53 protein-coding genes, 1 tRNA gene and 1 pseudogene (1 of these 55 cut by a window edge) are annotated in these 55,029 nt (G+C 71.0%); 30 read left to right on the top strand and 25 right to left on the bottom strand.

What is annotated here, in order from left to right; all coding sequences use genetic code 11:
- Nucleotides 1-115, bottom strand: the 5' end (the start) of a protein-coding gene (locus ACZ7DL_RS11270; RefSeq protein ID WP_470773343.1) for a serine hydrolase domain-containing protein. Its footprint begins 707 nt before the window's first position; 115 of the gene's 822 nt are visible here — the first part of the coding sequence; it begins with the start codon at nt 113-115; its stop codon lies beyond the left edge, outside the window.
- Nucleotides 116-134: 19 nt separating this feature from the next.
- Nucleotides 135-611, bottom strand: coding sequence for a GNAT family N-acetyltransferase (locus tag ACZ7DL_RS11275; RefSeq protein WP_470773345.1), 477 nt, complete (start codon nt 609-611; stop codon nt 135-137).
- A 97-nt stretch (nt 612-708) separates the two neighbouring features.
- Here ACZ7DL_RS11275 and ACZ7DL_RS11280 point away from each other — a divergent pair, with 97 nt between their 5' ends.
- Together ACZ7DL_RS11280 and ACZ7DL_RS11285 are read left to right on the top strand one after the other, a co-directional pair.
- Nucleotides 709-1,173, top strand: a complete 465-nt coding sequence (locus ACZ7DL_RS11280) for a MerR family transcriptional regulator (protein WP_470773347.1) — start codon at nt 709-711, stop codon at nt 1,171-1,173.
- Nucleotides 1,170-2,189, top strand: coding sequence for an aldo/keto reductase (locus tag ACZ7DL_RS11285; protein ID WP_470773349.1), 1,020 nt, complete (start codon nt 1,170-1,172; stop codon nt 2,187-2,189). Before ACZ7DL_RS11280 ends, ACZ7DL_RS11285 begins: the two co-directional genes overlap by 4 nt.
- On the opposite strand, the gene ACZ7DL_RS11290 is transcribed toward ACZ7DL_RS11285, so the two are convergent.
- From ACZ7DL_RS11290 to ACZ7DL_RS11300, 3 genes are all read right to left on the bottom strand, one after another.
- Complete coding sequence (locus tag ACZ7DL_RS11290) at nt 2,190-3,038, bottom strand: DUF4429 domain-containing protein (protein ID WP_470773351.1); 849 nt, start codon at nt 3,036-3,038, stop codon at nt 2,190-2,192. It abuts the gene before it with no gap.
- A gap of 66 nt (nt 3,039-3,104) precedes the next feature.
- The gene (locus ACZ7DL_RS11295; protein WP_470773354.1) at nt 3,105-4,322 is read right to left on the bottom strand and encodes an alpha/beta hydrolase; all 1,218 of its coding nucleotides are present in this window, start codon (nt 4,320-4,322) and stop codon (nt 3,105-3,107) included.
- Nucleotides 4,323-4,482: 160 nt separating this feature from the next.
- Nucleotides 4,483-5,109: a TetR family transcriptional regulator gene (locus ACZ7DL_RS11300; RefSeq protein ID WP_470773356.1), complete on the bottom strand. Its 627-nt coding sequence runs from the start codon at nt 5,107-5,109 to the stop codon at nt 4,483-4,485.
- Nucleotides 5,110-5,353: 244 nt separating this feature from the next.
- Here ACZ7DL_RS11300 and ACZ7DL_RS11305 point away from each other — a divergent pair, with 244 nt between their 5' ends.
- Together ACZ7DL_RS11305 and ACZ7DL_RS11310 are read left to right on the top strand one after the other, a co-directional pair.
- On the top strand, nt 5,354-6,841 hold the full coding sequence (locus ACZ7DL_RS11305; protein WP_470773589.1) for an MFS transporter: 1,488 nt from the start codon (nt 5,354-5,356) through the stop codon (nt 6,839-6,841).
- Nucleotides 6,842-7,101: 260 nt separating this feature from the next.
- Nucleotides 7,102-7,407 carry a small hydrophobic protein gene (locus ACZ7DL_RS11310; RefSeq protein WP_360734830.1) on the top strand — a complete coding sequence of 102 codons (306 nt, stop codon included), beginning with the start codon at nt 7,102-7,104 and terminating at the stop codon, nt 7,405-7,407.
- Here ACZ7DL_RS11310 and ACZ7DL_RS11315 read toward each other — a convergent pair.
- The gene (locus ACZ7DL_RS11315) at nt 7,361-8,185 is read right to left on the bottom strand and encodes a potassium channel family protein (RefSeq protein ID WP_470773359.1); all 825 of its coding nucleotides are present in this window, start codon (nt 8,183-8,185) and stop codon (nt 7,361-7,363) included. The genes ACZ7DL_RS11310 and ACZ7DL_RS11315 overlap by 47 nt on opposite strands.
- 279 nt (nt 8,186-8,464) lie before the next feature.
- Complete coding sequence (gene aceE / locus ACZ7DL_RS11320) at nt 8,465-11,212, bottom strand: pyruvate dehydrogenase (acetyl-transferring), homodimeric type (RefSeq protein WP_470773360.1); 2,748 nt, start codon at nt 11,210-11,212, stop codon at nt 8,465-8,467.
- 416 nt (nt 11,213-11,628) lie between these two features.
- On the opposite strand from aceE, the gene ACZ7DL_RS11325 reads away from it, so the two are divergent.
- The 6 genes from ACZ7DL_RS11325 to ACZ7DL_RS11350 all read left to right on the top strand — a co-directional run bounded on the left by ACZ7DL_RS11325 (nt 11,629) and on the right by ACZ7DL_RS11350 (nt 16,121).
- Nucleotides 11,629-12,066, top strand: a complete 438-nt coding sequence (locus ACZ7DL_RS11325; RefSeq protein ID WP_165951532.1) for a DUF3052 domain-containing protein — start codon at nt 11,629-11,631, stop codon at nt 12,064-12,066.
- 147 nt (nt 12,067-12,213) lie between these two features.
- Nucleotides 12,214-12,672: a peroxiredoxin gene (locus ACZ7DL_RS11330; RefSeq protein WP_470773362.1), complete on the top strand. Its 459-nt coding sequence runs from the start codon at nt 12,214-12,216 to the stop codon at nt 12,670-12,672.
- Between the two features lie 140 nt (nt 12,673-12,812).
- Nucleotides 12,813-13,388 carry a TerD family protein gene (locus tag ACZ7DL_RS11335; protein ID WP_470773364.1) on the top strand — a complete coding sequence of 192 codons (576 nt, stop codon included), beginning with the start codon at nt 12,813-12,815 and terminating at the stop codon, nt 13,386-13,388.
- A 112-nt stretch (nt 13,389-13,500) separates the two neighbouring features.
- Complete coding sequence (locus ACZ7DL_RS11340) at nt 13,501-14,079, top strand: TerD family protein (RefSeq protein ID WP_470773366.1); 579 nt, start codon at nt 13,501-13,503, stop codon at nt 14,077-14,079.
- A gap of 76 nt (nt 14,080-14,155) precedes the next feature.
- The gene (locus ACZ7DL_RS11345; protein ID WP_470773368.1) at nt 14,156-15,295 is read left to right on the top strand and encodes a DUF475 domain-containing protein; all 1,140 of its coding nucleotides are present in this window, start codon (nt 14,156-14,158) and stop codon (nt 15,293-15,295) included.
- An 88-nt stretch (nt 15,296-15,383) separates the two neighbouring features.
- Nucleotides 15,384-16,121 (top strand): TerD family protein, encoded by a 738-nt coding sequence (locus tag ACZ7DL_RS11350; RefSeq protein ID WP_470773369.1) that lies wholly within the window; start codon nt 15,384-15,386, stop codon nt 16,119-16,121.
- 91 nt (nt 16,122-16,212) lie between these two features.
- On the opposite strand, the gene ACZ7DL_RS11355 is transcribed toward ACZ7DL_RS11350, so the two are convergent.
- Complete coding sequence (locus tag ACZ7DL_RS11355; RefSeq protein WP_470773371.1) at nt 16,213-16,941, bottom strand: TerD family protein; 729 nt, start codon at nt 16,939-16,941, stop codon at nt 16,213-16,215.
- A 174-nt stretch (nt 16,942-17,115) separates the two neighbouring features.
- Here ACZ7DL_RS11355 and ACZ7DL_RS11360 point away from each other — a divergent pair, with 174 nt between their 5' ends.
- The 3 genes from ACZ7DL_RS11360 to ACZ7DL_RS11370 are packed head-to-tail and all read left to right on the top strand — an operon-like array spanning nt 17,116 to nt 21,620.
- Nucleotides 17,116-18,282 carry an HpcH/HpaI aldolase/citrate lyase family protein gene (locus tag ACZ7DL_RS11360; protein ID WP_470773372.1) on the top strand — a complete coding sequence of 389 codons (1,167 nt, stop codon included), beginning with the start codon at nt 17,116-17,118 and terminating at the stop codon, nt 18,280-18,282.
- A 27-nt stretch (nt 18,283-18,309) separates the two neighbouring features.
- Nucleotides 18,310-20,808, top strand: coding sequence for a phosphoribosyltransferase (locus tag ACZ7DL_RS11365; RefSeq protein WP_470773373.1), 2,499 nt, complete (start codon nt 18,310-18,312; stop codon nt 20,806-20,808).
- Nucleotides 20,808-21,620, top strand: coding sequence for an HAD family hydrolase (locus ACZ7DL_RS11370; protein WP_470773375.1), 813 nt, complete (start codon nt 20,808-20,810; stop codon nt 21,618-21,620). Before ACZ7DL_RS11365 ends, ACZ7DL_RS11370 begins: the two co-directional genes overlap by 1 nt.
- Nucleotides 21,621-21,722: 102 nt before the next feature.
- On the opposite strand, the gene ACZ7DL_RS11375 is transcribed toward ACZ7DL_RS11370, so the two are convergent.
- A complete protein-coding gene (locus ACZ7DL_RS11375) occupies nt 21,723-21,941 on the bottom strand; it encodes an FmdB family zinc ribbon protein (RefSeq protein WP_470773377.1) in 219 nt (72 codons plus the stop codon).
- 209 nt (nt 21,942-22,150) lie between these two features.
- Here ACZ7DL_RS11375 and ACZ7DL_RS11380 point away from each other — a divergent pair, with 209 nt between their 5' ends.
- The 3 genes from ACZ7DL_RS11380 to ACZ7DL_RS11390 all read left to right on the top strand — a co-directional run bounded on the left by ACZ7DL_RS11380 (nt 22,151) and on the right by ACZ7DL_RS11390 (nt 26,984).
- Nucleotides 22,151-24,358 (top strand): transglycosylase domain-containing protein, encoded by a 2,208-nt coding sequence (locus ACZ7DL_RS11380; RefSeq protein WP_470773379.1) that lies wholly within the window; start codon nt 22,151-22,153, stop codon nt 24,356-24,358.
- Nucleotides 24,359-24,400: 42 nt separating this feature from the next.
- A complete protein-coding gene (locus ACZ7DL_RS11385; RefSeq protein WP_470773381.1) occupies nt 24,401-25,693 on the top strand; it encodes a polysaccharide deacetylase family protein in 1,293 nt (430 codons plus the stop codon).
- A 187-nt stretch (nt 25,694-25,880) separates the two neighbouring features.
- Nucleotides 25,881-26,984, top strand: coding sequence for an amidase domain-containing protein (locus ACZ7DL_RS11390; protein WP_470773591.1), 1,104 nt, complete (start codon nt 25,881-25,883; stop codon nt 26,982-26,984).
- On the opposite strand, the gene ACZ7DL_RS11395 is transcribed toward ACZ7DL_RS11390, so the two are convergent.
- Nucleotides 26,972-27,565 (bottom strand): DUF4383 domain-containing protein, encoded by a 594-nt coding sequence (locus ACZ7DL_RS11395; RefSeq protein ID WP_470773382.1) that lies wholly within the window; start codon nt 27,563-27,565, stop codon nt 26,972-26,974. The two genes, ACZ7DL_RS11390 and ACZ7DL_RS11395, sit on opposite strands and share 13 nt — an antisense overlap.
- An 81-nt stretch (nt 27,566-27,646) precedes the next feature.
- Nucleotides 27,647-29,038, bottom strand: a complete 1,392-nt coding sequence (locus tag ACZ7DL_RS11400; RefSeq protein WP_470773383.1) for a hypothetical protein — start codon at nt 29,036-29,038, stop codon at nt 27,647-27,649.
- A 186-nt stretch (nt 29,039-29,224) separates the two neighbouring features.
- Between ACZ7DL_RS11400 and ACZ7DL_RS11405 the strand changes: the two genes are divergently transcribed.
- A tRNA-Val gene (locus ACZ7DL_RS11405) sits at nt 29,225-29,296 on the top strand.
- 47 nt (nt 29,297-29,343) lie between these two features.
- Here ACZ7DL_RS11405 and ACZ7DL_RS11410 read toward each other — a convergent pair.
- Both ACZ7DL_RS11410 and ACZ7DL_RS11415 read right to left on the bottom strand, forming a co-directional pair.
- Nucleotides 29,344-29,682 carry a hypothetical protein gene (locus ACZ7DL_RS11410; protein WP_470773385.1) on the bottom strand — a complete coding sequence of 113 codons (339 nt, stop codon included), beginning with the start codon at nt 29,680-29,682 and terminating at the stop codon, nt 29,344-29,346.
- An 85-nt stretch (nt 29,683-29,767) separates the two neighbouring features.
- Complete coding sequence (locus tag ACZ7DL_RS11415; protein ID WP_470773387.1) at nt 29,768-30,667, bottom strand: ketopantoate reductase family protein; 900 nt, start codon at nt 30,665-30,667, stop codon at nt 29,768-29,770.
- A 93-nt stretch (nt 30,668-30,760) separates the two neighbouring features.
- Here ACZ7DL_RS11415 and ACZ7DL_RS11420 point away from each other — a divergent pair, with 93 nt between their 5' ends.
- The 3 genes from ACZ7DL_RS11420 to ACZ7DL_RS11430 all read left to right on the top strand — a co-directional run bounded on the left by ACZ7DL_RS11420 (nt 30,761) and on the right by ACZ7DL_RS11430 (nt 32,509).
- Nucleotides 30,761-31,000 (top strand): DUF2277 domain-containing protein, encoded by a 240-nt coding sequence (locus ACZ7DL_RS11420; protein ID WP_470773389.1) that lies wholly within the window; start codon nt 30,761-30,763, stop codon nt 30,998-31,000.
- A 315-nt stretch (nt 31,001-31,315) separates the two neighbouring features.
- A complete protein-coding gene (locus ACZ7DL_RS11425; protein WP_470773391.1) occupies nt 31,316-31,771 on the top strand; it encodes a DoxX family protein in 456 nt (151 codons plus the stop codon).
- A 123-nt stretch (nt 31,772-31,894) separates the two neighbouring features.
- Nucleotides 31,895-32,509 carry a DedA family protein gene (locus ACZ7DL_RS11430; protein ID WP_470773392.1) on the top strand — a complete coding sequence of 205 codons (615 nt, stop codon included), beginning with the start codon at nt 31,895-31,897 and terminating at the stop codon, nt 32,507-32,509.
- A 53-nt stretch (nt 32,510-32,562) separates the two neighbouring features.
- Here the strand turns inward: ACZ7DL_RS11430 and ACZ7DL_RS11435 are convergent, their stop codons facing one another.
- Nucleotides 32,563-33,207 carry an HNH endonuclease family protein gene (locus tag ACZ7DL_RS11435; protein ID WP_470773393.1) on the bottom strand — a complete coding sequence of 215 codons (645 nt, stop codon included), beginning with the start codon at nt 33,205-33,207 and terminating at the stop codon, nt 32,563-32,565.
- Nucleotides 33,208-33,585: 378 nt separating this feature from the next.
- Between ACZ7DL_RS11435 and ACZ7DL_RS11440 the strand changes: the two genes are divergently transcribed.
- Entirely contained in the window at nt 33,586-34,170 is a 585-nt protein-coding gene (locus ACZ7DL_RS11440; protein ID WP_470773395.1) for a TMEM165/GDT1 family protein, read from the top strand.
- A gap of 159 nt (nt 34,171-34,329) precedes the next feature.
- Complete coding sequence (locus ACZ7DL_RS11445) at nt 34,330-34,998, top strand: HAD-IA family hydrolase (protein WP_470773397.1); 669 nt, start codon at nt 34,330-34,332, stop codon at nt 34,996-34,998.
- A 173-nt stretch (nt 34,999-35,171) separates the two neighbouring features.
- On the opposite strand, the gene ACZ7DL_RS11450 is transcribed toward ACZ7DL_RS11445, so the two are convergent.
- Entirely contained in the window at nt 35,172-35,735 is a 564-nt protein-coding gene (locus ACZ7DL_RS11450; RefSeq protein ID WP_470773398.1) for a peptidoglycan-binding domain-containing protein, read from the bottom strand.
- Nucleotides 35,736-36,360: 625 nt separating this feature from the next.
- Between ACZ7DL_RS11450 and ACZ7DL_RS11455 the strand changes: the two genes are divergently transcribed.
- A complete protein-coding gene (locus ACZ7DL_RS11455) occupies nt 36,361-38,403 on the top strand; it encodes an MDR family MFS transporter (protein WP_470773400.1) in 2,043 nt (680 codons plus the stop codon).
- On the opposite strand, the gene ACZ7DL_RS11460 is transcribed toward ACZ7DL_RS11455, so the two are convergent.
- Nucleotides 38,396-38,938, bottom strand: a complete 543-nt coding sequence (locus ACZ7DL_RS11460) for a GNAT family N-acetyltransferase (protein WP_470773402.1) — start codon at nt 38,936-38,938, stop codon at nt 38,396-38,398. The two genes, ACZ7DL_RS11455 and ACZ7DL_RS11460, sit on opposite strands and share 8 nt — an antisense overlap.
- Nucleotides 38,939-39,077: 139 nt before the next feature.
- Between ACZ7DL_RS11460 and ACZ7DL_RS11465 the strand changes: the two genes are divergently transcribed.
- Together ACZ7DL_RS11465 and ACZ7DL_RS11470 are read left to right on the top strand one after the other, a co-directional pair.
- On the top strand, nt 39,078-39,731 hold the full coding sequence (locus tag ACZ7DL_RS11465; RefSeq protein WP_470773404.1) for a hypothetical protein: 654 nt from the start codon (nt 39,078-39,080) through the stop codon (nt 39,729-39,731).
- A 650-nt stretch (nt 39,732-40,381) separates the two neighbouring features.
- Entirely contained in the window at nt 40,382-40,822 is a 441-nt protein-coding gene (locus ACZ7DL_RS11470) for a hypothetical protein (RefSeq protein WP_470773406.1), read from the top strand.
- On the opposite strand, the gene ACZ7DL_RS11475 is transcribed toward ACZ7DL_RS11470, so the two are convergent.
- A complete protein-coding gene (locus ACZ7DL_RS11475; RefSeq protein WP_470773408.1) occupies nt 40,811-41,245 on the bottom strand; it encodes a DnaJ family domain-containing protein in 435 nt (144 codons plus the stop codon). The two genes, ACZ7DL_RS11470 and ACZ7DL_RS11475, sit on opposite strands and share 12 nt — an antisense overlap.
- 100 nt (nt 41,246-41,345) lie before the next feature.
- On the opposite strand from ACZ7DL_RS11475, the gene ACZ7DL_RS11480 reads away from it, so the two are divergent.
- Nucleotides 41,346-41,738 (top strand): FHA domain-containing protein, encoded by a 393-nt coding sequence (locus tag ACZ7DL_RS11480; protein WP_470773410.1) that lies wholly within the window; start codon nt 41,346-41,348, stop codon nt 41,736-41,738.
- Between the two features lie 19 nt (nt 41,739-41,757).
- Here the strand turns inward: ACZ7DL_RS11480 and ACZ7DL_RS11485 are convergent, their stop codons facing one another.
- From ACZ7DL_RS11485 to proP, 3 genes are all read right to left on the bottom strand, one after another.
- On the bottom strand, nt 41,758-42,429 hold the full coding sequence (locus ACZ7DL_RS11485; RefSeq protein ID WP_470773412.1) for an O-methyltransferase: 672 nt from the start codon (nt 42,427-42,429) through the stop codon (nt 41,758-41,760).
- Nucleotides 42,430-42,492: 63 nt separating this feature from the next.
- On the bottom strand, nt 42,493-43,605 hold the full coding sequence (locus tag ACZ7DL_RS11490) for a DUF2330 domain-containing protein (RefSeq protein WP_470773414.1): 1,113 nt from the start codon (nt 43,603-43,605) through the stop codon (nt 42,493-42,495).
- Between the two features lie 159 nt (nt 43,606-43,764).
- Nucleotides 43,765-45,138, bottom strand: coding sequence for a glycine betaine/L-proline transporter ProP (proP, locus tag ACZ7DL_RS11495; RefSeq protein ID WP_470773416.1), 1,374 nt, complete (start codon nt 45,136-45,138; stop codon nt 43,765-43,767).
- Nucleotides 45,139-45,533: 395 nt separating this feature from the next.
- Between proP and ACZ7DL_RS11500 the strand changes: the two genes are divergently transcribed.
- Entirely contained in the window at nt 45,534-47,570 is a 2,037-nt protein-coding gene (locus tag ACZ7DL_RS11500) for a bifunctional glycosyltransferase 87/phosphatase PAP2 family protein (RefSeq protein WP_470773418.1), read from the top strand.
- Here ACZ7DL_RS11500 and ACZ7DL_RS11505 read toward each other — a convergent pair whose 3' ends face one another.
- From ACZ7DL_RS11505 to ACZ7DL_RS11515, 3 genes are read right to left on the bottom strand one after another with little or no spacing between them, the layout of a single operon-like run.
- Complete coding sequence (locus ACZ7DL_RS11505; RefSeq protein WP_470773420.1) at nt 47,571-49,583, bottom strand: NACHT domain-containing protein; 2,013 nt, start codon at nt 49,581-49,583, stop codon at nt 47,571-47,573. It lies immediately after the preceding gene.
- Nucleotides 49,580-50,029, bottom strand: coding sequence for a hypothetical protein (locus ACZ7DL_RS11510; RefSeq protein ID WP_470773422.1), 450 nt, complete (start codon nt 50,027-50,029; stop codon nt 49,580-49,582). The genes ACZ7DL_RS11505 and ACZ7DL_RS11510 overlap by 4 nt, the downstream gene beginning before the upstream one ends.
- 14 nt (nt 50,030-50,043) lie before the next feature.
- The gene (locus ACZ7DL_RS11515) at nt 50,044-50,418 is read right to left on the bottom strand and encodes an ATP-binding protein (RefSeq protein WP_470773424.1); all 375 of its coding nucleotides are present in this window, start codon (nt 50,416-50,418) and stop codon (nt 50,044-50,046) included.
- Nucleotides 50,419-50,526: 108 nt separating this feature from the next.
- Between ACZ7DL_RS11515 and ACZ7DL_RS11520 the strand changes: the two are divergent.
- Both ACZ7DL_RS11520 and ACZ7DL_RS11525 read left to right on the top strand, forming a co-directional pair.
- A pseudogene (locus ACZ7DL_RS11520) lies at nt 50,527-51,356 on the top strand (helix-turn-helix domain-containing protein).
- A complete protein-coding gene (locus tag ACZ7DL_RS11525) occupies nt 51,337-51,597 on the top strand; it encodes a DUF397 domain-containing protein (RefSeq protein WP_470773426.1) in 261 nt (86 codons plus the stop codon). The pseudogene ACZ7DL_RS11520 and the gene ACZ7DL_RS11525 overlap by 20 nt, the downstream one beginning before the upstream one ends.
- Here the strand turns inward: ACZ7DL_RS11525 and ACZ7DL_RS11530 are convergent.
- Entirely contained in the window at nt 51,581-52,750 is a 1,170-nt protein-coding gene (locus ACZ7DL_RS11530; protein WP_470773428.1) for a steroid 3-ketoacyl-CoA thiolase, read from the bottom strand. The two genes, ACZ7DL_RS11525 and ACZ7DL_RS11530, sit on opposite strands and share 17 nt — an antisense overlap.
- Nucleotides 52,751-52,980: 230 nt before the next feature.
- Here ACZ7DL_RS11530 and ACZ7DL_RS11535 point away from each other — a divergent pair, with 230 nt between their 5' ends.
- Nucleotides 52,981-54,216, top strand: coding sequence for a cytochrome P450 (locus tag ACZ7DL_RS11535; protein WP_470773431.1), 1,236 nt, complete (start codon nt 52,981-52,983; stop codon nt 54,214-54,216).
- 91 nt (nt 54,217-54,307) lie between these two features.
- On the opposite strand, the gene ACZ7DL_RS11540 is transcribed toward ACZ7DL_RS11535, so the two are convergent.
- Nucleotides 54,308-54,997 carry a YoaK family protein gene (locus ACZ7DL_RS11540; RefSeq protein ID WP_470773432.1) on the bottom strand — a complete coding sequence of 230 codons (690 nt, stop codon included), beginning with the start codon at nt 54,995-54,997 and terminating at the stop codon, nt 54,308-54,310.
- Between the last annotated feature and the right edge of the window lie 32 nt (nt 54,998-55,029).

Genomic DNA, 55,029 nt, shown 5'->3' on the forward strand with positions numbered 1-55,029 from the left:
AGCGGTGCTCCACGGGACCGTGTGCCCCGAGGACGGTTCCGTCGGCTCGTACGACACCCGCGGCGGCGGTGGGGACGGGCCAGTTCTCGATCAGCGCCAGGCTCTGCAACGACATGCGTCCGAGCCTATGCGGCTCACAGCAGCAGCCGCATCGACGGGTCCGGATCCCGCGTGAAGCCGAGGGAGGCGTACAGCGGCTCGGCCTCCGGCGAGGCGTTGAGCAGCACGTGCCCGGCACCCCGCGCCCGGAACCAGGCCAGCAGCTCCTCCATGCACGCGCGCGCGTGGCCCCGCCGCCGGGCGTCCGGGTCGGTCGCGACACTGAACACGTGCCCGACCCGCCCGTGCGGGTTCCCGGCCTTGCCGATCCGGTACTCCACCGTCCCCGCCGCCAGCGCGGCCAGCGTCCCCGGCCGGCCGGGACGCTCCACGACGAACACGGCGAAGTCCCCGTCCTCCTCGGCCAGCCGCCCGGCCAGCGTCGGCAGCGACTCCGCCTGCCAGCCGGTCGGCCCGGCACCCCCCTCGCTCCACAGCGCATCGATCATCACCTGGCGCAGTCGCAGCACCTCGGCGGCGTCCTCGGGCCGGGCCCGGCGTGCAAGACTCATGGGCCGCACGCTAGTCACCCGCCCCGGCCTGCGTCCCGTCGATTTCTTACCGGACCGGCTTGCTTGGAGTGCACTCCAAGGTCATAGCGTGGGGGCCATGACGGTGATGCAGACCACGCCCGCGGCCACCGAGCACGCCCCCCGCACCGACATCTGCTCCGCCCCACCCCGGCGCCACCCGCGCCCCGACGGCCAGGACCGCTACACGATCAGCGAGGTCGTCGCGTTCACCGGCCTGACCGCGCACACCCTGCGCTGGTACGAGCGGATCGGCCTGATGCCGCACGTCGACCGCTCCCACACCGGCCAGCGCCGCTACAGCAACCGCGACCTGGACTGGCTGGACTTCGTGAACAAGCTCCGGCTGACCGGGATGCCGGTGGCGGACATGGTCCGGTACGCGGAACTCGTGCGCGAGGGCGAGAGCACCTACGGGGAGCGGCGGGCGCTGCTGGAGGCGACCCGCAACGACGTCCTGGGCCGGATCGCCGAACTGCGGGACACGCTCGCCGTACTCGACCGCAAGATCAGCTTTTATGCGACGGAGGGGACCACTCGATGACGGACGCCAGGATTCCGACGGCACGGCTCGGCGCACAGGGACCGGAGGTCGGCGTCCAGGGACTCGGCTGCATGGGCATGAGCTTCGCGTACGGCCCCACGGACGCCGGCCAGGCGCGCGCCGCGCTGGACCGGGCGCTGGAGCTGGGCGTGACGCTGTACGACACGGCGGACGCCTACGGCGCCGGGGAGAACGAGCGGTTCCTGGCCCCGTTCTTCAAGGCGCACCGGGACGAGGTGGTCATCGCCACCAAGTTCGCCCTGGCGATCCCGCCGGACGACCCGACGAAGCGGATCATCCGCAACGACCCGCCGTACATCCGCCAGGCCGTCGAGGCCAGCCTCAAGCGGCTCGGCGTCGACGTGATCGACCTCTATTACATGCACCGCCGCGATGTGAACGTCCCCATCGAGGAGACCGTCGGCGCGATGGCGGAGCTGGTCCGCGAGGGCAAGGTCAAGCACCTCGGCCTGAGCGAGGTCACCGCCGACGAACTGCGCGCGGCGCACGCCGTGCACCCGATCGCGGCCGTGCAGTCGGAGTGGTCCCTGTTCAGCAGGGACATCGAGGCGAGGGTCGTACCGGCCGTGCGGGAGCTCGGCGTCGCCCTGGTGGCGTACTCGCCGCTCGGCCGTGGCTTCCTCACCGGCTCCTTCGCCGACGCCCATCAGGACCTCACGGCCGACGACTTCCGCCGCCAGCACCCCCGCTTCACCGGCGCCAACGCGTCCGCCAACGCGGCCCTGCTGGAGCCCCTGCGCGCCATCGCCGAGGCGCACGGCGCCACCCTCGGCCAGACCGCCCTGGCCTGGGTCCACCAGCGGGCGACGGCCGAGGGCCTGACGGTGGTTCCGATCCCGGGCACCCGCAAGCCGGGCCGGGTGGAGGAGAACGCGGCGGCGACCCGGATCACCCTGACGGAAGCGGAACTGGCCCGGCTGGAACCGATCGCGGCCGAGGTGGCGGGCGACCGCTACGCGGACATGAGCTTCGCCTCCGCGGGCAGGGAGGTGTAGCTAGAGCTCGGCCAGCAGCTCGGCCTTCTTGGAGGAGAACTCCTCGTCGGTGACCAGCCCGGCCTGGTGCAGCTCCCCGAGATGCCGGATCCGCTCGGCGATGTCGGCGGGGTCACGCCGTGCCGGGGCCGGTACCGCGGGTGCCGGCCCCCGTGACCGCACCGCCGCCAGGACGGCCGCGGCGAACGGCAGCGACTCGTGCACGGGGCCGTACCCGAGCCCGAACACCACCGCCGCCGGATCCTGGTCGGGCTGCACGGCCCCCGCCGCACCCCCCGAGCGCGGCAGCAGGCGCAGATGCCCCTCGAAGACCTCCGGCGAGCGCCACTCCACCCCGCTGAGGTCGGTGACCGCGAAGCTCTGGTCGCCGGCCTTCCACTTCGCCGAGGACGCGCCCGTCCAGGACCAGCGGAACTGCACGGACGTCCCGTCGAAGGACGCCTTCCCGTCGTACGCCTTGAAGTGCAGCGGTGTCCGGGGCGCCGCCACCAGGTGCCGTTCGGCGGGCCCGGACTCGGTCAGCAGACCCTTCAGCTCGTCGGCGTAGTACTCGGCGAGGGTCTCCCGCTCGGCCGGCAGCACCAGCCGGTAGGGGTCGGAGCCCTCCTTCAGCTGGCCGTCGGCCGCCTCCATCAGCGGATCCGCGCCGGGACGCGGCTCGAGCCGCAGTACGACCGTGCCGCGCCTGCCCGGCGCGAGCGTCACGCCCTCGAGCGCGGACAGCGGAATCCGCCGCTCGCCGAGCGCCTGGAACAGCTTCGGTGTCCGAATCCCCCGTTCGTAACGGATGAGCACGGAGTCGGACTCGAACTCCCAGACGGCATGAAAACCCGCCAGTACGTCACCCATGCGGCTCATCGTATGCGGCACGTGCTCCTCCGTCGCCACCCGCGCAGACCGCACTTCCTGCTGTTTCTACGCGCGTCCGGCCGTCGTCGTGCCGGACAGACCGGACCGGCACGCATCGTTCTCCCGTGCGCACGTCACCGAGCCGTACGCGCCCACGCCGACGTCGGCGAGGTTGCGCAGGCTGTCCGTGCCCGGCTGGAAGTAACCGCTGTGGCCCTGGGCGTCCCGGGCCGACAGCACCCGCGCCCCGAACCCCGAGGACACCGGGTCGGCGCCGTGGCCGAGGCCGCCCAGCTCCAGGTACGGCACGTCCTGCACCCAGTCGCTGGCGTCCCGCATCGCCCACACCCGGGCCGTCGTGCCCAGATGGGCGGCCTTGGTGACGCGCATGCCGGGGCTCGCGGCCACCGCTATGTCGGCGACCCGGCGGGGCATGCCGTGCGCGGCGACTCCGCAGACGACCGAGCCGTAGCTGTGACAGAACATCGACACCGGAGACCGGCCGGGCAGGGCGCGCAGCAGCGCGTTCAGCCGTACGGCACCCTCCTCGGCGCGCAGTCCGGTGGCCGCGTCCACCCCGAGCCCGTCGGGGGAGGTGTAGTCGGCCCAGGCGATCACGGCCGTACGGGTCGTGGGGCTCGCCGTGCGCTCGGCCGCGTACAGCGCCTTGGCCATGCCGACCGGGGCGCTGTACTTGCGGTACGTCCGCTGGAAGGTGAGCAGGTCGGTGTCGACGCCGGGGACGACGACCGAGATCCGCCGTGCCTCGGTGAGGTCCCCGAACACCTCGGCGATCCGGCCCGAGCCCTCGGGGTCGAAGGCCAGGATCTGACGGCCGGGGCTCATCAGGGACTCGTAGCGGTGCATCCGGCGGCCCGCGTCCTGCTGGCCCGCGACGCTGAGCCGGCTGTCGTGCATGCGCGTGCGCTCGACCTTGCGGGCATGGTCCAGGGCGATGCGGTTGGCCTTGTAGCGCAGCGGGGCGGGGGCGCCGTTCATGTTGCCGACCGCGAGCGGGTAGCGGCGGGCGAGGTGGTCGCGCTCGTGGGGGGTGAGGGAGGCGAAGAAGCGGCTCAGGCGCACCGGGGCGGCCTGCGGGTCCGGCAGGTGGAGACCGTGGATGCGGCCGTGCTCCCATTCGGTGAGCGAGGCCTGGAGCGCCGTCGACCCTCGGTGGCTGCGCAGGGCGGTCCAGCCGGTGGTGGCGAGCATCACGAACACCACGGCCAGCGCCAGCAGTGCGCGCCAGACGTTGAGTTGCGGGGAGGTGTCGAAGGAAGTCACTGGGAGGACACACTAGGAGAACGAGAGGGTCTCGGGGTAACCGAGTGACAGGGATCACGTTTCGGCGGACGGCGGACACGGTGCCGGCGATCCGCGGACGTTGTGACCGGGATGCGCCCGACGCCTGCCCGCGGTTTCGTCGGACGCCCTGTCAACGGTCTCAGGTGGTGCGCCAGTTTCCCGTCAGCGCCGATCCCACCTGATCGAGGTACGCCGCGGTGAGCGTGCGGATCGACTCCAGGCCGAAGTCCTCGCTCGTGCACCACTGCCGCTCGGTGACGCGAATCACCCCGCCGAACACGGCCACCGCCAGCCGGGGCCGCGGATCGGTGTCCACGTCGACGCCCTCGCGCTCGGCCAGCACCCGCGCGATGGTCTCCTCCGTGGCCGCCGACCGGCGCAGATGGGCGGCGAGCAGGGCGGGCGTGGAGTCGATCGTCCGGTACATGCGCAGATACAGCTCGACCGGGACGACCGACTCGACGGTCTCGCGGATCGCGTCCCAGCCCTCCAGGAACGCCTGCCGCAGAGCCTTCATCGGCGCCTCGTGCGGCGGACGCGCGCGGACGGCCGCGATGAAGGCCGCCTCCGTCATCTCCTGGACCGCGAAGGCCACGTCCTCCTTGCCCGCGAAGTAGCGGAAGAAGGTGCGCTGCGAGACGTCCACGGCCTCGGCGATCTCGTCGATGGTCGTCTGCTCGTACCCCTGGGTGGTGAACAGTTCGAGAGCGGCCCGCAGCAGCGCCTCCCGTGTGCGCCGCTTCTTGCGCTCACGCAGCGTCTCCATGGCCCCTCTCCCGTGCGCGTCCGACGGCCCCAGCCTATGCGGCGATGTCGTGTCAGTAACCGACTAGTGAGTTGGTTTGTCAACTGGCAGTCGCTGTCACTAATCTGAGATTATGACTAGTCGGACCACCGTCGACACGACGGGACCGGGGGACAAAACACCCGCGGACCCGTCGGTGCCCCGCCCGGCCGCCGGCCTGCGCGGCCATCCGTGGCTCACCCTCATCACCGTCGCCGTAGGGGTCATGATGGTGGCCCTGGACGGCACCATCGTGGCCATCGCCAACCCGGCCATCCGCGACGATCTGCACGCGTCCTTCGCCGATGTGCAGTGGGTCTCCAACGCCTACTTCCTCGCCCTCGCGGTCACGCTGATCACCGCGGGCAAGCTCGGCGACCGCTTCGGCCACCGGCAGACCTTCCTCATCGGCGTGACCGGCTTCGCCGCCGCCTCCGGCGCCATCGGGCTGTCCGGCAGCATCGCCGCGGTCGTCACCTTCCGGGTCTTCCAGGGACTGTTCGGCGCGCTGCTGATGCCGGCCGCGCTCGGCGTGCTGCGGGCCACCTTCCCGGCCGAGAAGCTCAACATGGCCATCGGCGTCTGGGGCATGGTGATCGGCGCGTCCACGGCGGGCGGCCCGATCCTCGGCGGTGTCCTCGTCGAGCACGTCAACTGGCAGTCGGTGTTCTTCATCAACGTGCCGGTCGGTGTCCTCGCACTGCTCCTCGGCGCGCTGATCCTGCTCGACCACCGGGCGGAGAACGCCCCGCGCTCCTTCGACCTCCCCGGCATCGCCTTGCTGTCCGGCGCGATGTTCTGCCTGGTCTGGGCGCTGATCAAGGCCCCGGCCTGGGGCTGGGGCGACGGCAAGACCTGGCTGTTCATAGCCGGGTCCGGCCTGCTCTTCGCCGTCTTCGCCTTCTGGGAGACGAGGGTCGCCGAACCACTGATCCCGCTGGGCCTGTTCCGCTCGGTCCCGCTGTCGGCCGGCGTCGTCCTGATGGTCCTGATGGCCATCGCCTTCATGGGCGGCCTGTTCTTCGTGACGTTCTACCTTCAGAACGTCCACGGGATGAGCCCGGTCAAGGCCGGCCTGCACCTGCTGCCGCTCACCGGCATGATGATCGTCGGCTCACCGCTCGCCGGCACCGCCATCACCCGACTCGGCCCGCGCATCCCGCTGGCCGGCGGCATGGCCGTGACCGCGGTCGCCCTGTACGGCATGTCCACGCTCGAGGCCGACACCGGCAGCGGTGTGATGTCCCTCTGGTTCGCGCTGCTCGGCCTCGGCCTCGCACCGGTCATGGTCGGCGCCACCGAGGTCATCGTCGGCAACGCCCCCATGGAACTGTCCGGCGTGGCGGGCGGCCTCCAGCAGGCGGCCATGCAGATCGGCAGCAGCCTCGGTACGGCGGTGCTGGGTGCCGTCATGGCCTCCAAGGTCGACAGCGAACTGCCGGACAGGTGGGCGGACGCGGGGCTGCCGCAGCTGACCCCCGCTCAGCTGGACAAGGCGTCCGAGGCGGTTCAGGTCGGCGTGGCCCCGGTGACGAAGAGCATGCCGGAGCCGATCGCCATGAAGATCACCACCGTCGCCCACGACACCTTCCTCTCCGGCATGACTCTCGCCTCCCTGGTCGCGGCCGGTGTGGCCGTGCTCGCCATCTTCGTCGCGCTGTTCACCAAGCGGGGCGCGAACGCGGAGGCGGGCGCGGGGGTGGGCCACATCTGAGCCCGGGCTCTGCGCCTCTCCTTCCGGTCTTCTTCCGGTCTTCTTCCGACAGTTCCCCTATCAGGGTGACTCCGCTAAAGATCCCTCGCCCCCGGCAGGCGCCGCAGGTCACAGTGGGTCAAGTCCTCCGCAGGGCATGGGGGACGGACGGGCCGCGGCGCGCGCTGCTGGAGGGGGGCAGCGCGCGCAGGTCTGCCCCGGAGGAACCGGGGTACCCGCACTCCGAAGCCGAACTGTCCACAAGCCTCAGGGAGTTGATGATGGCTGGCTTCGGGCATGGAACGCGCGGGTACCCCCGGTCGCGTGGCCGGACGTGGCAACGGACCGGGCCGGACCGTGCGACGCTCGGGATCATCGGCACGATCTGCGCGGTGGCCGGCTTTTTCGCGCTGGGCATCGTGCTGGGTCCGGTGGCGATGTTCTGCGGCTGGCAGGCGATGGGCCGCAAGTGGTCGAACGACGGCAACGTGCCTGCCCTGGTGGCCCTGATTCTGGGCGCGATCGACACGTTGCTGGCCATCATCGCCCTGGCGGGCGCGGCGACCTGGGGCCACGGGCTTCTCTAGCCGGCAGCGTCTCGCCGTAGGACTGCCGGTCGTCTCGTCGCGGCTGCGGGTGCGCGGTGGCTGCCAACCGAGCCACCTCGGCCCGCAGCGAGCGCACCTCCTCGGTCAGAGCGGCGATCGCCTCCGTCTGCCGCCGCTCCTCCACATCGTCCTTCTCGAACCGCGAGATGAACCACGCAGCGATGTTCGCGGTCACCACACCCAGCAGCGCGATCCCGGACAGCATCAGGCCGACGGCGATCATCCGCCCCAGCCCGGTGGTCGGCGCGTGATCGCCGTATCCCACGGTCGTCATCGTCGTGAAGGACCACCACACCGCGTCACCCAGCGTCCGGATGTTCCCGTGCGGCGACTCGCGCTCCACGGACAGCACCGCGAGCGATCCGAACATCAGCAGGCCGACGACGGCCCCGACGACATAGGTGGTCAGCCGGATCTGCGGAGCCATCCGGGCCCGCCGGCCCACCAGCAACAGCGTCGACACCAGCCGCAGCAGCCGCAGCGGCTGAAGGACCGGCAGCACCACCGCGCACAGGTCCGGCCAGTGCCGCCGTACGAACTCCGTGCGCCGGGGGGCGAGAGCGAGTCGCACCAGATAGTCGACGGCGAACGCCCCCCACACCACCCACTCCACCACCGTGCACACGGCCGTCAGCGAGTAGCCGGCCGAAGCGTCGACGATCGGCACCGCGTACGCGATGGCGAAGGCCACCGCGAGCGCCAGCAACGGCCGTTGGGTGTACCGCTCCCACCGTGCCTGCGCCGACAGTTGTTCCATGCCCGCAATCGTAAAGAAGAGGTAAGGCCGATGCCGCGCCGATGGGGCGCGGGGCCGTGCTTGACGTGCGGCGCTGCCGCGGGGTGGGACCAGCCCTCGCCGGGTTTCGGCGTCCCGATGGGGCGCGGGGCCGTGCTTGACGTGCGGCGCTGCCGCGGGGCGCGACCAGCCCTCGCCGGGGGTTTCAGCGCCCCGGAAGGGGCGCGGGGAACTGCGCGACCGGCCCTCGCCGGCCCGCAGATCCCCCCGACCCCAGTCGGCCGAAGCCGAGCGCAGCGGCTACGCGTCGCCGCCCGCCGCCCCCGGGTCCGCCGCCGAGACGTCCAGCAGCTGGTACCGGTCGATGGCCTGCTTCAGCGCGGACCGGTCGACCTTGCCCTCGCGCGCCAGCTCGGTGAGCACCGCGACCACGATCGACTCGGCGTCGATGTGGAAGAAGCGACGCGCGGCGCCCCGGGTGTCCGCGAAGCCGAAGCCGTCGGCGCCGAGGGACTGGTAGGTGCCCGGAACCCAGCGCGCGATCTGGTCCGGAACCGATCGCATCCAGTCGGACACGGCCACGAACGGACCTTCGGCGCCGCTGAGCTTCCGGGTCACGAACGGCACCCGCTGCTCCTCGTCCGGGTGCAGCAGGTTGTGCTGCTCGCACTCCACGGCCTCGCGGCGCAGCTCGTTCCAGGAGGTCGCGGACCACACGTCCGCCTTGACGTTCCAGTCCTCGGCGAGGATTCGCTGCGCCTCCAGTGCCCACGGGACCGCCACGCCCGACGCCATGATCTGCGCCGGGATCGAGCCCGCCGTGCCCTCGCTCAGCTTGTGGACGCCCTTGAGGATGCCCTCGACGTCCACGTTCGCCGGCTCCGCCGGGTGCTGGATGGGCTCGTTGTAGACGGTGAGGTAGTAGAAGACGTCCTCGCCGTGCGGATGCTCGGCATCGGCGCCGTACATCCGGCGCAGGCCGTCCCGCACGATGTGCGCGATCTCGTACGCGTACGCCGGGTCGTACGCCACGCACGCCGGGTTGGTGGACGCCAGCAGCTGAGAGTGGCCGTCCGCGTGCTGCAAACCCTCACCGGTCAGGGTCGTACGGCCGGCGGTCGCACCCAGCACGAAACCGCGCGACAGCTGGTCGGCCATCTGCCAGAACTGGTCACCGGTGCGCTGGAAACCGAACATCGAGTAGAAGACGTACACCGGGATCAGCGGCTCGCCGTGCGTGGCGTACGCCGAGCCGGCCGCGATCAGCGAGGCCGTGCAGCCCGCCTCGGAGATGCCGTCGTGCAGCATCTGGCCGGTCGGCGACTCCTTGTAGGCCAGGAGCAGGTCCCGGTCCACCGCCTCGTACTGCTGGCCGAGCGGGTTGTAGATCTTCGCACTCGGGAAGAAGGAGTCCATGCCGAACGTGCGGTACTCGTCCGGCGCAATCAGCACGAACCGCTTGCCGATCTCCTTGTCCCGCATGAGGTCCTTGAGGAGGCGCACAAAGGCCATGGTCGTCGCGATGGACTGCTGACCCGTGCCCTTCTTCACAGTCGCGTACGCCTTGTCGTCCGGCAGGGCGAGCGGCTCGGAGCGGACGACGCGGGTCGGGACGTAACCGCCGAGCGACCTGCGGCGGTCGTGCATGTACTGGATCTCCTCCGTGTCCCGGCCCGGGTGGTAGTACGGCGGCAGGCCGGACTCCAGCTCCTTGTCGGAGATCGGCAGGTGCAGACGGTCCCGGAAGCGCTTGAGGTCGTCGACCGTCAGCTTCTTCATCTGGTGCGTGGCGTTGCGGCCCTCGAAGTTCGGGCCCAGCGTCCAGCCCTTGATCGTCTTGGCCAGGATGACCGTCGGCTGGCCCTTGTGCTCCTTGGCCGCCTTGAAGGCCGCGTAGATCTTGCGGTGGTCGTGCCCGCCACGGCCCAGGTGCAGGATCTGGTCGTCGGTCATGTTCTCGACCATCGCGCGCAGCCGGTGGTCGTCGCCGAAGAAGTGCTTGCGGATGTAGGCGCCGGACTCGGTGGCGTACGTCTGGAACTGGCCGTCCGGGGTCGTGTTCATCTTGTTGACCAGCACGCCGTCGCGGTCCTGGGCCAGCAGCGGGTCCCAGGTGCGGTCCCAGACCAGCTTGATCACGTTCCAGCCGGCGCCCCGGAAGACCGACTCCAGCTCCTGGATGATCTTCCCGTTGCCGCGCACCGGGCCGTCGAGCCGCTGGAGGTTGCAGTTGACCACGAAGGTCAGGTTGTCCAGGCCCTCGCGCGCGGCGATGGTCAGTTGGCCGAGCGACTCCGGCTCGTCCATCTCGCCGTCGCCGAGGAACGCCCACACGTGCGACCTGGAGGTGTCGGCGATGCCGCGCGCCTCCATGTAGCGGTTCATCCGCGCCTGGTAGATCGCGCCGAGCGGGCCGAGGCCCATGGAGACGGTCGGGAACTCCCAGAAGTCCGGCATCGAGCGCGGGTGCGGGTAGCTGGACAGGGCCCTCGGGTACTTCGACTTCTCCTGGCGGAAGCCGTCCAGCTGCTCCTCGGTGAGCCGGTCGAGCAGGTACGCGCGCGCGTAGATGCCGGGGGAGGCGTGGCCCTGGAAGAAGACCTGGTCGCCGCCGTCGCCCTCGTCCTTGCCGCGGAAGAAGTGGTTGAAGCCGACGTCGTAGAGCGAGGCGGAGGAGGCGAAGGTGGCGATGTGGCCGCCGACGCCGATGCCCGGGCGCTGGGCGCGCGAGACCATCACGGCCGCGTTCCAGCGGGTCGCGTTGAGAATCCTGCGCTCGATCTCCTCGTTGCCCGGGAAGAACGGCTCACTCTTGGTCGGGATCGTGTTGACGTAGTCCGTGCTGCGCATCTCGGGCACGGCCACGCGCCTCTCGCGGGCCCGCTCGATCAGGCGCAGCATGAGATAGCGGGCCCGCTCCCGGCCGCGCTCGTCGACGGCGGCGTCCAGGGAGTCGAGCCACTCCTGGGTCTCTTCGGGATCGAAGTCAGGAACCTGACTCGGAAGGCCGCCAATGATGATCGGGTTGCGATCGGATCCGGAAGCCACGCTGTTCCTTACCTGTCAGAGGGCCAGATTTTTTGCACCTGCCTACACCGTTCCCCATCGTGTACCTCGGGAAGGCGTACGTCATCTCCACCGTCGTCCGCCCGGCGCTCGCCGGCGTCCCACCGGTCAAAACGCAACGATACGCCCGGGGTGTGACGTGTTTGGCAAAATTGTTCGAGCGACGTAACAGTGGATGATTCCGAACCGTGCAAATCAGGCACACCTGCGTGATGTGGGTCGCGCGGAATCGAGATACGGTGCCAGGAGTTGCGGCGACACGGCCGGGATCGTCACCGTTTCGGCGGTCCCGACGGCCGGGTACTTGCGCGATCCGCCCCGCCCGTGTGGACTACGGCCAATGCTTCGCGCACGCGCGTGGCTGAGATACTTACCAAGACATGATCAGGAGGCAACCCGTGAGCGCGACCGCGGACCACGCGGAGGAGCGGACGAACCCTGCCGCCAGGCTGGGGTTCCAGCCCGGGCAGGTGGTCCAGGAGATCGGCTACGACGACGACGTCGATCAGGAGCTCCGCGAGGCCATCGAGGAAACCATCGCAGGCGACCTCATGGACGAGGACTACGACGACGTGGCCGACGCCGTTGTGCTGTGGTTCCGTGACGACGACGGCGACCTGACGGATGCGCTGGTGGATGCCACCACGTACATCGAAGAGGGCGGCGCGATCCTGCTCCTCACGCCGAAGACCGGCCGTTCGGGGTACGTGGAGCCGAGCGACATCCAGGACGCCGCCACGACGGCCGGCCTGACCGCTTCGAAGAGCGTCAGCGTCGGCAAGGACTGGAGCGGAAGCCGGCTGGCGACGCCGAAGGCGGCCAAGTCCAAGCGGTGACCGTCCTGCGGTGACCGTCCCCTAAGACCGGACGGGCTGAGAACGCTCGGCCCGTCCGGAATCCCCCGGTGATCACTGCGTAGGGTGGACCCGAGCGTTTGCTGTGCTCGCACCTCTCACCCGAACAGCCCACCGAAGGGAACGACGATGGCGATCCAGGTCGGCGACAAGGCCCCCGACTTCGAGCTCAAGGACAACCACGGCCGGACCGTGAAGCTCTCGGACTTCCACGGCCGGAAGAACGTGGTCCTGCTCTTCTACCCCTTCGCCTTCACCGGCGTGTGCACCGGCGAGCTGTGCGAGCTGCGCGACAACCTGCCGAAGTTCGCCGACCGCGACACCCAGCTGCTCGCCGTCTCCAACGACTCCATCCACAGCCTGCGCGTGTTCGCCGAGCAGGAGGGCCTGGAGTACCCGCTGCTCAGCGACTTCTGGCCGCACGGCAACGTCTCGCGCGCGTACAACGTCTTCGACGAGGACAAGGGCTGTGCCGTCCGGGGCACCTTCATCATCGACAAGGAGGGCGTCGTGCGGTGGACCGTGGTCAACGGCCTGCCGGACGCCCGTGACCTCGACGAGTACGTGAAGGCGCTCGACACCCTGTGAGCCCGGCTGCGGGCCGACACCTGTGATTCTCCGGCTCCAGGGTCTGCGGGGCGCGGGAACCCGTCACTAGGATCGGCACGTTGATCCCATATCCGAAGAACGACGGGGCTCCCCGCCCCCGAACACCACATGGAGGACCCGTGGGAGTCAGCCTCAGCAAGGGCGGCAACGTATCGCTGACGAAGGAGGCCCCGGGCCTGACCGCCGTCATCGTCGGTCTGGGGTGGGACGTGCGCACCACGACCGGCACGGACTTCGACCTCGACGCCAGCGCGCTGCTGCTGAACACCTCCGGCAAGGTCATCAGCGACCAGCACTTCGTCTTCTTCAACAACCTCAAGAGCCCCGACGGCTCGGTCGAGCACACCGGTGACAACATCACCGGTGAGGGCGAGGGCGACGACGAGCAGATCAAGGTCAACCTGGCCGGCGTCCCGGCCGACATCGACAAGATCGTGTTCCCGGTGTCGATCTACGACGCCGAGAACCGCCAGCAGTCCTTCGGCCAGGTCCGCAACGCCTTCATCCGCGTCGTGAACCAGGCCGGCGGGCAGGAGATCGCCCGGTACGACCTGAGCGAGGACGCCTCCACCGAGACCGCCATGGTCTTCGGCGAGCTGTACCGGCACGGCACGGAGTGGAAGTTCCGCGCCATCGGCCAGGGCTACGCCTCCGGCCTGCGCGGTATCGCGCAGGACTTCGGCGTCAACGTCTGACACGAAAGACGTATGAGGCCGAACAGCCCTTGAGTCCGGCGCCGCACCGTTTACGGGCGGCGCCGGACGCGCAGGACAACCAGGGAAGCACCACCAGGGGAGGACCAGCATCATGGGCGTCACACTCGCCAAGGGGGGCAACGTCTCCCTCTCCAAGGCCGCACCGAACCTCACCAACGTCTTGATCGGGCTCGGCTGGGACGCGCGGTCCACCACCGGCGCCCCCTTCGACCTGGACGCCAGCGCGCTGCTGTGCGGCACCGGCAACCGGGTGATGGGCGACGAGTGGTTCGTGTTCTACAACCAGCTCAAGAGCCCCGACGGCTCGGTCGAGCACACCGGTGACAACCTCACCGGTGAGGGCGAGGGCGACGACGAGTCGATCCTGGTGGATCTCGCCAAGGTGCCGGCGCAGTGCGAGAAGATCATCTTCCCGGTCTCCATCCACATGGCGGACGAGCGCGGCCAGACCTTCGGCCAGGTCTCCAACGCCTTCATCCGCGTCGTCAACCAGGCCGACGGCCAGGAACTGGCCCGCTACGACCTCAGCGAGGACGCCTCCACCGAGACCGCGATGATCTTCGGCGAGCTGTACCGCTACCAGGGCGAGTGGAAATTCCGTGCAGTCGGACAGGGGTACGCATCGGGGCTCCGAGGCATCGCTCTAGACTTCGGAGTCAACGTTTCGTAAAGCCGCGTACGGCACGGGGGAGACCCTCCCCCAGACTCCGTCTGGGAGGGACCCCCAACAGATGATGGGGTAGCCAGTGCTTCTGAAAACCTTCGGCTGGTCGTTCGCGGTCACCGCGCTCGGCCTGGTCGCGGCGGCGTTCTACGGGGGGTGGACCGCCTTCGGCATCGTGGCGATCCTGGCCATCCTCGAGATCTCGCTGTCCTTCGACAACGCGGTGGTCAACGCCGGAATCCTGAAGAAGATGAACGCCTTCTGGCAGAAGATCTTCCTGACGGTCGGCGTCCTCATCGCGGTCTTCGGCATGCGGCTGGTCTTCCCCGTCGTCATCGTCGCGATCAGCGCCAAGATGGGCCCGATCGAAGCCGTCGACCTCGCGCTCAACAACAAGGACCGCTACCAGGAGCTGGTCACCGACGCCCACCCGGCGATCGCCGCCTTCGGTGGCATGTTCCTGCTGATGATCTTCCTCGACTTCATCTTCGAGGACCGGGACATCCAGTGGCTGCGCTGGATCGAGCGGCCGCTGGCCAAGCTCGGCAAGGTCGACATGCTGTCGGTCTGCATCGCCCTGGTCGTCCTGCTGATCACGTCCTTCACCTTCGCCACCCACGCCCACCAGCACGGCGGCGCCCATGTGGACAAGGCCCAGACGGTCCTCATCGCCGGTATCGCCGGTCTGATCACCTACATGATCGTCGGCGGTCTGTCCGGCTACTTCGAGGACAAGCTGGAGGAAGAGGAGGAGCGCGAGCACGAGCAGGAGGAAGAGGCCGCCCGCAGCGGCAAGGAGAAGCCCGCGATCGTCCTGGCCGGCCAGGCCGCGTTCTTCATGTTCCTCTACCTGGAGGTCCTGGACGCGTCCTTCTCCTTCGACGGTGTGATCGGCGCCTTCGCCGTCACCAACGACATCGTCCTGATGGCCCTCGGCCTCGGCATCGGCGCGATGTACGTCCGGTCGCTCACCGTGTACCTGGTCCGCCAGGGCACCCTCGACGACTACGTCTACCTGGAGCACGGCGCCCACTACGCCATCGGCGCCCTGGCCGTGATCCTCATGGTCACCATCCAGTACGAGATCCACGAGGTCATCACCGGCCTGGTCGGTGTCGTCCTGATCGCCTGGTCCTTCTTCTCCTCCGTCCGCCGCAACCGGGCCCTGGCCGCGGCCGGCGAGGGCACCGGCGAGAAGGCCGAGGTCTCCTCCGGGGTGTGACACCCCGGTCGGTGAGGAACGCTCTGAGCGGGGCGGCCGACGCGGTCGGCCGCCCCCTCGGCGTCACAACGGGTACCTGGGGGCGGGAATGGGTTTCTTCGACGGGCTGCTGGGCGGGCGCGCCGCCGACTTCGACTCGGGCAACGCGTCGACCAACGCGATCGAACTGACCAGGCGGCACCCGGCGGTGTCCCTCACCAAGCAGGACGCGGCCACCGGCCACCTGCGCGTCAACCTCACCTGGCGGATGCGGACCTCCGACTTCGACGGGACCAGGGGCACCAGCCTGTTCCGGCACCCGTTCAAGGCGCTGAAGCCGCCGGAGGTCCTCGGTCACGGGCAGAGCATGGTCAACGTCGACCTCGACCTCGGCTGCCTGTACGAGCTGTCCGACGGCACCAAGGGGGTCGTCCAGCCGCTCGGCGGCTACCTGGGCGACGTCAACGCACCGCCGTACATCAAACTCAGCGGCGACGACCGGTTCGGCTCGGGTTCCGGCGAGACGATGTACGTCAATCTCGACCACCGCGACGCCCTCAAACGTCTGCTGGTCTTCGTCTACATCTACGATCAGACCCCCGCCTTCGACCGTACGCACGCGATCGTCACCCTCTACCCGAGCAACGGCCCCCGTATCGAGATAGGCCTGGACGAACGCCACCCCCAGGCCCGCTCCTGCGCCGTGGTCATGATCGAGAACATCAAGGGCGAACTGATGGTCCGCCGCGAGGTGAAGTTCGTCTACGGCTTCCAGGGCGAACTGGACCGCCTGTACGGCTGGGGCCTCCAGTGGGGCAGGGGCTACAAGGCGAAGGTGGACAGGTGAGCGTCGGTAAGGGGCGCGGGGAACCGCGCGACAAGCCACCCCGCACCCGCAGTCGCCGTACCAGCCGGTAGTCCCGAGCTGCCAGGCGCACCTACCGCCCGACGAACTGCGGCCCCTGAGGCGGCAGCCGGAAGTACGGGTCCCCCGCCGTGGCCGCCGGCGCAGGCATCGGCTGTGGGTATCCGTACGCGGGCGGCTGCTGCGGCACAGCCGCCGTCGGCTGCTCGGGAGGCAGCGGCTGGGACGGCGCCGGCTCGGCCGGAGCGTCCGCCGTCTCCGACTCGTCCACCGAGATGCCGAAGTCCGTGGCGAGCCCCTTGAGCCCGTTCGAGTAGCCCTCGCCCAGCGCCCGGAACTTCCAGCCCTCCCCGCGCCGGTACAGCTCACCGCAGATCAGCGCCGTCTCCGCGCCGGTCTCCGGCTTGATGTCGAACCAGGCCAGCGGCTCCCCGTCGGCGACCGCCGCGTCGTACAGCAGGATGCACAGCGCCGGCACCTGGTCGAAGGGGAGCCCGTCCGCGGAGGCGACCAGCAGGATCCGGCCGACGCTCGGCTCGACACCGGCGAGGTCTGTCTGGATCGTGTCGGTCAGACCCTCGGTGATCCGCTTCTTGCCCAGCCGCCACACCTTCCCGGAGGGGTGCCGGGGCTGGTTGTAGAAGACGAAGTCCTCGTCGGAGCGCACACGGCCGTCGGGGCCCAGCAGCAGCGCCGACGCGTCCACGTCCGGGACCTCCTGCCCGGGCGTCCAGCGCAGCACGGCGCGCACCGTGGTGGCCTCGAGCGGGACGTTCGACCCCTTCAGCATCGCGTGCGTCATGCGGTCATCCTGCCCTCTCGGTCCTGGTCACGACAATGCGGGGGGTTGGCACCGTCACGGGCGGGTTACCGGAAATTCATGCCCGCTGGGAACCCCGGACATGGATCCCTACGTACTATTACCGGCCACCCTTTACCGAACCCAGAGGCTCGGCTCGCGCTCCGAGGGAGTTCTATGCGTCATTTCGGGCACATCGCCCCCGAGGTGCGGCAGCGCCTCTTCCATCAGGAGCCGTGCGTGTTCACCGCCGACTCCCCGGCCCGGCTGCTCTCCGCGGCCCTGGGCGCCACGCTGTACAGCCCGGCCACCCGGCCGCGGCTCGCCGAGGACATCGTCAAACAGGCGGGCAACGGCGTGGTCTCGATGGTGCTGTGCCTGGAGGACTCGATCGCCGACGCGGAGGTCGGGGCGGCCGAGGCCAACCTCGTCCGGCAGTTCGCCGACCTCGACGCGCGTCCGGGGGCGGAGCCGCCTCTGCTTTTCATCCGGGTGCGCACCCCCGAACAGATCCCGGACCTGGTCCGCCGCCTCGGCCCGTCCGTGCGCCTGCTGTCCGGATTCGTGCTGCCGAAGTTCACCGAGGAACGCGGCATGCCCTTCCTGGAGGCGCTGCACGCCGCCGAGACGGCCAGCGGGCGCCGGCTCTTCGCCATGCCGGTCCTGGAGTCCCCCGAGCTGCTCTACCGCGAGTCCCGCGTGGAGACCCTGGAGGGCGTCTTCCGCGCGGTCGACAAGTACCGCGACCGGGTGCTGGCGCTCCGCCTCGGCGTGACGGACTTCTGCTCCTCCTACGGCCTGCGCCGCGCCCCCGACATGACGGCGTACGACGTCCAGATCGTCGCCTCCGTGATCGCCGACGTCGTGAACGTGCTGGGCCGCGCCGACGGCACCGGCTTCACCGTCACCGGCCCGGTCTGGGAGTACTTCCGGGTCCCCGAACGTATGTTCAAGCCGCAGCTCCGGCAGAGCCCGTTCCTGGAGGTGCAGGCCGTGGAGCTGCGCGAGAAGCTCATCGAACACGCCATGGACGGACTGCTCCGGGAGATCTCCCTCGACCAGGCCAACGGCCTGCTCGGCAAGACCTGCATCCACCCCTCCCACGTCCTGCCCGTGCACGCACTCTCCGTGGTCAGCCACGAGGAGTTCAGCGACGCCCAGGACATCCTGCGGCCGGAACGCGGCGGTGGGGGTGTACTCCGGTCGGCCTACACGAACAAGATGAACGAAGTGAAACCGCACCGCGCCTGGGCCGAGCGGACCCTGCTGCGCGCCGAGGTCTTCGGCGTCGCCAACGAGGACGTCGGCTTCGTGGAACTGCTCGCCGCCGGCATACCCGGCTGAACCTTTGTCCCTCTCTCCAAGGAACGCATGAAGAACGCAGTGAACGACGGGGTCTGGTCCGGCAGCTGGGTCGCCGAGCGGCTCGGGGTCGGACTCGTGGGCGACGACGGGCTGCCGGCCCTGCTGGGTCTCGCGCTGCGCCGCAACCCGAAGCGAGCCCACCTGCTGGTCTCGAACGTCCTCGGCAAGCACGTCCCGCAGTCGCCGTCGGTGGTGTACGACCACGGATTCCGGCTGGGCCGCGAGGTCGCTGCGCTGCTTGGTGCGGAGGCGGGCGCCGCCGTCGTCCTCGGTTATGCGGAGACCGCGACGGGGCTGGGGCATGCGGTGGCCGACGGGCTCGGTTCGGCGCCGTATCTGCACTCCACGCGGCGGCCGGTGGCCGGGGTGGCGCGGGCGGGCGGCTTCGAGGAGGCGCACTCCCATGCCACCTCGCATCTCCTGCTGCCGGAAGACCCTGGTCTGCTGGCCGGGGACGGGCCGCTGGTGTTGGCGGACGACGAGTTCTCCACCGGTAACACCGTGCTGAACACCATCCGTGACCTGCACGAACGGTACCCGCGGCGGCGGTATGTGGTGGTGGCTCTGGTCGACATGCGCTCGGCTGAGGACACGGCTCGCCTCCGGGCGTTCGCGGAGGAGATCGGGGCGCGGGTGGATGTGATCGCCACGGCGTCCGGGGCAGTTCGGCTGCCGGACGGAGTGCTGGAGAAGGGGCAGGAACTGGTCGCGGAATGTGAGTCCGCCGGGTGCGGGTCCGTTGTGGCCGGTCGCGCCCACGCGGCGGAGCCGCATGATGTCCCGCCCGGCGCCCCTGGAGGGGCGCACCGGCCGAGGCCAGTCACCAAGCTCGACCTGCACTGGCCCTCGGGTCTTCCTGATGGCGGCCGGCACGGTTTCACCCCTGCCCACCGAGCCCGGCTGGAAGCGGCACTGCCCGCCATGGCCGCCCGCATACAAGACGCCCTGCCCGCCGGTGCCCGGCGTGTCCTCGTGCTCGGCTTCGAGGAGCTGATGTACGCCCCGCTGCGGCTCGCCCGCGAGCTGGAGGGGATCACGGACGCCGAGGTGCGGTTCTCCACCACCACGCGCTCGCCCGTCCTCGCGCTGGACGACCCCGGTTACGCGATCCGTACCCGCCTGGTCTTCCCGGCCCACGACGACCCGGCCGACGGTCCCGGCGAGCGGTACGCCTACAACGTCGCGGGCGGCGGCTTCGACACCGTCGTCGCCGTGGTCGACTCGGTCGCCGACACCCCCGCCCTGCACGCGCCCGACGGCCTGCTGGCCCGGCTCGCGGCGCACGTCCCGCACGTCCTGCTCGCGGTTGTCCCGTCGTACGTCCCGCACGCTCCCGAAAGGCCGGCCATGCTGCCCGAGCCCCTCCGCGGCCCCGCATTCTCCTCGTACGCGCCGGAGGAGGTCGGCTGGCTGCTCCAGGACCTCTCCGACGTCACGCTGGAGGCGCCGACCGAGGAGCGGGAGGAGGCCATCCAGAGGGGCGGCGCGCACTACGCCGAGTCGCTGCCGGTGGAGTACCAGCCCAGCGAGCAGTACCAGGAGCTGTTCCACACGGCCCTGGACGCGTCAGCCACCCGGCTGGCTCGGGCGGTCGGCGTCGTCACCGACACGGTGATCAGCGAGCGGTCGCCCCGCCCGGTGCTGGTCTCCCTCGCCCGCGCGGGCACCCCGGTCGGCATCCTCATGCGCCGCTGGGCACAGTTCCGGCACGGTCTCGACCTCCCGCACTACGCGGTGTCGATCGTGCGCGGCCGGGGTATCGACGCCAACGCGCTGCGCTGGCTGGCCGCCCACCACGACCCCCGGGACGTCGTCTTCGTCGACGGCTGGACCGGCAAGGGCGCGATCACCCGCGAACTGGCCGAGGCCATCGAGGAGTTCGAGGAGCGGGACGGGGTCACCGGCTTCGACCCGGAGATCGCCGTCCTCGCCGACCCCGGCTCCTGTGTGCGCACCTACGGCACCCGGGAGGACTTCCTCATCCCGTCCGCCTGCCTCAACTCGACCGTGTCCGGTCTGATCTCCCGTACGGTGCTGCGCGCCGACCTGGTCGGGCCGCACGACTTCCACGGCGCCAAGTTCTACCGCGAGCTCGCCGGCGCCGATGTCTCCGTGGCCTTCCTGGACGCCGTCTCGGCCCGCTTCCCGGAGGTCGCCGACGCCGTCGACGGCGCGGTCAAGGAACTGCTGGCCGAGGACCGCACCCCCACCTGGGCGGGCTGGCGGGCCGTGGAGCGGATCAGCGAGGAGTACGGCATCCACGACGTCAACCTCGTCAAGCCGGGCGTCGGCGAGACCACCCGGGTGCTGCTGCGCCGGGTGCCGTGGAAGATCCTCGCGCGGGCCGGGGCCGGTGCCGACCTGGACCATGTGCGGCTCCTCGCCGAGCAGCGCGGGGTGCCGGTCGAGGAGGTCGGCGAGCTGCCGTACACCTGTGTCGGGCTGATCCACCCCCGGTACACGCGCGGGGCCACGGGTGCCGACGGCAAGGCGGTGAACGTCTGATGCCGGTGCTGGTGGCGAGCGACCTCGACCGTACGCTGATCTACTCCTCGGCGGCCCTCGCGCTGACCATGCCGGACGCGCGGGCGCCCCGGCTGCTGTGCGTGGAGGTGCACGAGGCCAAGCCGCTCTCCTACATGACGGAGACCGCGGCCCAGCTGCTGACCGACCTCGGGGACACGGCCGTCTTCGTGCCGACGACGACCCGGACGCGCAAGCAGTACCAGCGCATCAACCTGCCCGGCCCGCCGCCGAAGTACGCGATCTGCGCCAACGGCGGCCATCTGCTGGTGGACGGGGTCACGGACGCCGACTGGCACGCGAGCGTGCTGACGCGGCTCGCCGACGAGTGCGCGCCGCTGGCGGAGGTCCAAGAGCACCTGCTGCGCTCCGCCGACCCGGTCTGGGTGCGTAAGCACCGGGTCGCCGAGGACCTGTTCGCCTACCTCGTGGTCGAGCGCGAGCTGCTGCCCGCGGAGTGGGTGAAGGAGCTGGCGGTGTGGGCGGAGAACCGCGGCTGGACGGTGTCCCTGCAAGGCCGCAAGATCTACGCCGTGCCCAAGCCGCTCACCAAGAGCGCGGCCGTCCGCGAGCTGGCCCGCCGCACCGGCGCGGAGCTGACGCTGGCCGCGGGGGACTCTCTGCTCGACGCCGACCTGCTGCTGGCCGCCGACCGAGGCTGGCGCCCCGGCCACGGCGAACTGGCCGACACCGGCTGGAGCGCGCCGGAGATCGGCGCGCTGCCGGAGCGGGGGGTCCTGGCGGGCGAGCGGATCCTGCGGGAGTTCCTGAGAACGGTACGACGGCCGACCTGAGGGGCGCGGGGCTGTGCTCGATATGCGGCTTCGCCGCGGGGCGCGAGGAACCACAACGGACCCGCACCCGCCGGAGGCACGGCGCGGCACCCCCGTAGGCGACTATCCGCAGCACCCGCCCCCGCAGCACCCGCCCCCACCGGCCCCCGGCGCGGGCGCGGGTGTGTTCGACGACACGCCGCCCACAGCCACGGTCGACAGCAACTTCACGGTGTCGTCGTGGCCCGCGGGGCAGCTCGCGGGGGCGGCGGACTGAGCCATCGGTCGGGAGAGTTCGAACGTGTCGCCGCAGGTCCGGCAGCGGTACTCATAGCGAGGCATGCGCCCAGGTTAGCCGTCAAGGCCCCACCGGGGACGTCTCAATGTTTCATGAGTGTTGCTTTCTATCCGGCATATGTGCAGGGCTTTCACAAACGTTACTGATAATTTGTGAACGCCGTTGCGAGGATGCTCAGCTCACCCGCGCGAGCAAGACCTAGTGCGGAGGGAGACGCAGGGTGACCAATGCGTCGCAGGGGGAGGACGGCCCCATGGGGGGTGGCCGTGGCGAGAAGCCGGCGAACGCCGACGAGACCCTGCATCTGAGAGTCGACGCCCTCAGGGCGGACGAGACCATGCAGCTGCGCGTCCCGGAGCCGCCGCAGCCGCCCGCTCCGGGCGGCGGCCGGGCCGAGCGCCGGCGCACCGCGCGCACCGCCGAACGGGAACGCACCGCGAACCCGGGCGCGGTCGTGAGCGCGGTCGTGAGCGCGGCGGGCCGCCTGTTCGCCCCGCTGGCCCCGTACGCCCGCCGTGCGGCCCCCTATGCGCGCCGCCTGAAGCCGGTCTACCCGCGCCCCGGCCGCACCGGCTGGCGCCGCTGGATACCCTCCTGGCGCCAGTGGCTCGGCGCCACCCTGACCTCGATCGGTCTGCTCGGCGCGTTCCTCGTCACCGCCTATGCGATGACGGACATACCGGACAACCTCAACTCGTACGCCACGCAGCAGGACAACGTCTACTTCTGGTCCGACGGCACGCCCATGGCCCGCACGGGCTGGGTGCAGCGGCAGGCGATGCCCCTCGACGACATACCCGAGGACGTCCGCTGGGCGGTGCTGGCGGCGGAGAACGAGAGCTTCTACTCGGACCCGGGCATTTCCGCAAAAGGCATCACCCGGGCGGTGTTCCGCACGCTGGGCCAGGGGGACACCGAGGGTGGATCGACCATTACCCAGCAGTACGTGAAGAACGTTTATCTGACGCAGAACCAGACGATCAGCCGTAAATTCACCGAGGCGATGATCGCCCTCAAGCTCGACAACAAGATGAGCAAGGACCAGATCCTCGAGGGCTATCTCAACACCAGCTGGTTCGGCCGCGGCAGCTACGGCATCCAGCGCGCGGCCCAGGCCTACTACGGCAAGGACGTCGGCAAGCTCAACGCCTCCGAGGCGGCCATGCTGGCCTCGCTGCTCAAGGGCGCCGGCCTCTACGACCCCACCCTCAGCGCGGCCAACCACGCGCGGGCGGTCGAGCGCTGGTCCTGGATCCTGGACCGCATGGTCAAGATCGGCAAGCTGTCGCCGCAGGAACGGGCCACGTACACCGAGTTCCCCGAGCCGCTGAAGAGCAATCCGCTGTACAACACCGGTGCACAGAGCGACTACCTGGTGGAGCTGGCCTCGCAGTACGCCAAGAAGGCCGGACACCTGACGGACAAGCAGTTCGACCTGGGCGGCTACCAGATCTACACGACCTTCGACCGCAAGCGGGAGCGGGCCCTCACGGACGCCGTCACCAAGGCCCGCAAGCAGGCCAGGAAGGACGATCCGGCGGTGGCGAAGAACGGCCACTACGGCGCCGCCTCGGTGGCCGCGGACGGCCGGATCCTCGCCGTCTACGGCGGCCCGGACCACCGTAAGCAGGGCTACAACGAGTCCAACGCGACCACCGTCCCGGCCGGCACCGCGTTCACGCCGTTCGTCTACGCCGCCGGACTCGAACACGGTGTGCGCAAAACGCGCGGCGGACCCGCAACCCCGGTCACCCCGGACAGCGTCTACGACGGTGACGACGGCGTGCCCGTCACCACCCCGGAGGGGCCGTACTGGGACCGCAGCGGCAAGAAGGTCGCCGCGCACAACGACGGCGGTGCCTCGTACGGGCAGATCACCCTGCGGGAGGCGATGGCGAAGTCGGCGAACACCCCGTTCATGCAGCTCGGCATGGACGCCGGCCTGGACAAGGTGCGCCAGACCGCCGTGGCGTCCGGACTGCTGTCCTCCAGCATGGGTCCCCAGGTGCCCGCCCTGTCGCTGGGCAACTCCACGCCCAGCGCGATCCGGATGGCCAGCGGCTATGCCACCTTCGCGGCCGGCGGCAAGCACACCGAGCCGTACTCGATCCGCCGTATCACCCGCAACGGCCACCCGGTCGCCCTGGGCACCCCGCACCCGAAGCGCGCGGTCGGTGCGCAGGTGGCCGAGGAGGTCACGGAGGCGCTCACCGACTCCTTCCGCACCGCCCACCCCGACGCGGCGGCCGGCCGGGCCGGGGTGTCCGGGAAGGCCGGCACCACGGAGAAGGACACCGCCGCCTGGTACGTCGGCACGGCCGACTCCGTGTCCACCGCGGTCGTCGTCTACCGCATCGATCTGGCGAGGTCCCTGGAGCCCCTGCCGCTCAAGGGCCTGGCCGGTACGTCCGCCCACAGCGTCCCGTATGCCCTCTGGTCGGCCGCGACGGGCCTCGGCTGAGCCGTGACCCGTCCACCCTCCCCTCCGCAGAATGAGCCGCGCATGCCCCGCAAGATGTCGTCGACAGGCCGCCGCCGAGCCCCCCGCCGCAGTGCGCCCCGCGCCACCCGGCCGCAGGTTCTGACGCTGGCCGCCCTCCTCGTCGTGGCCTCACTGGTGGCCGGGTTCCTGGCGCTGTCCGGCACGGACAGCAACAGCACGCCGGCCGCCGCCGCCGGCAAGAAGCCCAAGGCCGGGGCGCCGAAGGCCAGCCCGACTCCGGAATGGGACGGCAAGACCAAGGTTCTCGGCGACGGGTCCACCTCCTACACCGGGCCGCAGAAGGGGCAGTTGGCGCCGAAGCCGCTCAAGCCGGGCGAGAAGCCGCCCCAGTTCGTGGTCTTCTCCTGGGACGGCGCGCTGGAGGGCAGCGACCACCTGTTCTCGCACTACCGGGAGCTGGCCAAGCAGTACGACGCCCACATGACGTTCTTCCTCACCGGCATCTACCTGCTGCCGAAGAGCAAGAAGGCCCTCTACCACGGCCCCATGCACTCCGCGGGCGACGCCGCCATCGACTACGCCACCGACGACCACATCCGCACCACGCTGGAGCAGCTGAGCAAGGCGTACCAGGACGGCAACGAGATAGGCACCCACTTCAACGGCCACTTCTGCGGCGCCAAGGGCGGCGGCGACTGGAGCGTGCAGGAGTGGAAGAGCGAGATCGACCAGTTCTACTCGTTCGTGGAGCGCTGGAAGACCAACACCGGCTGGAAGGACGCTCCCGCGCTGCCCTTCGACTTCAAGAAGGAGGTCACCGGCGGCCGGGCGCCCTGCCTGGAGGGCCAGGAGAACCTCCTGAAGGCCATCAAGAGCTACGGCTGGCGCTACGACGCCAGCTCCCCGGGCGACTTCCAGATCTGGCCCGGCAAGAAGAACGGCATCTGGGACTTCCCGCTCCAGCTGCTGCCGTACACCGACAACGTGCAGGCGCTGTCGATGGACTTCAACTTCCTCTACAACCAGTCCGACGGCGAGGTCCAGGGCGACCCGGCGAAGTACCCCGAGTGGGAGCAGATGACCGTCGACTCCTACATGAAGGGCTTCAACCGGGTCTACTACGGCAGCCGGGCGCCGCTGTTCATCGGCAACCACTTCGAGGACTGGAACGGCGGCATCTACATGAAGGCCGTCGACCAGCTGGTGAAGAACGTCTGCACCAAGAAGGGCGTCAAGTGCGTGTCCTTCAAGGAGCTGACCGACTGGCTCGACGTACAGAAGCCGCAGACCCTGGCCGCCCTGCGCGGCCTCGACCCGGCCCAGTCGCCGGACTGGTCGGCCGTCGTCAAGTGACAAGTACGCTCTGGGGATTCCACTTGTGCAACCCCCTTCACAACCGCCACACCCGCCGTGGCAAGATGCCCCTCGCCCGGTAGGTGTACCGGCGTAGAGGGGAACATCATTGAAATCAAGAAGACTGAGCCGTAGGCGGCGCCGCACGGCCATAGTCACCGCCGCGGCCGCCTCGGTGGTCGCCGGCGTGGCCCTGGTGCCCAACTGGAGCGCAGGCGCGGCCGTGACCGACGACCCGACGGTGGACGCGGCCACCAAGGCGACCTTCCAGCGGCTGGCCGATGCGGTCTTCACCGACCGCACGCAGGCACTCGTGGAGGGCGCCGGAAAGCAGGAGACCCGGCACACGTCCGGCTTCTCCGGATCGGTGCGCCTGTCCGGCGGACAGACCCAGCAGCAGAGGTCCGCGCTGGACGAGTTGCGCGACCGGCGCAGCCGGCTGGCCCGGCTGGGCGAGACGTACCGGGCGGGCAGCACCAAGGTCACGCTCGACGCCACCCAGGTGAAGGGCCGGCACGCCAAGGTCGCCGTCACCGAGACCACGACGCTGAGCTACGACAAGGCCACCGCCAAGAGCCCGAAGTCGACCGGTTTCCAGGCGCACCACGAGCTGACCTTCACGGCGGACCGGCACGGCACCTGGCAGCTGACCGGCATCAAGGACACCGACCAGGGCTACCTCGCGGTGAACCAGGTCGCCAAGCCCACCGTCGCCAAGGTGAAGACCACCGCCGAGGACGACGGCCCGCCGTCGGCGGCCCGCGCGGCCACCTCCTGGCCCGCACCGGCCAACGCGAAGAACTTCTCCGCGACCGGCTACGACTACAAGGCCATGGTGGCCTACGCGCAGAAGTACTGGAACAACTACAACCCGGCCTACCCGGACTTCAACGGGCAGGGGGCCGGCGGCGACTGCACCAACTTCGTCAGCCAGGCCCTGAAGGCGGGCGGCTGGAAGCACGTACCCGGCTACACGTACGACTTCCACAAGTGGTTCGGCAACTCCGAGATCCAGTCGGACTCGTTCATCGGTGTCAACGAGTTCTCCTGGTTCGCCCTGTCCTCGAAGCGGGCCACCAGCCTGGCCAACGTCTACCAGATGGACCTCGGTGACGTGCTCCAGATGGACTTCAACCGGGACGGGTCCAAGGACCACTCGATGATCGTCACCTACCGGGACCGCCGGGGCGTGCCGTACGTGAGCTACCACTCGACCAACACCTACAACAGGTCGGTGGCCAGCCTCGTCGCCTCGTACCCGACCGCGGCGTTCTACGCCTACAGGACCTGACCCCTGCCCGGCTGCGTGCCCGGCCGCCCCGGTTCCTCCCGCTTCTCCTGGAGCATCCGCTGCTCCTGAGGGGAGGACTCGGGGTGGCGGGCCCGCCAGTACGGGTTGTCGTGCGGCAGGGCGTGCCCGACCCGGCCGTACATGCCGAACGTCATCAGCAGCAGACCCACGATGAAGCTGAAGAAGACGTTCTGGATCTTGAAGGCCAGGAAGTTGCTGCCGGTGTCCAGCAGGCCGAGGAACAGGAAGCCGTTCAGCAGGAACAGCACGCCGAGGACCATGTTCAGGGTCGACGCGAAGTTCCCCCCGATCACCATTCCGACCAGCAGCAACGCGCCGATGCCGATCGACAGCACGCTGAGTGCGCCGTTGGTGTTCAGCCCGGCGACCGTGTCACCGCCGGTGTTGAAGAAGCCGATCTGGTCGATCAGGCCCAGAATGCCGAAGATGACCAGGAAGGCGCCGATCAGGCCCGCACCGATCCGGTAGACCAGGTTGAGCCGGTGGTCGACGGGCAGATGATCGTCCAGCAGCATCCGCCGGCGCTCCCGGTCGTCCTTCGCGTGCACGTGTGTGGCCATGTTCCGCCTCCCTCGGGCGCTAGCGGAGGCCATCCGTCCACTTCAATATCCGCCTGCCCCGCACCTCCGGCAACACACGCCTCAGTGCCCGGCGCCGCGCTCCTCGCGGATCTGCGCCACCACACGCGTCACCGCCTGCCGCACCCCTTCGGTCTCGGTCAGGAAGTGCCAGTAGTCCGGATGCCGGCCCTCCAGCGTGCCGATCGCCCGTTCCAGCCGGGCCACCGCGTCGTCCAGCGGCCGGGCGTGCCGCGGATCGGGGGTGGTACGGCCCGTCATGGCCAGCCGCTGGGCGTCCCGGATCGCGAACCGGGTCCGCTCGATCTCGGCCTGCGGATCCTTCTGTACGGCGTTCAGCCGGGCAAGGCGGTCCCCGGCTGCGGAAACGGCCTCGTCCGTGGCGTTCAGCAGGGCCCGTGCGGTCGACAGCAGCGAGGTGGCGTCCGGCCAGCGCCGGGCGTCCCGGGCCGTCTGCGCCTCCCGGAGCTTCAGCTCGGCCTGCCGTACGTTCTCCGCGGCCTGCCCGGGCACCTGCTGAAGGTCCTGCCAGCAGGCGGCGGCGAACCGGCGGCGCAGCTCGCTCAGCACCGGCTCCACCTGCCCGGCCCGCGTGGTCAGCGCCTGCGCCCTGGTCCGCAGCGACACCAGCCGGTGATCGATCTCGGCGGCCTTCTCCGGCAGCCGCTCGGCCTCGGCCCGGATCGCCCCGGCCTCCCGCTGCACCCGTTCGGCCCGCTCCAGCGTCGGCTGCACCCCGTGCTGCCCGGCGCCCTGGTTCAGCTTGGTCAGCTCCGGCGAGAGGGCCGCCAGCCGCGCGGCGAGATCATCGCCCCCGAGGCCCTTCTCGCGGACGGCGTCCAGCGCGTTGCTCGCGGCCAGCAGCGACTGCCGGGCCCGCTCCACGGCGGGCGCCAGCCGCGCCAGCCGGGTCTCCGCCGTGCCCAGCAGCGAGGCGAGCGAGTCACCGAACCGGTCCAGCTCCTGCCGGACCCCGAGCAGCTCGTCCTTGGCCGCGGTCAGCTCGGCACGTGCCCGGGAGGCCGTGCCGGCCTCCAGGTCGTCCCGGTCCAGATCGTGGGCGTCGACGGCCTGGATGTAGCGCCGGCTGGCCTCGTCGATCCGGCGCCCGAGCGCCTCGAAGTCCAAGACGGCGCGCCGGGCGGCGGGGGAGTCGTCCACCGCCGTGATGGTCTCGATCGAGATGCGCAGATCCCGCTGGGCGGTGTCGAGTTCGTAGAACGCGGTCGCGGCGGCGTCCTTGGCGGCCTGCGCCTCGGCCCGCTGGCTCTCCGCCCGCCCGCCGAACCAGCGCCGGGTGCCTCCGCCGGCGAACGCGGCGGCCAGTACGGGCCCGGCCAGCATGGGCAGGCTCAGCAGGGTGAGGGTGTCGCGCAGGGCCGAGCGCCCGCGCCGGAGCCTCGGGGCGGACGGCGGGTACGGCTGGGTCGCTGGCGTGCCCGGTGTCGCCGTCACATCCCTCTCCCGTGCTGTGGTTCGCCCTGGGTGGTGTCATTCTCCCACCCGTGCAAGACGAACACACGGGCCGGTCAGTTCGCGGTACGCGCGGTGTTTTTCCCCTCCGTGGAGCCCGCTGGGAGAACCCCCTGTCTCCGGTTTGCAGCGCAGCCCACCGGGCAATGTAGGCTGTCGACCTGTCCCGGGTGCGTAGCTCAGGGGTAGAGCGCCTGCCTTACAAGCAGGATGTCGGCGGTTCGAAACCGTCCGCGCCCACAGGTCCGGCCCCTCGGAGGAGTCTCCGAGGGGCCGTTCTCGTGCGCTTACTCCTGCTCCGCCTCCTCGTGGGCGTGCTTCAGCCTGGTGCGGGCGTCCACGCGGTCGGCCGCCGCCATCTCGGACCAGAAGCGGTGTGTGCTGACGAAGACCGCGAGTTCGTGTTCGCGGCGCCGCAGCTTCTCCACCTCGGCCTGCTCGTCCTCCGTCCAGCCGGGGGACGCGGGCCGCTCCACCTTGCGCCAGCCGTTGTCGTCGCTGAAGCCGTCCATCGGCTCGACCGACCAGGGCAGCCGCTTGAGCAGGGCCGACAGCTCGGCCCGGACCTGATGCAACTCCTCCTGACCGGCGAGGAGGTCACTGGGAAATTCATAGGTCGTACCCACGCGGCAATGCTACGCCTGTTCGATTTTGTGAGGCGAGGCCGGCCGTGGGGTTCGGGCCGGGTTCAGTCGAACGAGTGGCCGGGCGTCAGTGCCCGGCGGCCCGCACCTCCGCCACCAGCCGCGCCGTCACCGGCACCGGTACCCCGTGCCGCTCGGCTGCCCGCAGCACGGCCCCGCCGATGGCGTCGAGTTCGAGCGGGCGGCCCGCCTCGGCGTCGCGCTGCATGGACGACTTGGCTGCGGGCGGGAAGGCGTCGTACCGGGCGAGGGCCTGCGCCGGGTCGGCGGGGGCGCCGCAGGCGCGGCTGACGGCGGCGGTCTCGGCGACCAGCGCCCGGAGTTCGTCCCGGTGGCGGCTGCGGGCCGTGCCGAGCGGGACGCCGTACCGCGTGGTGAGCAGGGCGAACGGGGCGAGGAAGGCCATCTTGGCCCACAGGGCCGCCGTCTCGTCCCCGGCCACGCGGGCGGTCGTGCCGGCGGCGGTGAGGGTCGCGGCCAGCGCGTCGAGCCGGGCGCGGGGTACGGCGTCCCCGGCCAGGTCGATCTCGGTGAACGGGCTGCCGTGTTCGATCACGCCCGGCGCGACACGGGTGGACTCCACCCGGATCACGGCCGGGGCGACCCGGTCGGGGCGGTAGCGGGCGCGCAGGGCGGCGGGGTGTTCGACGCCGTTCAGCAGCGGTACGACCAGGGCGTCGCCGAGGGCGGCCGGCGGGACCCGGGTGAGGGCGGAGTCGAGCGCGGTCTGCTTGACGGTGATCAGGCAGGCGTCCACCGGCTCGCGCAGCTCGGTGTCCGCCTCGACGGGGGTGGTGAAGTCGCCGAACTGCGGGCTGCGGACCGTGATGCCGGTACGGCGCAGGGTGCCGGCCGTGGCCTCCCCGGCCAGGCACAGTACGCGGTGCCCGGCGCGGGACAGGAGGGCGGCGAGCAGGCCGCCGGTGCCGCCGGGGCCGAGGACGGCCACGGTGAGCGGGTTGGTCATGAAGTTGTCCTTTCGACGGTCGGCCCCGGAGGTCGGTGGCCGCCTTCGTGGTGATCATGGCAGGGGGGCGGAGGGGTGCGCCAGACTTGTCTCATGTGCCGGAGCATCAAGACCCTGCGCCCGCCCGCACTGCCCGGTGAGGCCACGGACGACGACATTCGCGCAGCCGCGTTGCAGTACGTACGCAAGATCTCGGGCTTCCGCGCCCCCGCCGCCCACAACCGCGAGGTCTTCGACCGAGCGGTGGCCGCGGTGGCGGAGGCCACGGCGGAACTGCTCGGGGGTCTGGAGGTGCGGGGTCGGTCCGCGAGAGGCCCGGGACAGCGCACCTGAGGGTCAACCCCGGCCACTGGCAGGGCCGTTGAGTACCCGTTTCGCACCGGGATCCGGTCGGCGGTTTATCTGACCGACCGTCAAACAATACTGAAAGCAAGGAGATTGACGTTCGGTGTGTCCGCGAGGGGGTGCGCCGGATGGCCGCGACACGGGCATGGCCGGACGGAGGCGCTGCCCATGCGGTCGGATGTTGAACTTGCAAGCATTGATTAGGTTCGCCTAACCTGGTGCTCCCTTCGGTACCGCCGCCCCCACGACCGGCCCGCTCAGTCCCCGGCCGGCCCGACCGACACCGAACAGGAGCGATCCCTCATGTCGGCACGTCTCAATTCCGCTCAGCCCTACGTCCTCGGGCTCTTCCGCATCGTCATCGGCCTGCTCTTCGCGGTGCACGGCGCAGCCTCCCTCTTCGGCGTCCTCGGCGGCGCCGTGGGCACCAACGGCGGCACGATCGAGGCCGGCACCTGGCCCGGCTGGTACGCGGCGGTGATCCAGCTGGTCGCCGGTGGTCTGGTGCTGCTCGGCCTCGGCACCCGCGGGGCCGCGCTGATCGCCTCCGGCTCGATGGCGTACGCCTACTTCGACGTCCACCAGCAGGCCGCGCTGTGGCCCATCCAGAACGGCGGCGAGCTGTCGGCGCTGTTCTGCTGGGCGTTCTTCCTGCTGGTCTTCACCGGCTCCGGCGCCTTCGGCCTGGACCGGCTCTTCGCCCGGCGCGGGTCGGCGGACGGCGAGCCCGCCTCGGAGCAGACGCCCGTCGCGGCCTGACCCGCACGCGACGCGCCACCCTGTGAACATTCGGTAATCGCCCCACGAGCCCCCCGCGAAACTCCCGTCACACCCTCCGCGTACGCTGTATGGCTGTTCAACGGGGGAGTGACGGGAGTCGTCGTGTTCGAGAGCGTGGGGTCGCTGGCGGCCGGACCATGGATCTATGCCGTGGTGGCCCTGTCGGTGCTGCTCGATGTGTTCCTGCCGGTGCTGCCGAGCGGCGTGCTCGTCATCACGGCCGCCACGGCGGCGGCGGCGGGTACGGGCGCGGCGGCGGGCCGGGTCCCGGGCGAGGTGCCGGACATCCTGGCCCTGATCGTGTCCGCGGCCACCGCCTCGGTCCTCGGCGACATGGTGGCCTACCGGCTGGCCTGGCGCGGCGGGGCGCGGCTGGACCGGGCGATAGCCCGCTCCCGGCGGCTGACCACCGCGCAGGAACGTCTCGGCGAGGCGCTCGCGCGGGGCGGCGGCGCGCTGGTCGTGCTCGCCCGCTTCGCCCCCGCCGGCCGCTCGGTCGTCTCCTTCTGCGCCGGCGCCGCCCATCGCCGCGTCCGCGAGTTCCTGCCCTGGTCGGCCCTGGCCGGCCTGTCCTGGGCCGCCTGGAGCGTCGCCCTCGGCTACTACGGCGCCCAGTGGCTGGGCGCGACCTGGCTCGCCACGGGCGTCTCGGTGGCCGCACTCTTCGGAGCGGGCGCGGCGGCGGGCTTCCTGGTGCGCCGACGTCCGGCTTCCTGAACCGGACCCGCAGTCGCCGTACGGCCTCAGGCGCTACGGCGACTGCGCGCGTCTCAACAGCCGGCCAGGTAGTTCGTCAGCGCGCTCTTCTCGGCGGAGTCCACCGAGAGGTTGTAGTAGTACTTCACCTGCACCCAGGCGCGCACGTACGTGCACAGGTACGCGGTCCGGGAGGGCACCCAGGTGGCCGGGTCCTGGTCGCCCTTGGCCTGGTTGACGTTGTCGGTGACGGCGATCAGCTGCGGCCGGGTCAGGTCGTTGGCGAACGCCTGCCGCTGCGCGGTGGTCCACTTGCTCGCCCCGGAGTCCCAGGCCTCGGCCAGCGGGACGAGGTGGTCGATGTCGAGGTCGGCGGCGGCGGTCCAGGTGGCGCCGTCGTACGGGGAGTACCAGCTGCCGCTGGTGGCGGCGCAGGAGGAGTCGGTGACGACGTTCGTGCCGTCCCGCTTGAGGACCGTCTCGCGGGTGTTGCACGTGCCGCTGACGGTGATCCAGTGGGGGAACAGGTCGCGGCTGTAGCCGGTGCGGTTCTCGGTGGCCACGGTGAGCTGGGAGAGGTACGTGCGGGCGGTCGAGGCGCTGACCGGCGTGGGGAGCGCGGCGGAGGCGCTCGGGGAGTTGAACAGGGCGACGGAGGCTATCAGGCCGGTGAGCGTCGCGAGTATGCTCGCCCGTCGACGCGCGTAGAACTTCGGCATGTGTGAACTCCCTTGTGGGGTCGGGGTGTTGGTGCGTGAGCGAGGGAATGCTCGCGGCGTGGTGTTGCCGGGGGGTGAGCGCTCGGTAAGAAGCTAGTGACGTGTACATGTCACGACAAGGTTCACTGCGGAACCTTCACATCCCGTACGATGGGTGGCGCAGAAGGGGAGTAGCTCTTCGCCGGACCGTCGACATACTGCTCAGCGAGCCTGAGCCGGCGCCCGGAGGCGATCCCGTACGGGACCGCCAGCGAGACCTTCGGCAAGCAGTACACGCCCGTGCCCCCCGGTGCGGGCGCCACGTGTGCTGCCGTGCCGAGGTGTCATCGCGTGACGTACCGCACTCTCGGCGGGGCAGCCCCGACCGATTGAGGAACCTTGCTCAGCATCACCGTGACGGCGCTCGTCTTCGGCGTCGTCTTCCTCGCCGAACTGCCGGACAAGACCGCGCTCGCCGGCCTCGTCCTCGGCACCCGCTACCGCGCCTCGTACGTCTTCGCGGGCGTCGCCGCCGCCTTCCTGCTGCACGTCGTGCTCGCCGTCGCGGCCGGCAGCGTGCTGACCCTGCTGCCGCAGCAGATCGTGCACGCCCTCACCGGCGTCCTCTTCCTCGGCGGTGCCGCGATGCTGCTGCTGAAGGGCGGGGCCGATGGCGACGAGGAGATCAAGAAGCCCGCCGACCAGTCCTTCTGGAAGGTCGCGGGTGCGGGCTTCATGCTCATTCTGGTCGCAGAGTTCGGCGATCTCACCCAGATCATGACCGCCAACCTCGCCGCCCGCTACGACGCCCCGGTCTCCGTCGGTCTCGGCGCCGTGCTGGCTCTGTGGGCCGTCGCCGGACTCGGCATCGTCGGCGGAAAGGCCCTGATGAAGCGGGTCCCGCTGCGGCTGATCACGCAGATCGCGGCGCTGCTGATGCTGGCGCTCGGTGTGTGGAGCCTGTGGGAAGCGGTGCGGGGCTGAGCCGAACGGCGGATGAATGCTCGCCGGAAGTGGTGGCGGGAGCACCGTAATGTTTTGTACCGTGGAGGAACAAAGTGGCTCCCGCCCGTTTTCCCTGACCGGCGGGCGGGGCCGCCTTGTCATCCCGACCTCGGGGTCTTTCGCCAATTGGAGCTGCCGATGCCGGCCACCGCCACGCCCACCGTCCTCACCGCCCGTGCCCTCCTGCTCGACATGGACGGCACCCTCGTCAACTCGGACGCCGTGGTCGAGCGCATCTGGCGGCGCTGGGCCGGGCGGCACGGGCTGGACGGCGACGAGGTGATGAAGGTGGTGCACGGCCGGCAGGGCCACGCCTCCATGGCCGTACTCCTCCCCGACCGGCCGGTCGAGCAGAACCTCGCCGACAACGCCCGCATGCTCGCCGAGGAGACCGCCGACACCGACGGCGTGGTCGAGATACCCGGCGCGAGCGCCTTCCTCGCCGCGCTGCGCGGGCTCCCGCACGCCCTGGTGACCTCCGCCGACGTCGCCCTGTCCACCGCCCGCATGAACGCCGCCGGGCTGCCCCTGCCCGAGGTCCGCATCACCGCCGAGTCGGTCGGCGCGAGCAAGCCCGACCCCGAGGGCTTCCTCAAGGGCGCCGCCGAACTGGGCATCGACCCGGCCGACTGTGTCGTCTTCGAGGACTCCGGCGCGGGGATCGCGGCGGGGCGCGCCGCGGGGATGCGGGTCGTGGGGGTGGGGCCGCGCGCCCGCGCCCATGGGCCCGACGTCGTCGTACCGGACCTCACGCATGTGCAGGTCGAGGCGCCGGCCGACGGGACGGTTCGGTTGCGCATCGGCTAGGTGCTGTCGCCAGGGCCCGGCGCGGCGAGCGTGCATGCCGCCGCGGGGCAGGCGGAAGTCCGGCGACAGGGCCCAGGGGGCGGGGCGCTCCGCCGGGGTGCCGGGTGCGGGTGCGTGGTGGTCGATCGCGCAGTTCCCCGCGCCCCTCGGGCGGGTACGCGGTTCCGGCGTCTTCACGGTTCCGTCGTCTCCGCCTCCAGGCTTTTTCGCGTTGCCGGGCCGTATGTGCCCAGGTCGTCGCCCGTGATGCCCCGGGCCAGCTGGTAATTGCGTACGGCGTCCTCCACGGGGCGGGTGAAGGTGCCGTTGATCCGGTCGCCGTAGAGGTTCAACTGGCGTAGCCGCAGCTGGAGTTCGGTGACCTCCGGGCCGGTGTCGCCGCTCCGCAGCACCGGCGCCGTGGCGGGCGTGGCGTGTGGGCTGCCGGACTCCGTCCCGGACGGCGTGGGGGAGGCGGTGCCGGAGGCGCTGCCGGAGGGTGTGGGGCTCGGCGACGGCGACGCGCTGCCGGCGGACGGGCTCGGGTCCGCCGATGCGGAGGGGGAGGGGACCGGCGAGCGGGGCGTGACCGGCGGTGCCGGTGCCGCCGGTGAGGCGGGTGCCCGGGTGGTCGCGTCCGGAATGCGCTCCCTGACCTCCTGCGCCGCCCGGTCCCGGGCCGGCCCCTGGTAGGAGAGCACCGCGAAGCCGCCCACCGCGAGAACAGCCGCCCCGAGGCCGCCGACGGCCACCAGCACGACACGGCGAGACCGCCGGGGCCGGGGCTCGCCGGTCCCGGCCCCGGTCCCCGCCCCAGCCCCGGCCCCGGTCCCGGTCCCCGCCCCAGTCCCGGCCTCGGCTCCGCCCGGCAGCCGCATCATGGATTCCGCGTCAGCCGGACCAGCCGGGTCGGGGCGGCCTGCCGGATCCACCGGGCCTGCCGCACCCACCAGGCCTGCCACACCCCCCGGGTCCGGCGACCCTCCCGCTTGCGGCGCCGGTGTCGGGAGCCGCGGCTCCATCGCCTCGCCTCCCGGCGCCGCGGGCCGGTGTCGCTCCGGGCCGGTGTTCGCGGGCGGTGCCTCCACGTACGGCCGTATGCGTATGGGATCGAAGTCCTCCGCCGCTGCCGCCTCGGCCGTGCGCGTCTCGTGCAGTGCCTCGGCGGCCCGCTCGGTGCAGTCGCACGACGGCGTGTTGTCCGGCCCCCTCGGTGCCCCGCACTCCGGGCACGTGGTCCCCTGCCTCCCCGTCACGTCAGTCCCCTCCCCTCGGGAACTCCCGAGATTATGCGGATCTCCCCCGCTTCCGCAGGACTCGACAGGCCATAAGCGGTGACTACGACCACGATGGAAGAGGTCCACCGAGCCCCTGGAGGTTTCCATGGCCCTGGAGACACACGGCACGGCGAAGGACGTGGGCGGCGGGGAACACGTTCCGGGCAGCGTGCTGGTCCCGATCGGCGCCCTGCTGCTCGGACTGCTGCTGGCCGCGCTCGACCAGACCATCGTGTCGACCGCGCTGCCGACGATCGTCAGCGACCTCGGCGGCCTCGAACACCTCTCCTGGGTCGTCACCGCCTATCTGCTGGCCTCGACCGCCGCCACCCCGCTGTGGGGCAAGCTCGGCGACCAGTACGGGCGCAAGCGGCTGTTCCAGACCGCCATCGTGATCTTCCTGATCGGCTCGGCGCTGTGCGGCATGGCGCAGGACATGCCCCAGCTGATCGCCTTCCGGGCGGTGCAGGGCCTGGGCGGCGGCGGGCTGATGGTGCTGTCCATGGCGATCGTCGGGGACATCGTGCCGCCGCGCGAACGCGGACGCTACCAGGGCCTGTTCGGGGCCGTGTTCGGCGCCACCAGCGTGCTCGGCCCGCTGCTCGGCGGGCTGTTCACCGAGCATCTGAGCTGGCGCTGGGTGTTCTACGTGAACCTGCCCGTCGGCGTGGTCGCGCTCGCCGTGATCGCCGCCGCCCTGCACATCCCGCGCCGCACCGCCCGGCACGTCATCGACTACCTGGGGACGTTCCTGATCGCCGCCGTCGCCACCTGCCTGGTGCTGGTCGCCTCGCTCGGCGGCACCACCTGGGCGTGGGACTCGGCCCAGCTCATCGGGCTCGCCGTACTGGGCGTGCTGCTCGCCCTCGCCTTCGTCGCCGTCGAGCGCCGGGCCGCCGAACCGGTCCTGCCGCTCAAGCTGTTCGGTATCCGCACCTTCACCCTGGCCGCCGTCATCAGCTTCATCGTCGGCTTCGCCATGTTCGGCGCGCTGACCTATCTGCCGACCTTCCTCCAGGTCGTGCACGGCGTCTCCCCGACCCTGTCCGGCGTGCACATGCTGCCGATGGTGTTCGGCCTGCTGCTGTCCTCCACGGTCTCCGGGCAGATCGTCAGCCGCACCGGCCGCTGGAAGGTGTTCCCCATCGTGGGCACCGGTGTGACCGCCCTCGGGCTGCTCCTGCTGCACCGGCTGGACGAGCAGAGCCCGACCGCCGAGATGAGCGTCTACTTCTTCGTCTTCGGCCTGGGCCTCGGCCTGGTCATGCAGGTCCTCGTCCTCATCGTGCAGAACGCCGTCTCCTACGAGGACCTCGGCGTCGCCACCTCCGGCGCCACCTTCTTCCGCTCCATCGGCGCGGCCTTCGGCGTGGCCATCTTCGGCACGGTCTTCGCGAGCGGACTCGGCGACAAACTCACCGACGCCTTCCGGGGCGTACGCCTGCCGCCCGGCATCACCGCCGACGCGCTGAAGGCCGACCCGCGGGGCATCGCCATGCTGCCGCCCGCGCTGCGCCCGGCGGCCCTGCACGCGTTCGCGAGCTCCATCACGGACGTCTTCCTGTACGCCGCGCCCGTCGCCCTGCTCGGCTTCCTGCTGGCCTGGTTCCTGAAGGAGGACCGGCTGCGCGGCTCGGTCACCGCGCCGGACGTCTCCGAGACCATCCCGCCCAACCCGGTCGAGCGCTCCTCCTACGACGAGGTGTGCCGCGCCCTGTCCGTGCTCGGTACCCGCGAGGGCCGCCGGGAGATCTACCGGAAGATCACCGAACGGGCCGGGTACGACCTGCTGCCCGCCGCCAGCTGGCTGCTGGTGCGCATCCGCCGCTACGGCTCCGTCGAACCGGCGGTGCTGGCCGAGCGCAGCCCCGTCCCGCTCCAGGCGGTGATGGCCGCGGCCCGCCAGGTCGAGGAACGCCGGCTCGCCGAGCGCCGGGGCCTGGACCTCGTCCTGACCGACACCGGCCGTGAGGTCGCCGACCGGCTCGCCACGGCCCGCGAGGAGTCCCTGGGCGAACTGCTCGGCGACTGGTGGCAGCCCGGCTGCTCGGCCGACCTCACCCAGCTGGTCCACGAACTCACCGGCGACCTGTGCGGCGCCGAACGCGAACGCCCGCACAACGGCGGCAGGGTCGCCAGGGTCAGCTGACGACCTCCGACGGACCGTGATCAGGAGCCGGGACGGACCCCAGCTCCTTGCGGAACCAGTGTTCGGCGTACGGGTCGGTGTTGTGCGGGCGGGTCTCGGTGTACCCGAGGCGTGCGTACAGGGCGCGGGCCTCGACCAGGTCGCTGCGGGTGTCCAGGACGATCCGGCGGGCGCCCAGCAGACGGGCGGCCAGCTCGGCGGCGGCCACGAGGTGCGCGGCCCCGTTCAGGCCGCGCAGCTCCGGCAGCACGAACACCCGGGTCAGCTCGGCGGTGTCCGGATCCAGCAGCCGTACGCCCGCCGACCCGGCCGGGGTGCCGTCGTACCGCCCGACGAGCAACTGCCCGCCGGGCGGGGCGAGGTCGGACCCGGTGCGGGCCGCGATCTCCCGCTCCAGCTCCGCCGGATCGGTGCGGTGCCCCTCGTGCAGCAGGTACCAGCGGTCGCTGACCTCCGTGTAGTACGCCCGCCACAGTGCGGCGGCCACCGGGGAGTCGTACGGCTCCGGAGCGATCGTCCATGTCATGCCGGCCATTGTCGGGAGCCGCCCTGCACCCTCCGCAACCGGATTACGTGCTCGACCGGGAGGTGCCGGCGGAGCCGTTTGTGCGCCGGGTTCCGGGTCACCCGGAGGGAGAACCGGCCAGTGGGGCCGGTCCGATCGGAAGGCAACCATGTCCACAGGGCTGATCATTCTGCTGATCGTGATCGCGGCGATCGTGGTCGTCGGTGCGGCCGCCCTGCTCCTGCGGAGCCGCGGACGGCACGGCGGGTCCGGCCTGAAGCGGCGCTTCGGGCCCGAGTACGAGCGGGCCGTGGCCCTGCACGACGGGGACACCAAGGCCGCCGAGCGGGAGCTGGCCGAGCGCGTCGAACGCCACGGCGACCTGCGGGAACGGCCGCTGGACGGAACCGCGCGGCAGCAGTACGCGGAGCGCTGGACGGCCGTACAGGAACACTTCGTGGATGCTCCGCGTGAGGCCGTGGCCGAGGCCGACCGGCTGCTCGCGGAACTCGCCGCGGTGCGCGGCTACCCCGACGGCGGGCGGTACGAGGAGCAACTGGACGCGCTGTCCGTGCACCACGCCGACCACGTCGACGGCTACCGGCAGGTGCACCGGGTGGCCAGCTCGAATGCCGCTGCCGGCGGCGGAACCGAGGAACTGCGCTCGGCGCTGCTCGGCGCACGCGCCCTCTTCGACGACCTGACCAGCGCGGAGTCCGGCCGGCACCGGGCCTCCTCCGGCACGGCCCGCGCCACGGCCCCGGCCGGCAGCCGCTCCCATGCACCGTGGGCCCCGCACCGGAGCCGACCGAAGGAGAGCTGAGCGTCATGTCGGACAGCACACACGACCCAGGCCCCGACCAGTACCCCGAGGGGCGCTTCACACCTCGGACAGGGGACGAACGAAGGACGCCCGGCCAGCGCTGGGCGGCGGCACCCGAGGCGGCGACGGAGGACTGGGCCCCGGGCGACGCGCCCCCGGGCCGGCGCACGCGCCGCGAACCCCGCCCGCAGGAGCGGCTGCCCGGTGAGCCCGGAGCCGGTTCGGGCCGGTCGGCCGGGGAGTCGGGAACGAGAGGCGACGCCGGCCGGCCGGCCGGACCCGGGCGCGAGGGGCTCACCGGGGACGACCGGAGTCCGGAGGACGCGTCTCAGCCGCCGCCGGGGCCCGCCGGGATGCCCGAGGGCGTCACGGAGCGGCACTCTCAGTCGCCGTCGGGGCCCGCCGGGATGACTGACGGCTCCACGGGGCGGCATTCTCAGTCGCCGTCGGGGCCCGCCGGGATGACTGAGGGGTCCACGGGGCGGCATTCTCAGTCGCCGTCAGGACCGGCCGGGATGACTCAGGGCGCCGCGGAACGACACGGTACGGAGGGGCTCAGGCCCGGGACCGAGGGTCTGGGGCCCGGTGTCGACGAGGGGTTCATCGGCAGTCACCGGACGGAGCGGTCGGCGATCTCGGAGGAGGACCGGATGTCGCAGGAGGACCGGATGCCCGACAACGGTCTCGGTGCGCCGTCCCCCGGCGAGGTCACCGGACGCGAGACCGGGGGCACCGAGTCCCCGGGAGCGGACAGCTGGCCGGCGCCGCCCGGCGGTGGGACCGCCCCCGCCCCCTCCGGCACCGGTGCGCCGCTGCTGGCCCGGGAGGAGACCGAGCGCTGGGAGGAGCGGATGCACCGCGTTGCCGCCGACTTCGTGGACCAGCCCCGGCAGGCCGTGGAACAGGCCGACCGGGCACTGGAGGAGATCGCCGCGCGGTTCAGCGAGGCCGTGACCCGGCGCCGCCGCACCCTGCGGATGTCCTGGGAGAGCACCGAGGAGCGCGGACCGGGCGCGGAGACCGACACCGAACAACTCCGGCTCGCCCTGCGCGACTACCGGGACCTGGCCGGGCGCCTGCTACACAGCTGACCCCGGCACGTCCCCCGTGGCGGCAGCCCTGCGCTGCCGCCACTCGCGTACGACCTCCTCCACGTCGTACGGCTTCTTCCCCAGCGGCGGACCGGGCGGCGGCTTGAACATCATGTCCCGGATCCGGACGTTCACCTCTTCGATGATCTTCCGGACGATCCGCTCCGAGGGCGCCGCGTACGCCGCCGCGAGTGCGTCCTCCGCCTCCTTGCGCAGCGCGAGCGAGGGCGGCAGCACGGCCAGCCCCTCACGCACCATCTTCCGCTTGACCCACCACAGTTCGTCGTACGTGGAGTCGACCTCCGCGGGCAGTGGCTCCCCCGCACCCGGCAGCCGGTCGAACTCCCCGCGCCGCTGCGCGTCACGGATCTGCTTGTCCACCCAGGACTCGAACGGCACCCCCGGTGGCTTTCGCTCGGTCATGAGCCCATTGTGCCGGACGCAACCCTGCCGGGCGTTTTATCATGCGGCGGCGGTACGGCAATCCGCCCACCGTACAAGGACGTTTTCAGGGGGAGCGCACGTGCTCGAACTCACCATGGCCACCGTCTCCGGGGCGGACGAGGGTGCCACGGCCGGGATGACGATGGCCGAGGCGCCCAGCGAGCCCGGCGCCGTGCTGCGGGTCGGCCGTGACGCCGCGGTGTGCCGGCTGGTCACCCCCGAGGACTGGCTGTTCGTCTCCCGCGTCCACCTGGAGTTCCGGTGCGGCCCGGACGGCGGCTGGCAGCTGACCTGGCTGCGCGGCTCACAGCCGGACCCGGCGTCCGAGGTCCGGCTCACCGTCGGGGAGTACGCGCAGCCCGTCGGCTACGGTGCGACCGTACCGCTGCCGCACGGCGGGTCCGGCGAGATCGTCGTCCAGGACCGCACCGCGCCACGCAGTGTCAACGTCGGCTTCTACCACGAACTCTGAGCCCCGCCCGGCTCCCGGTTCAGCCCAGCACGCGGGCCACGGCAAAGCCGTCGTAGCCCTTGCCGCCGACGGTCTGGAGCGCCGTGCCGCTCAGCCGCGGATGGCCGGCGATCAGCTCGATCGCGGCCCGGGTGCCGACCACGTCCGGCTCGGTGCTGCCCGGGTCGATCACCCGGCCGCCGCGCACCACGTTGTCCACGACGATCAGGCTGCCCGCCCGGGTGAGCCGGAGCGCCCACTCCACGTAGTGCTCGTTGTTGGCCTTGTCCGCGTCGATGAAGACCAGGTCGAAGGGGGCCGGATTCTCGTCGGCGAGCTTGGGCAGCGACTCCAGGGCCGGCCCCACCCGCACCTCCGTGATCCGGTCCAGGCCCGCGCGGGCGATGTTCCGGGTGGCGACGTCGGCGTGCTTGGCGCTGTACTCCAGCGAGATGAGTCTGCCGTCCTCGGGCAGGGCACGGGCCAGCCAGATCGTGCTGTACCCGCCGAGCGTGCCGATCTCCAGGATGTGCCGGGCGCCCTGCACCTGGGCGAGCAGTTGGAGGAACTTGCCCTGCGCGGCCGTGACCGCGATCGGGGGCAGACCGGCGGCCTCGCTGTCCCGCAGGGCGGCCCGCAGCGCCTCGTCGTCCGGTGAGAGGTGGCTGATGAAGTAGTCGTCTACGTCGTCCCAGAGCTGCGACCCGCTCATAGCGCCTGCTGCCTTTCCCGAGTGTCTTCCGGAGGCTGTTCCGCCCGGCCCGCTTCGATGATCTCAGCCGAGCGGCGCGGGCGGGGAGACCGGCGACGGCGGAGTCACCGGCCGTCGGGAGTGCCGTACGACGATCAGCGCGGCCGCCGCGACGACGGCGGCCAGTGTGCCGCCCACCGTCAGCGACCAGGCCGGGATGCCGGCGACCCGGCGCAGCTCGTCCTCGTAGATCACCTGCTGGACCGGTGTGTCGGCGGCGGCCCGGCGCAGTTCGTGGTCGCCGGAGATCCGGGCGGGATCCGGGAAGCTCTGGGTGAGCGCGGTCAGGTACGGGGTGCGGGCGGCCAGCTTCCCCAGGGCGCCCTGCCGTACGCCCACCCGGCCCGCGAAGAGCACGTCGGGCCGGGTGCCGCCGATCGTCGTACGGGTCTCCATGCGGTGTGCGGCGAGGACGTACAGGCCGAGCGACTGCGGGGTGGTGGCCAGCCGGGACAGGCGCATCGGGTAGACCGGGCGGTCGGCGGCGAAGGTGAGGTGCAGCGGGTCGAGGGCGCCGCTCAGCGGGGTGCCGTGGGTGCGCGGGGCGAGGCGGACGGCGACGTACTCCCAGTGCCGGTCGACGTACGGCTGGAGGGCGGTCTTCAGCCGGGCGGGCAGCGAGAAGCCGTGCTCGTGCAGCCAGTCGGCCAGGGCGGCCGGGTCGGTGGCGGTCAGCCGGGCCACGTCGAAGGGGCCGAGCCGCTGGCGGCCGACGACGCCGACGCCCGCGCCGTCGACGCCGGCACCGGGGGCCGGGGCCCCGGCGGCCATGTCGTGGTCGTCGAAGGGCCAGTCGCCGTTGTGCGGCCAGAAGTGGTACCGGGTGCGGTGGACCGGGGCGACGGCCTCGGTCAGCTGGTCGAAGAGGGCGGGGTCGCCGAGGCGGACGGTGGCCCGGTGCGGGACCGGCATGATCCAGGCGGCGTGCGGGGCGCTGCCGCCGACGGTCAGCCGCATCACGATCTGCTCCTGCCGGCCGTCCCAGCGGAGCACCGACTGCTCGCTGGAGACGGCGATCCGGGTGGCCGGGTCCGGGACCATGGCCCCACACCCACAGGCATAGGCCGGGGCCATCAGCCAACCGATCTGGACGCCGAGCAGGGCGAGGAGGACGGTGAGTATCCGCGCACGTTTCACGGGGCTGGAGACGGTGCCGACGGGAGAACGGTTCCTGGTGGGGGGTGTGGGGTGCGTGCAGGTGCCGGTGCCGCTACGAGCGCCCCGAAGGGGCGCGGGGAACTGCGCGATCAGCCCCCACGCACCCGCACCCGGCACACGACCGGCCCCCCACGGCGCCTACCGGCTCTCCACAGACGGTGCGGAACCCGGCAGCGGACGCCCCGCGCACTCCGACATCCTCCACACCGCGACGCCGCCCACGACAGCCGCGGCCATCATGTAATACGCGGGCATCATCATGTTCCCCGTCGCCCCGATCAGCGCCGTCACCACCAGCGGAGTCGTACCGCCGAACAGGGACACGGACACGTTGAAGCCGATGGACAGGGAGCCGTAGCGGACCCGGGTCGGGAAGAGCGCGGGCAGCGCGGCCGGCATGGCCGCCGTGAAGCAGACCAGCAGCAGACCCAGCGCGCCCATGCCCAGACCCACGGCGAGCAGACTGCCCTCGCGGATCAGCAGCAGCGCCGGGATGGACAGGAACAGGAAGCCCGCACAGCCCACCGCGATCACCGGACGCCGGCCGACCCGGTCGGTCAGCGCGCCCGCGAACGGCTGGACGATCATCATCAGGGCCATCACCCCGAGCACGACCAGCAGACCGTGCGTCTCGTCGTACTTCAGCTCACTGGTGAGGTAGCTCGGCATGTACGACAGCAGCATGTAGTCGGTGACGTTGAAGACCAGCACCAGGCCCATGCACAGCAGCAGGGACTTCCACTGGCCCGAGATCATCTCGCGCAGCGGCACCTTCGGCCGGGCAGCCTCCGCCTTCTCGACCTCGGCGGCGAACGCCGGGGTCTCCTCCAGCTTCATCCGCAGGTACAGGCCGATGATGCCCATCGGACCGGCGATCAGGAACGGGATCCGCCAGCCCCAGGACGTGAGGTCGTCCGAGGACAGCAGGGCCGTCATGACCGTGACCAGACCCGCGCCGCCGATGTAACCGGCCAGCGTGCCGAACTCCAGCCAGCTGCCGAAGAAGCCGCGCCTCTTGTCCGGCGCGTACTCGGCGATGAACGTGGACGCGCCCGCGTACTCGCCGCCGGTGGAGAAGCCCTGCACCAGCCGGGCGGCCAGCAGCAGGAGCGGCGCGCCGACGCCGATCGTCGCGTACGACGGGATCAGGCCGATCGCGAACGTGCCCGCCGCCATCATGATCATGGTGAGGGCGAGGACCTTCTGCCGGCCCACGCGGTCGCCGAGCGGGCCGAAGACCATGCCGCCGAGCGGGCGGACCAGGAAGGCCGCGGCGAAGGCGCCGAACGTCGAGAGCAGCTGCGCGGTGGGGTTGCCGGACGGGAAGAAGACCTTGCCCAGAGTGACCGCGATGTAGCTGTAGACACCGAAGTCGAACCACTCCATCGCGTTGCCGAGCGCCGCCGCCTTCACGGCGCGCTTGACGAGCGCGGGGTCGGTGACGGTGACGTCGTGGGCCTTGGTGGCCCGCCGGGTCTTCTGATGCGGGAGAACGGCTGTGGCGGTCGCCAAAACGGGGCTCGCCTACCTTTCGACGGGGACAGGGACGGACCCGGACGGCGGCGATGACGTACGACGGGGCCGAAAAACGACCATAGGGGCACTTCGGCCCCTTACGTGTCGTATGCACTTAAGTGCAGAGTGCAGCAAAAACGCGCTTACGCAGGTACGTCTGCCCGCTCACACTGCGCCATTCCTGCTGCTCAGTGTGATCCTTCTCGCGCCTCCGCCGCGCAACCCGGCGCGGCCCGGACTATCGCCTTTCGGACAAAGCGTGGACGGACGTCAGGTGAATCGGGGTTTGCCGACGTCCTCCCCCCGGGGTCTGCGAGCCTCGTACGAGGCCGTGGAGGGACACCGGCGCGCAGGCGGCGCGCGGGACGACCGGGGCGGGAGGCCGACGAAGCGTGGCGAACGTGGAGCACAGCGGACGACCGGCGGAGGCTCTCGGCGGGGCGGACGCCGGAGCACGGCTGCGCGCCGTCCGGCTCGCCCTGTGGGCGGTGGCCGCCCTCCTCGCCGCCCGGCAGCTGGCCGCCGTCCTGACCACCCCGAGCGGCGAGCGCCTCACCGACCTGGAGACCTGGGTCGGCCCCGAAGGCGTCCTGCACGTCAACGGATCGATCTACGACTCGACCCGGTTCACCGGCACCCCCTTCGCCGGCCTGGTCCTCAAGCCACTCACCCGCTCGGCGGAAGCCGCCCTCGGCTGGGCCTGGACCTTCGGCAGCCTGCTGCTGGTCGTCACCCTCGGCCTGGTCGCCGCCCGCGCGCTGCCCCAGCCGGTCGGCCGGCGCACCTCCCTGCTGGCCGCACCGGTCGCCGTCAGCCTCCTCATGCTGTCGCTGCCGGTCCGCAACGCCCTGTGGCTCGGCCAGACCAGCATCATCCCGGTGCTGCTCGTCCTGCTCGGCTGCTTCGCCGTACGCGGGGAACGCATGAGCGGTGTGTGCATGGGCCTGGCCGCCGCGCTCCAGCCGACCGTGCTGCTCTTCACCCCGCTGCTGTGGTTCACCGGCCGCCGCCGGGGCGCGCTCACCACGGCCGGCACCTTCGCCGCCTGCACCGCGCTCGCCTGGGCGGCCCTGCCGCACGACTCGCACACCTACTGGGTGCACCACATGGCCGGCGTGGGCCTCGGCGGCAAGGCCGACGCCCTCGCCAACCAGTCCCTGCACGGCGCCCTGCTGCGCCTGGGCTTGAGCGGCCCGCTGGAAACAGCCCTCTTCCTGCTGCTCGGCGCCGCCGTCGCCGCACTCGCCCTGCGTCGCGCGGTCCGCTACGCCCACGACGGCCAACTCCTGCTCGCCGTGGCGATCACCGGCTGCGCCGCCGTCGCCGTCTCGCCCGCCACCTGGCAGCACCAGCTGCTGTGGGTGCTGCTCGCGGTGGTCGGCCGGGTCGGCAGGCGGGCCTCGGACCGGTACGTCTGGCCGGTCGCCGTCGTCCTCGTCACCACCCTCCCGGCGCAGACGATGCTGCCGCACATGGCGGTGGTGTACCCGCTGCGAGACAACCTCGTGCTGCTCGCGGCCCTGGCCGCCGCCACGTTCGTGCCCTTCCTGTCCCGGACCTCGCCGCACTACCAGATCCCGGTCGCCGCCGAGTACGCCCCGCCGGTGCCGGCCCGCTTCCGCCGCGTCCCGCTCCTGCCTTTCCTGCGCCGGGTCCTCACCCGCCCCAACCTGCTCCTGGAGCTGCTCCTCCTCCGCGTCACCTACGCGGCCTACCAGGAGGTACGGCTGGCCGCGACCGGCGGCAGCAACTCCGCGGGCCGGGCGACGGCCGAGCAGCACGGGCAACTGATCCTCGACGCCGAGCGTTTCCTGCACATCGACATCGAGCACGCGGTCAACCACGCCGTCGTGAAGATCGGCTGGCTGCGGGACTTCTTCGACTTCTACTACGAGTCCTTCCACTTCGTCGTCCCGCTGACCGTCCTCGGCGTCCTGTACTGGCGCCGCCCGGCCGACTACCGCTGGGCCCGCGCCTCCCTCGGCTTCGCCACCCTGCTCGCCCTGGCCGGCTTCTGGCTCTTCCCGCTGGCCCCGCCGCGCCTGATGCCCGCTCTCGGCATGATCGACACCGTGCACGGCGCCCAGGACTTCGCCCAGCCGGACTACGGCACCCTGACCGCGCTGACCAACCAGTACGCGGCGATGCCGTCCCTGCACTTCGGCTGGTCCCTGTGGTGCGGCGTCGTGATCGCGGTCGTCGCCCCCTGGTGGTGGATGAAGGCCCTCGGCCTGCTGCACCCCTTCTTCACCGTCTCGTCCATCGTCGCCACGGGCAATCACTGGGTGCTGGACGCGGTGGGCGGCGCGGCGGTCGTCGCCGCGGGCTTCGGGCTGTCGTACGTCTTCCAGGGGCCGCGCGCCCGGCTGGTCGCACGGGCGGCGGCCCAGGACAGCCGGGAGCCGGTCAAGGACACGGCTCCCGGCTGATCACTTCGCCGGCCTGGCCAGGCGTTCCTGGAGCCGGGAGTGCCTGAACTGGTACACGGGTCCGGTCACCCGCAGCAGGTTGTTCTCGTGGGCGTCCTTCAGGAACGCCAACAGGCGCACGGGGGTGCCCTGGCTGCGGGCGAGCCGTACGGCGGTGAGGGCGGTCGCGACGGCCAGGTTGGGCAGCACCCCGCACCGGACGGCCGGACCGATGCCGACCGTCACGCCGAAGGCGACGCCGGTCCGGAGCCCGGCGAGTTCTCCGCCCTGGGCGCCCCAGTACACGCCGATGGCCGCGCCGACCAGCAGACCCAGGGGCAGGCGCACCCGCAGGTGGTGACGCCAGACGTCGACCGGATCGATGACCCGGCTCGCCGCCGTCGGCGACGGCGGGAACTCCTCCGGCGGGATCTCGTACGGGAAGCGCACGTGCGGAGCGAGTATGGTCCGGCCGATCAGTGTGGCACCGCTGCCCTTGATCAGCGCGGGACCGAGACCGAACGGGACGGCGGCCAGAACGGCCCACCACAGAGGGGCCGGACTGCCGAGGAACCACCGGGTGCCCTCCAGCAGGACGACCGCGCTGACATAGGAGGCGGCACCCAGGGCGATCGCACCACGGGGGAACACGTCCCTCCAGCCTGCGCTGTGCAGCGGTTGAGGATGGTTGAGTTGCCGTTGGCGCAGGGCCACATCGACGGCGGCCCCGAGCACCACGCTCAGGGCCGCAGGGATTCTGAGGGCACTGCTCGCGGTCACCAGCATGTACACGGCAATGGCCAGGTAGATCGGCATGGTCAGCGACCAGGTGACCCACGCTCTGAACCGCTGGTGGCCCCAGGAGGGGAGCTGCCACCAGCACAGGTCGACCGTGTCCCGCTCGGTGAGCCGCGCGGCGATGTACCGGAGCGTCCGCTCCGCCTGTTCGGGGCTGTAGGCGGGTCTCTTGCGCCCCTTCCTCGGCGTGTACGCCCACCTGACCGCGTGATCGAGCAGACGGTTCTCGATGGCGGCGGCACTGCGCAGACGGAGGATCTCCGCCACCACCGAGGGGTCGAACCGCTGCTCGTACAGCAGGCTGATTGCCAGCGGCCCGGACAGTGCCTTCGCCAGCGGGCTCTTGCGTTCCCTGGCCAGTCGGCGGTCGAGTTCCCGCCAGGCGGGAGGCGGGTCGGGCATGTCGTTGAGCAGGTAGCCAACCGTGTCGCGGGGAGCGACCGGCTGGAGTTCCAGGGCGACGGCGTCGCTCAGCCGGGCCTGGTGAGCGTCGGCGATCTCCAGGGCCTCCACCGTCCGCGAGACCAGCAGGACGCGTACCGGCAGCGCCGCCAGCGCGGCGATCGCCTCGGCGCGCACCTCTTTGGCGACCTCGTCCAGGCCGTCCAGGAACAGCGCGACACGCCCGGTCTCCAGCAGCGCACGGACGTGTAACTGCTTGTACCGCCGGGAGACGACCCGGACCGCCCAGTCGACCGGCTTCTCCTCGTACGGGTCCCAGCCGTTCAGCGACAGCAGGACCGGCACGGGGAGACGTGCCGCGCCCTGCGGCGTCCTGGCCGCGGCCCGGGCTTCGAGCGCCCGCTTGAGCAGCAGCAGGACGGCGGCGGACTTGCCGGCCGCCTCCGGGCCGACCAGCAGGATCCGGCCGGAGGCGAGCCCGCCGTAGACCTCGTACAGCTCGCCGATCCCGCCCCCGGCCCGGATCCGCTCCTCCATGGCCGCCCGGAGCCCGGGGAGCGGGGGAAAGCGGGGTTCCGTCCCTTCGGCGGTGGCCGCGGCGACCCGGCAGGTGAGGCTCTCCCTGCTGACCTCCCAGCGAAGAGGCAGCGGCGCCGGTGTCAGGAGGCGCCGCCGGTCCGCCTCCTGCACCGACCATTTCAGGAGTGATTTGGCCAGCTTGTCGGCCGCCTTGTCCAGGCGTGCCGGGGTGAGCGTGTAGCTGTTCTGGTACACCTCAACCCGGTTGTGATCACCGTTCTGGACGAACGCCGGACCATGGAACTCGCCGGTCATTCCGTGGTCCCCAGGTAGAAGACCTGGTGGTTGTGGTCGCCGTTCTGGAAGTAGGCGGGACCGCGGAACGTCTGGAACACCCGCTGCCCGCCGGAACCGCCGGCCGTTCCGTACTCCCGCGCGAGCGCCCGCACCTCTGCGGTCACCCGGCCCCGCTCGGCGGGTTCCAGGCCCCGCAGCATCTCGGCGAACTCCGCCGTCCACCTCCGGGTGTGCTCCGCGCGCACCCGCTCCCGCTCGTCCTCGCCCACGGCGGCGTCGACTACGGCGACGGTCTCCTCCAGGCCCGCCTCGACCTCCCTCTGCCGCTCCGTGTCGCCCCGGCCGAGGAGCCGGGCGAACCGGGTCATGCCGACGCCGTAGCCGTGGTTCACCGCTGCCGTGAGCACCGTGGTGCCGCAGAGCACCGCCAGTTCCGGGACAGCGTTCAGCCAGTCCATGTCCATGTGTGACCCCCCACTCAGATGCGGGTCTCCAGCCCGCATTCGAACCAGATGGTTTTGCCGCCGTCGCACCCCCGTGAAACGCCCCATTTGTCGACCACGGCCTCCACCAGGCTAAGCCCCCGTCCACTTTCCGTGTACGCGGGGGCACGGTCTGTTACGACAGGGAGTCGAGTGAAACCGTCGGACACCTCGGCTCGCACGCCCGCCGCCTGGCGCACCAGCAGCACCGTGCAGCGGCGGTCGGGCACGTGCCGGACGACGTTGGTCACCAGCTCGCTCACGCCCAGCTCGACGGCGAAGGTCAGCTCCTGCAGCTCCCATTCGTCCAGCAGCGAGCGGACGATCCGGCGGATGTGGCGTACCGAGTGCTCGCCGACCGTGAGCTGCATGCGGTACTGGGGAGTGTGGGGAATGTTGAGGTTCACAGGACGAGGCTGACGGCGGTTCACTACGCTCTGCTACAGGATGAACACAACGGGTCCGGGAGGGGACTTGTCATGGTGAACATCAACACCCTCGACCCGGGCGCCTCGCCGCTCGACTACTACGGCTTCGAGTTGCGCCGATGCCGGGAGGCGGCCGGGTTGACCCAGCGGCAACTGGGGGACATCGTCAACTACACGGGGTCGCTGATCGGCCAGGTGGAGACGGCGCGGAAGTTGCCGACGGTGGAGTTCAGCGAGCGCGTGGACGCGGCGCTGGGGACGGGTGGGTTACTGTCCCGGCTCGTTCCGCTGGTGATGCGTAGTCAACTTCCGGCGTGGTTCCAGCAGGTGGCTGAGCTGGAGGCAAGGGCCACCCAGATCAACACCTTCCACACGCACCTGTTTCATGGTCTGTTGCAGACCCGGCATACGCGCGTTCCGTGCTTGGCGCACTCGACCAGATCAGGCTCGACGACCGTACTGCCGCACGTATGGCTCGCCAGCTCATCTTCGAGAAGCAGGAGCCCCCGTTCTTCTGGGCAATCATCAGCGAGGGTGCGTTGCTTCAAGAGATCGGCGATAAGGACGTCATGCGTGAGCAGCTCGCACACCTACTGGGGTTCGAGGGCAACCCCCTGATCAACATCCAGATCCTGCCGTTCACGGCCGGGGCGCACGCGGGACTGCAAGGCTCGTTCGACCTCTACCACTTCGAGCACGACCCGGCCATCGTGTACACGGAGGGCTATGGCGGCAGCGGGCATCCAACCGCCGACCGAGGCACCGTCAAGAAGTGCTCACTCCGTTACGATCATCTCCAGGCTGCCGCACTGTCCCTCCGGGACTCGGTGAAGCTGATTCGGCGAGTGATGGAGGACCGCTATGGAGACCAACTGGCGTAAGTCCAGCTACAGCGGCGACGAGGGCGGCTCGTGCGTCGAATGCGCGCCGCTGGGCGGCCTGGCCTGGCGCAAGTCCTCGTACAGCAGTGACCAGGGCGGTGATTGCGTAGAGATCGCCTCCGCCCCCTGCGCCATCATCGCAGTCCGGGACTCCAAGACCCCGGCGGGCCCGATCCTCACCGTCGACCCCGCCGCGTTCACCACCTTCGTCTCCTGGACGTCGGCTACAGCCGCTGAATGATCGTCCCGGTCGCCAGCCCACCGCCCGCGCACATGGTGATCAGCGCGAACTCCTTGTCCGCGCGCTCCAGTTCGTGCAGGGCGGTGGTGATCAGGCGGGCGCCCGTCGCGCCGACCGGATGACCCAGGGCGATCGCACCGCCGTTGACGTTGACCTTCCCCAGGTCCTGCTCGAAGACCCGGGCCCAGCTCAACACCACTGACGCGAATGCCTCGTTGATCTCGACCAGGTCGATGTCCTTCAGCGACATGCCCGCCTTGCCCAGTACGGCGTTCGTGGCGTCGATGGGGCCGTCGAGGTGGAAGTGCGGGTCGGCGCCCACCAGGGCCTGTGCCACGATCCGAGCCCTCGGCTTCAGTTTCAGGGCGCGGGCCATGCGCTTGGACGCCCACATGAGCGCGGCCGCGCCGTCCGAGATCTGGGAGGAGTTGCCGGCCGTGTGTACCGCCGTCGGCATCACCGGCTTGAGGCCCGCCAGCGCCTCCATGGACGTGTCGCGCAGGCCCTCGTCCTTGTCGACCAGTCGCCACATGCCCTGACCGGCGTGCTGCTCCTCCTCGGTGGTGGGCACCTGGACGGCGAAGGTTTCGCGCTTGAAGCGTTCCTCGGCCCAGGCGAGAGCCGCCCGCTCCTGGGAGCGCAGGCCCAGGGTGTCCACGTCCTCGCGGGAGAGCCCCCGGTGCCGGGCGATGCGCTCGGCGGCCTCGAACTGGTTGGGCAGGTCGACGTTCCACTCGTCGGGGAACGGCTTGCCGGGGCCGTGCTTGGAGCCGGAGCCGAGCGGGACGCGGGACATGGCCTCGACGCCGCAGCTGATGCCCACGTCGATCACGCCCGCCGCGATCATGTTGGCCACCATGTGCGATGCCTGCTGGGAGGAGCCGCACTGGGAGTCGACGGTCGTCGCGGCCGTCTCGTAGGGCAGGCCCATGGTCAGCCAGGCGGTGCGCGAGGGGTTCATGGACTGCTCGCCGGCGTGGGTCACCGTGCCGCCGACGATCTGCTCGACGGCGTCGGCGGGGATGCCGGTGCGGCCGAGGAGTTCACGGTAGGTCTCGCCCAGCAGGTAGGCGGGGTGCAGATTGGCGAGCGCGCCGCCGCGCTTGCCGATCGGGGTGCGGACGGCTTCGACGATCACGGGTTCGGCGGCCATGGGTGCGGGTCCTCTCCGAGAGGGCTCTCCTCCAGAACTAGTACGCGTTCTAGTTCTGCTCAGCAGTCTGCTGACGTGACGTCCATCACCGCAAGGGTCCTGCGCGTGCCGAGGTTGCGATCTGCACGACTTCCCTACGGATTGGGGCTGCCGTACCTCTTGCGACTTGTAGAACCCGTTACTACCGTCACGGCACCCGCTGATGGACCGTCAGATGGCTGGAGCCGCCGATGCCCTGTCCAGCGCTGCCCGACGGGTTCGACCTCACCGATCCCGATCTGCTGCACCACCGCGTGCCCCTGCCGGAGTTCGCGGAACTGCGCCGTACCGAACCGGTCCGCTGGATCCCGCAGCCGGGCAACGTCGCCGGCTTCCGGGACGAGGGCTACTGGGCCGTCACCCGGCATGCCGACGTCAGGTACGTCTCCACGCATCCGGAGCTGTTCTCCTCCTCCCTCAACACGGCGATCATCCGCTTCAACGAGCACATCGAGCGCGACACGATCGACGCGCAGCGGCTGATCCTGCTCAACATGGATCCACCGGAACATACGCGGGTGCGGCAGATAGTGCAGCGCGGGTTCACGCCACGCTCCATCCGCGCGCTGGAGGACCGGCTGCGCGCCCGCGCCGAGGCGATCGTCACCGCCGCCCGCGCCCGCTCCGGGCCCTTCGACTTCGTCACCGAGGTCGCCTGCGAACTGCCCCTCCAGGCCATCGCCGAGCTGATCGGCGTGCCGCAGGAGGACCGGTCCAAGATCTTCGACTGGTCCAACAAGATGATCGCCTACGACGACCCCGAGTACGCGATCACCGAGGAGGTCGGCGCCCAGTCGGCCGCCGAGATCATCGCGTACGCCATGAACATGGCCGCCGAGCGCAAGCGGTGCCCGTCCCGTGACATCGTGACGACCCTGGTGGCTGCGGAGGACGAGGGCAACCTGAACTCGGACGAGTTCGGCTTCTTCGTGCTCATGCTGGCGGTGGCCGGCAACGAGACCACCCGCAACGCCATCACCCACGGCATGCACGCGTTCCTCACCCACCCCGAACAGTGGGAGCTGTTCCGCCGCGAGCGGCCGGCCACCACGGCCGAGGAGATCGTCCGCTGGGCCACCCCGGTCAACGCCTTCCAGCGCACGGCGACCCAGGACACCGTGCTGGGCGGAGTGCAGATCAGGCAGGGCGACCGGGTCGGCCTGTTCTATGCCTCCGCCAATCACGATCCCGAGGTCTTCACCGACCCCGACACCTTCGACATCACCCGCGATCCCAACCCCCACCTGGGCTTCGGCGGAGGCGGTCCCCACTACTGCCTCGGCAAGTCCCTCGCGGTCCTGGAGATCGACCTGATCTTCAACGCAGTCGCCGACGCGATGCCCGGCCTGCACCTGGCCGAGGCCCCGCGCCGCCTGCGCTCGGCATGGATCAACGGGGTCAAGGAATTGCGGGTCAATGCGGGCTGACTTTCGGGGGCGGTGTTACTGATCGCCCCCTGTGGGACCGCTGTCCGAGCAATGATCCCGTACCTCTCCGGGACTGCTCCGGCCGGCCGAGTCACTCCCGGCCGGATGCCAGCACCGCCAGCACCGCCGACGTCAGCGCCGCGATCAGCAGGGGGATGCCCAGCCCGTGGTGCACGACCAGCCATGCCCCCAGGCAGGCTCCGCCCGCCATCGCGAGGACCGAGGCCGAGCGGCGTGGGGAACGGTGGCCCGTGGCGTCGCCGAGGCGGGATTCGGAGGCGAGGGCGGTCAGGGTCATCGTCAGGACCGTGGTCGTCAGATCGGGCACGCCCAGTTTGCGGACCGTCGCGTTGCGCAGCCCCATCGCGAAGGCCGTGAGGGCGATCAGGGCATAGCGGGTGCCGGTGGTGTCCGGCCAGGCGAAGGCGACCGCCGCCGACACGGCGACCAGCAGCGCCTCCGCCGCGAGGGTCAGCCGGGCCCACCGGCGGCGGGAGCCCTTGCCGTGGTGGACCGCCAGCCGCCCGCCCGCCACCGCGCCGAGCAGGAAGCAGACCAGGGAAGTGGCCGTGTGCGGGACGGAGAAGCCGGGGGCGCCGGCCGCGGCGAAGCCGAGGACGACCACGTTGCCGGTCATGTTGGCGGTGAAGACCCGGCCCAGGCCCAGATAGCTGACGGCGTCGATCAGCCCGCTGACCACGGTGAGCGCCAGCAGTACGGCCACCAGCCGCAGCCCGCGCGTCTCCGGGTCCCGCACCCCCGGTGGCGTCGGCGTACTCATTGTTCCTCCGCACGGAGATGTCCCCCGGCGCA

Source organism: Streptomyces sp. NPDC036984 (assembly GCF_055607665.1).

Bases quoted from the DNA above. Each gene is read 5' to 3' on its own strand.
- ACZ7DL_RS11465 (WP_470773404.1), top strand. From the start codon at position 39,078: ATGTCCACAGGGCTGATCATTCTGCTGATCGTGATCGCGGCGATCGTG.
- ACZ7DL_RS11460 (WP_470773402.1), bottom strand. From the start codon at position 38,938: ATGGCCGGCATGACATGGACGATCGCTCCGGAGCCGTACGACTCCCCG.
- ACZ7DL_RS11310 (WP_360734830.1), top strand. From the start codon at position 7,102: ATGGCTGGCTTCGGGCATGGAACGCGCGGGTACCCCCGGTCGCGTGGC.
- ACZ7DL_RS11415 (WP_470773387.1), bottom strand. From the start codon at position 30,667: ATGACCAACCCGCTCACCGTGGCCGTCCTCGGCCCCGGCGGCACCGGC.
- ACZ7DL_RS11330 (WP_470773362.1), top strand. From the start codon at position 12,214: ATGGCGATCCAGGTCGGCGACAAGGCCCCCGACTTCGAGCTCAAGGAC.
- ACZ7DL_RS11305 (WP_470773589.1), top strand. From the start codon at position 5,354: ATGATGGTGGCCCTGGACGGCACCATCGTGGCCATCGCCAACCCGGCC.
- ACZ7DL_RS11275 (WP_470773345.1), bottom strand. From the start codon at position 611: ATGAGTCTTGCACGCCGGGCCCGGCCCGAGGACGCCGCCGAGGTGCTG.
- ACZ7DL_RS11445 (WP_470773397.1), top strand. From the start codon at position 34,330: ATGCCGGCCACCGCCACGCCCACCGTCCTCACCGCCCGTGCCCTCCTG.
- ACZ7DL_RS11425 (WP_470773391.1), top strand. From the start codon at position 31,316: ATGTCGGCACGTCTCAATTCCGCTCAGCCCTACGTCCTCGGGCTCTTC.
- ACZ7DL_RS11420 (WP_470773389.1), top strand. From the start codon at position 30,761: ATGTGCCGGAGCATCAAGACCCTGCGCCCGCCCGCACTGCCCGGTGAG.
- ACZ7DL_RS11530 (WP_470773428.1), bottom strand. From the start codon at position 52,750: ATGGCCGCCGAACCCGTGATCGTCGAAGCCGTCCGCACCCCGATCGGC.
- ACZ7DL_RS11355 (WP_470773371.1), bottom strand. From the start codon at position 16,941: ATGACGCACGCGATGCTGAAGGGGTCGAACGTCCCGCTCGAGGCCACC.
- ACZ7DL_RS11280 (WP_470773347.1), top strand. From the start codon at position 709: ATGACGGTGATGCAGACCACGCCCGCGGCCACCGAGCACGCCCCCCGC.
- ACZ7DL_RS11535 (WP_470773431.1), top strand. From the start codon at position 52,981: ATGCCCTGTCCAGCGCTGCCCGACGGGTTCGACCTCACCGATCCCGAT.
- ACZ7DL_RS11510 (WP_470773422.1), bottom strand. From the start codon at position 50,029: ATGGACATGGACTGGCTGAACGCTGTCCCGGAACTGGCGGTGCTCTGC.
- ACZ7DL_RS11485 (WP_470773412.1), bottom strand. From the start codon at position 42,429: ATGAGCGGGTCGCAGCTCTGGGACGACGTAGACGACTACTTCATCAGC.
- ACZ7DL_RS11540 (WP_470773432.1), bottom strand. From the start codon at position 54,997: ATGAGTACGCCGACGCCACCGGGGGTGCGGGACCCGGAGACGCGCGGG.
- ACZ7DL_RS11370 (WP_470773375.1), top strand. From the start codon at position 20,808: ATGCCGGTGCTGGTGGCGAGCGACCTCGACCGTACGCTGATCTACTCC.
- ACZ7DL_RS11365 (WP_470773373.1), top strand. From the start codon at position 18,310: ATGAAGAACGCAGTGAACGACGGGGTCTGGTCCGGCAGCTGGGTCGCC.
- ACZ7DL_RS11340 (WP_470773366.1), top strand. From the start codon at position 13,501: ATGGGCGTCACACTCGCCAAGGGGGGCAACGTCTCCCTCTCCAAGGCC.
- ACZ7DL_RS11350 (WP_470773369.1), top strand. From the start codon at position 15,384: ATGGGTTTCTTCGACGGGCTGCTGGGCGGGCGCGCCGCCGACTTCGAC.
- ACZ7DL_RS11475 (WP_470773408.1), bottom strand. From the start codon at position 41,245: ATGACCGAGCGAAAGCCACCGGGGGTGCCGTTCGAGTCCTGGGTGGAC.
- ACZ7DL_RS11385 (WP_470773381.1), top strand. From the start codon at position 24,401: ATGCCCCGCAAGATGTCGTCGACAGGCCGCCGCCGAGCCCCCCGCCGC.
- ACZ7DL_RS11285 (WP_470773349.1), top strand. From the start codon at position 1,170: ATGACGGACGCCAGGATTCCGACGGCACGGCTCGGCGCACAGGGACCG.
- ACZ7DL_RS11455 (WP_470773400.1), top strand. From the start codon at position 36,361: ATGGCCCTGGAGACACACGGCACGGCGAAGGACGTGGGCGGCGGGGAA.
- ACZ7DL_RS11470 (WP_470773406.1), top strand. From the start codon at position 40,382: ATGTCGCAGGAGGACCGGATGCCCGACAACGGTCTCGGTGCGCCGTCC.
- ACZ7DL_RS11395 (WP_470773382.1), bottom strand. From the start codon at position 27,565: ATGGCCACACACGTGCACGCGAAGGACGACCGGGAGCGCCGGCGGATG.
- ACZ7DL_RS11375 (WP_470773377.1), bottom strand. From the start codon at position 21,941: ATGCCTCGCTATGAGTACCGCTGCCGGACCTGCGGCGACACGTTCGAA.
- ACZ7DL_RS11360 (WP_470773372.1), top strand. From the start codon at position 17,116: ATGCGTCATTTCGGGCACATCGCCCCCGAGGTGCGGCAGCGCCTCTTC.
- ACZ7DL_RS11435 (WP_470773393.1), bottom strand. From the start codon at position 33,207: ATGCCGAAGTTCTACGCGCGTCGACGGGCGAGCATACTCGCGACGCTC.
- ACZ7DL_RS11300 (WP_470773356.1), bottom strand. From the start codon at position 5,109: ATGGAGACGCTGCGTGAGCGCAAGAAGCGGCGCACACGGGAGGCGCTG.
- ACZ7DL_RS11290 (WP_470773351.1), bottom strand. From the start codon at position 3,038: ATGGGTGACGTACTGGCGGGTTTTCATGCCGTCTGGGAGTTCGAGTCC.
- ACZ7DL_RS11515 (WP_470773424.1), bottom strand. From the start codon at position 50,418: ATGCAGCTCACGGTCGGCGAGCACTCGGTACGCCACATCCGCCGGATC.
- ACZ7DL_RS11380 (WP_470773379.1), top strand. From the start codon at position 22,151: ATGGGGGGTGGCCGTGGCGAGAAGCCGGCGAACGCCGACGAGACCCTG.
- ACZ7DL_RS11505 (WP_470773420.1), bottom strand. From the start codon at position 49,583: ATGACCGGCGAGTTCCATGGTCCGGCGTTCGTCCAGAACGGTGATCAC.
- ACZ7DL_RS11525 (WP_470773426.1), top strand. From the start codon at position 51,337: ATGGAGACCAACTGGCGTAAGTCCAGCTACAGCGGCGACGAGGGCGGC.
- ACZ7DL_RS11315 (WP_470773359.1), bottom strand. From the start codon at position 8,185: ATGGAACAACTGTCGGCGCAGGCACGGTGGGAGCGGTACACCCAACGG.